General features: G+C 54.4%; 42 protein-coding genes and 4 pseudogenes. 16 read left to right on the forward strand and 30 right to left on the reverse strand.

Annotated elements, in window-relative coordinates:
- Positions 1–876 precede the first annotated feature (876 nt).
- The 4 genes and pseudogenes from CLV58_RS29300 to CLV58_RS29315 all read left to right on the forward strand — a co-directional run.
- A complete protein-coding gene (locus CLV58_RS29300) occupies positions 877–1,164 on the forward strand; it encodes a transposase (protein WP_425443559.1) in 288 nt (95 codons plus the stop codon).
- Between the two features lie 47 nt (positions 1,165–1,211).
- Positions 1,212–1,400, forward strand: coding sequence for an IS3 family transposase (locus tag CLV58_RS29305; protein ID WP_425443560.1), 189 nt, complete (start codon positions 1,212–1,214; stop codon positions 1,398–1,400).
- A gap of 158 nt (positions 1,401–1,558) precedes the next feature.
- Positions 1,559–1,870: pseudogene (locus CLV58_RS29310) on the forward strand (transposase); the annotation flags it as partial.
- Positions 1,860–2,072 (forward strand): annotated as a pseudogene (locus tag CLV58_RS29315) (integrase core domain-containing protein); the annotation flags it as partial. The pseudogenes CLV58_RS29310 and CLV58_RS29315, both read left to right, overlap by 11 nt.
- 313 nt (positions 2,073–2,385) lie before the next feature.
- Here the strand turns inward: CLV58_RS29315 and CLV58_RS25250 are convergent.
- The 15 genes from CLV58_RS25250 to CLV58_RS25315 all read right to left on the reverse strand — a co-directional run bounded on the left by CLV58_RS25250 (position 2,386) and on the right by CLV58_RS25315 (position 15,383).
- Positions 2,386–2,835 carry a response regulator gene (locus tag CLV58_RS25250; RefSeq protein ID WP_106140623.1) on the reverse strand — a complete coding sequence of 150 codons (450 nt, stop codon included), beginning with the start codon at positions 2,833–2,835 and terminating at the stop codon, positions 2,386–2,388.
- A gap of 47 nt (positions 2,836–2,882) precedes the next feature.
- Positions 2,883–5,393 (reverse strand): PAS domain-containing protein, encoded by a 2,511-nt coding sequence (locus CLV58_RS25255; protein ID WP_106140624.1) that lies wholly within the window; start codon positions 5,391–5,393, stop codon positions 2,883–2,885.
- Positions 5,394–5,869: 476 nt separating this feature from the next.
- Complete coding sequence (locus CLV58_RS25260) at positions 5,870–6,058, reverse strand: hypothetical protein (protein WP_106140625.1); 189 nt, start codon at positions 6,056–6,058, stop codon at positions 5,870–5,872.
- Positions 6,059–6,534: 476 nt separating this feature from the next.
- Positions 6,535–6,798, reverse strand: coding sequence for a hypothetical protein (locus tag CLV58_RS25265; RefSeq protein WP_106140626.1), 264 nt, complete (start codon positions 6,796–6,798; stop codon positions 6,535–6,537).
- A 14-nt stretch (positions 6,799–6,812) separates the two neighbouring features.
- Complete coding sequence (locus CLV58_RS25270; protein WP_245882463.1) at positions 6,813–7,238, reverse strand: DUF421 domain-containing protein; 426 nt, start codon at positions 7,236–7,238, stop codon at positions 6,813–6,815.
- 18 nt (positions 7,239–7,256) lie between these two features.
- The gene (locus CLV58_RS25275; RefSeq protein WP_245882464.1) at positions 7,257–8,357 is read right to left on the reverse strand and encodes a mechanosensitive ion channel family protein; all 1,101 of its coding nucleotides are present in this window, start codon (positions 8,355–8,357) and stop codon (positions 7,257–7,259) included.
- 23 nt (positions 8,358–8,380) lie between these two features.
- A complete protein-coding gene (locus CLV58_RS25280; RefSeq protein ID WP_106140627.1) occupies positions 8,381–8,941 on the reverse strand; it encodes a hypothetical protein in 561 nt (186 codons plus the stop codon).
- Positions 8,942–9,108: 167 nt separating this feature from the next.
- On the reverse strand, positions 9,109–9,357 hold the full coding sequence (locus CLV58_RS25285) for a DUF4136 domain-containing protein (protein ID WP_245882465.1): 249 nt from the start codon (positions 9,355–9,357) through the stop codon (positions 9,109–9,111).
- Positions 9,320–9,472: a hypothetical protein gene (locus tag CLV58_RS28880; RefSeq protein ID WP_245882466.1), complete on the reverse strand. Its 153-nt coding sequence runs from the start codon at positions 9,470–9,472 to the stop codon at positions 9,320–9,322. The genes CLV58_RS25285 and CLV58_RS28880 overlap by 38 nt, the downstream gene beginning before the upstream one ends.
- Before the next feature lie 6 nt (positions 9,473–9,478).
- On the reverse strand, positions 9,479–10,453 hold the full coding sequence (locus CLV58_RS25290; RefSeq protein WP_106140629.1) for a sterol desaturase family protein: 975 nt from the start codon (positions 10,451–10,453) through the stop codon (positions 9,479–9,481).
- Positions 10,454–10,641: 188 nt separating this feature from the next.
- Positions 10,642–11,490, reverse strand: coding sequence for a YsnF/AvaK domain-containing protein (locus CLV58_RS25295; protein WP_106140630.1), 849 nt, complete (start codon positions 11,488–11,490; stop codon positions 10,642–10,644).
- Between the two features lie 82 nt (positions 11,491–11,572).
- Positions 11,573–12,043 carry a YsnF/AvaK domain-containing protein gene (locus CLV58_RS25300; protein ID WP_106140660.1) on the reverse strand — a complete coding sequence of 157 codons (471 nt, stop codon included), beginning with the start codon at positions 12,041–12,043 and terminating at the stop codon, positions 11,573–11,575.
- Between the two features lie 192 nt (positions 12,044–12,235).
- Positions 12,236–13,273, reverse strand: a complete 1,038-nt coding sequence (locus CLV58_RS25305; RefSeq protein ID WP_106140631.1) for a hypothetical protein — start codon at positions 13,271–13,273, stop codon at positions 12,236–12,238.
- A 403-nt stretch (positions 13,274–13,676) separates the two neighbouring features.
- Entirely contained in the window at positions 13,677–15,035 is a 1,359-nt protein-coding gene (locus CLV58_RS25310) for an OmpA family protein (RefSeq protein WP_106140632.1), read from the reverse strand.
- Positions 15,036–15,056: 21 nt separating this feature from the next.
- Complete coding sequence (locus tag CLV58_RS25315; protein ID WP_106140633.1) at positions 15,057–15,383, reverse strand: DUF937 domain-containing protein; 327 nt, start codon at positions 15,381–15,383, stop codon at positions 15,057–15,059.
- 446 nt (positions 15,384–15,829) lie between these two features.
- On the opposite strand from CLV58_RS25315, the gene CLV58_RS25320 reads away from it, so the two are divergent.
- The 3 genes from CLV58_RS25320 to CLV58_RS25330 are packed head-to-tail and all read left to right on the forward strand — an operon-like array spanning position 15,830 to position 22,136.
- Positions 15,830–16,882, forward strand: a complete 1,053-nt coding sequence (locus CLV58_RS25320) for a chemotaxis protein CheB (RefSeq protein WP_106140634.1) — start codon at positions 15,830–15,832, stop codon at positions 16,880–16,882.
- Between the two features lie 49 nt (positions 16,883–16,931).
- Positions 16,932–21,383: a CheR family methyltransferase gene (locus CLV58_RS25325; protein WP_106140635.1), complete on the forward strand. Its 4,452-nt coding sequence runs from the start codon at positions 16,932–16,934 to the stop codon at positions 21,381–21,383.
- Positions 21,384–21,416: 33 nt separating this feature from the next.
- Positions 21,417–22,136, forward strand: a complete 720-nt coding sequence (locus CLV58_RS25330; RefSeq protein ID WP_146141544.1) for a histidine kinase — start codon at positions 21,417–21,419, stop codon at positions 22,134–22,136.
- A gap of 18 nt (positions 22,137–22,154) precedes the next feature.
- Here the strand turns inward: CLV58_RS25330 and CLV58_RS25335 are convergent, their stop codons facing one another.
- The 5 genes from CLV58_RS25335 to CLV58_RS25355 form a co-directional block, all read right to left on the reverse strand.
- Positions 22,155–22,628, reverse strand: a complete 474-nt coding sequence (locus CLV58_RS25335) for a response regulator (protein ID WP_106140637.1) — start codon at positions 22,626–22,628, stop codon at positions 22,155–22,157.
- A 223-nt stretch (positions 22,629–22,851) separates the two neighbouring features.
- Positions 22,852–24,201, reverse strand: a complete 1,350-nt coding sequence (locus CLV58_RS25340) for a fatty acid desaturase (RefSeq protein WP_106140638.1) — start codon at positions 24,199–24,201, stop codon at positions 22,852–22,854.
- 292 nt (positions 24,202–24,493) lie between these two features.
- Positions 24,494–25,567, reverse strand: coding sequence for a response regulator (locus CLV58_RS25345; protein ID WP_106140639.1), 1,074 nt, complete (start codon positions 25,565–25,567; stop codon positions 24,494–24,496).
- Positions 25,564–26,475, reverse strand: a complete 912-nt coding sequence (locus CLV58_RS25350; protein WP_106140640.1) for a sensor histidine kinase — start codon at positions 26,473–26,475, stop codon at positions 25,564–25,566. Before CLV58_RS25350 ends, CLV58_RS25345 begins: the two co-directional genes overlap by 4 nt.
- Positions 26,476–26,616: 141 nt before the next feature.
- Entirely contained in the window at positions 26,617–27,057 is a 441-nt protein-coding gene (locus CLV58_RS25355; RefSeq protein ID WP_146141545.1) for a hypothetical protein, read from the reverse strand.
- Between the two features lie 649 nt (positions 27,058–27,706).
- Between CLV58_RS25355 and CLV58_RS28885 the strand changes: the two are divergent.
- Positions 27,707–27,799: pseudogene (locus CLV58_RS28885) on the forward strand (hypothetical protein); the annotation flags it as partial.
- A 227-nt stretch (positions 27,800–28,026) separates the two neighbouring features.
- On the opposite strand, the gene CLV58_RS25365 reads toward CLV58_RS28885, so the two are convergent.
- Positions 28,027–28,290 (reverse strand): IS3 family transposase, encoded by a 264-nt coding sequence (locus CLV58_RS25365; RefSeq protein ID WP_106140642.1) that lies wholly within the window; start codon positions 28,288–28,290, stop codon positions 28,027–28,029.
- Between the two features lie 31 nt (positions 28,291–28,321).
- Entirely contained in the window at positions 28,322–28,615 is a 294-nt protein-coding gene (locus CLV58_RS29040) for a transposase (RefSeq protein WP_146141546.1), read from the reverse strand.
- 791 nt (positions 28,616–29,406) lie between these two features.
- Here CLV58_RS29040 and CLV58_RS25375 point away from each other — a divergent pair.
- Positions 29,407–30,390: a tyrosine-type recombinase/integrase gene (locus tag CLV58_RS25375; protein WP_106140644.1), complete on the forward strand. Its 984-nt coding sequence runs from the start codon at positions 29,407–29,409 to the stop codon at positions 30,388–30,390.
- Here CLV58_RS25375 and CLV58_RS25380 read toward each other — a convergent pair.
- The 4 genes from CLV58_RS25380 to CLV58_RS29045 form a co-directional block, all read right to left on the reverse strand.
- Positions 30,379–31,329: a S41 family peptidase gene (locus CLV58_RS25380; RefSeq protein WP_170108802.1), complete on the reverse strand. Its 951-nt coding sequence runs from the start codon at positions 31,327–31,329 to the stop codon at positions 30,379–30,381. The genes CLV58_RS25375 and CLV58_RS25380 overlap by 12 nt on opposite strands.
- 678 nt (positions 31,330–32,007) lie before the next feature.
- Positions 32,008–36,471: a beta strand repeat-containing protein gene (locus tag CLV58_RS25385; protein WP_106140646.1), complete on the reverse strand. Its 4,464-nt coding sequence runs from the start codon at positions 36,469–36,471 to the stop codon at positions 32,008–32,010.
- 131 nt (positions 36,472–36,602) lie between these two features.
- The gene (locus CLV58_RS25390) at positions 36,603–37,739 is read right to left on the reverse strand and encodes a linear amide C-N hydrolase (RefSeq protein WP_106140647.1); all 1,137 of its coding nucleotides are present in this window, start codon (positions 37,737–37,739) and stop codon (positions 36,603–36,605) included.
- A 29-nt stretch (positions 37,740–37,768) separates the two neighbouring features.
- Positions 37,769–38,938 (reverse strand): collagen-like protein, encoded by a 1,170-nt coding sequence (locus CLV58_RS29045; RefSeq protein WP_106140648.1) that lies wholly within the window; start codon positions 38,936–38,938, stop codon positions 37,769–37,771.
- 165 nt (positions 38,939–39,103) lie between these two features.
- On the opposite strand from CLV58_RS29045, the gene CLV58_RS25400 reads away from it, so the two are divergent.
- Together CLV58_RS25400 and CLV58_RS25405 are read left to right on the forward strand one after the other, a co-directional pair.
- Positions 39,104–41,044, forward strand: coding sequence for a sensor histidine kinase (locus CLV58_RS25400; protein ID WP_106140649.1), 1,941 nt, complete (start codon positions 39,104–39,106; stop codon positions 41,042–41,044).
- Positions 41,019–41,633, forward strand: a complete 615-nt coding sequence (locus tag CLV58_RS25405; protein WP_170108803.1) for a response regulator transcription factor — start codon at positions 41,019–41,021, stop codon at positions 41,631–41,633. The genes CLV58_RS25400 and CLV58_RS25405 overlap by 26 nt, the downstream gene beginning before the upstream one ends.
- 210 nt (positions 41,634–41,843) lie before the next feature.
- On the opposite strand, the gene CLV58_RS25410 is transcribed toward CLV58_RS25405, so the two are convergent.
- Positions 41,844–44,099 (reverse strand): ATP-binding protein, encoded by a 2,256-nt coding sequence (locus CLV58_RS25410; protein WP_106140651.1) that lies wholly within the window; start codon positions 44,097–44,099, stop codon positions 41,844–41,846.
- A gap of 425 nt (positions 44,100–44,524) precedes the next feature.
- On the opposite strand from CLV58_RS25410, the gene CLV58_RS25415 reads away from it, so the two are divergent.
- Positions 44,525–44,857: a response regulator gene (locus tag CLV58_RS25415; protein ID WP_106140652.1), complete on the forward strand. Its 333-nt coding sequence runs from the start codon at positions 44,525–44,527 to the stop codon at positions 44,855–44,857.
- A gap of 264 nt (positions 44,858–45,121) precedes the next feature.
- Positions 45,122–45,388, forward strand: coding sequence for a hypothetical protein (locus tag CLV58_RS25420; RefSeq protein WP_106140653.1), 267 nt, complete (start codon positions 45,122–45,124; stop codon positions 45,386–45,388).
- Positions 45,389–45,666: 278 nt separating this feature from the next.
- On the opposite strand, the gene CLV58_RS25425 is transcribed toward CLV58_RS25420, so the two are convergent.
- Complete coding sequence (locus CLV58_RS25425) at positions 45,667–46,104, reverse strand: hypothetical protein (RefSeq protein WP_106140654.1); 438 nt, start codon at positions 46,102–46,104, stop codon at positions 45,667–45,669.
- A 602-nt stretch (positions 46,105–46,706) separates the two neighbouring features.
- On the opposite strand from CLV58_RS25425, the gene CLV58_RS25430 reads away from it, so the two are divergent.
- The gene (locus CLV58_RS25430; RefSeq protein ID WP_106140655.1) at positions 46,707–47,045 is read left to right on the forward strand and encodes a hypothetical protein; all 339 of its coding nucleotides are present in this window, start codon (positions 46,707–46,709) and stop codon (positions 47,043–47,045) included.
- Between the two features lie 199 nt (positions 47,046–47,244).
- Here CLV58_RS25430 and CLV58_RS25435 read toward each other — a convergent pair whose 3' ends face one another.
- Positions 47,245–47,733: an RES family NAD+ phosphorylase gene (locus tag CLV58_RS25435; RefSeq protein WP_106140656.1), complete on the reverse strand. Its 489-nt coding sequence runs from the start codon at positions 47,731–47,733 to the stop codon at positions 47,245–47,247.
- A gap of 18 nt (positions 47,734–47,751) precedes the next feature.
- Positions 47,752–48,162, reverse strand: a complete 411-nt coding sequence (parS, locus tag CLV58_RS25440) for a type II RES/Xre toxin-antitoxin system antitoxin (protein WP_106140657.1) — start codon at positions 48,160–48,162, stop codon at positions 47,752–47,754.
- Positions 48,163–48,426: 264 nt separating this feature from the next.
- Here parS and CLV58_RS25445 point away from each other — a divergent pair.
- Together CLV58_RS25445 and CLV58_RS25450 are read left to right on the forward strand one after the other, a co-directional pair.
- Positions 48,427–48,654, forward strand: a pseudogene (locus tag CLV58_RS25445) (recombinase family protein); the annotation flags it as partial.
- A gap of 75 nt (positions 48,655–48,729) precedes the next feature.
- The gene (locus tag CLV58_RS25450) at positions 48,730–48,993 is read left to right on the forward strand and encodes a transposase (RefSeq protein WP_106140659.1); all 264 of its coding nucleotides are present in this window, start codon (positions 48,730–48,732) and stop codon (positions 48,991–48,993) included.
- Positions 48,994–49,097 lie beyond the last annotated feature (104 nt).

The raw sequence follows: 49,097 nt of genomic DNA on the forward strand, positions 1-49,097 counted from the left end.
GCCCCCACCAAGCGTTGAAGTTTATGACCCCAGTTGAATACCGGCAGGCGGCCTAGACTCCAGTCAAAACTGGCTCACCGAAGGGGGTAAGGACATAGTGGCTAGAATTGCCGTAAAAGGTGTCTAATCAGTAGATAAGCATTCATTACTGACCGTCTCTGGATGTTACCAGTATCTGTCGTTTTACCGCATTTGCAAAATCGCCTGTTCGATAGGTGGGGCTGGCGTTTGCACTTACTTTAAAACTTATTGATTTTCAAATGGTTACATAGACAGTTCAATCTGCATAGATTTGGTAAAAGCGCCGCCTGGCTGGGTGGCGTTTTCTTTGACAACATAGTTAGTAGAACAGTTACATCATGTAGAATAAACAGACGCCCCGGCCTTAGCCGGGGTTTTCTTTTTAGAGTGGTAGTATGCTATCTGGCAAACATGAGTCATCCTGCATTTTGAGATTGACTTAAAAAGCGAAAACCTTCCGAATTTAGTAATGCGAACGACTAACCGGAAGCGTGTGCTACAGACAGTAGTCGACAATTATTGAAACAAGTCGACTCTTTGAAGAAGCTCACGAATACAAGCACTCTTTCGTTTCATAAATCGCTCGCCCGTGAGACGAATGGGTGTTTCGGAATGTATGTTTCTCAAACTAGGCATATTTTTACCCCGGTGGACTTGATTGGTAACCTTGTCCACGCGTCCCCTACGTATCGGTTCTCCAACCTGACGCGTAGGGAGTTTTGTTTTTGACAGTTGACTACCTGATTTTCCCTGCTGGGTTGGACTTTCTACATTTGACTAGAGACGGTTTTTAGGCACATTTGGGGGCAAACCCGAAAGTACCCATGAAAAAAAGACCGCAACGGCGGACCGTGTGTGTTTGACGAGACGTTTAGAAAAATGGCCGTCGAGCTGTCCTATGCAAAAGGCTCTGTACAGGAGGCTGCCTACGAACTTGGTATAGACTCTAGTCGGATTACCAAATGGCGGCAGACTCATAAAAGCCCCGGCCAACTCACCACTACTGCCAACGGGCTGACTCAGGAGCAGCAACTGATCAGGCGACTGCAAAAGGAACTGAAAGAAGCTGAGCTTGAACGAGATATCTTAAAAAAGGCGGTCAGCATCTTCTCCAAGGGCGACAGGAAATCTTCCGATTTATAGCGGAACACGCCAGCCAGTATCCTACGGTCCGCCGCGCGGTTGAGAAGATGTGTAAGGTACTGAATGTGAGTAGCAGTGGCTACTACTATTGGCGTAAACACCCGGTCGGTGTCAGGCAGATAAAACACGATCAGTTACTGACACATATCCGGCAAGTTCACACACAAAGTCAGGGCCGGTATGGCAGTCCTCGGATCGCCAACGAGTTGCGGGATCGGGGCGTGAAGACTTCATAACCGGGTGGCCCGGCTCATGCGTAAAGAAGCTATTCGCAGTATCATGTACAAGAAGTACCGGGTTCAGACTACCAACTCAACGCATAATTATCCAGTAGCCAAGAACTTGTTAAACAGAGAGTTTACGGCAGAAAGGCCTGGCCAGAATCGGACCGCCGATGCGGTGGGTATCTGATATTACGTACATTCCCACGGATGAAGGCTGGTTATACTTGACCACCGTGCTGGATCTAGCGGACCGAAAAGTGATTGGTTGGGCATTGAGTGATAGTCTCAAAGCGGTTGATACGAGTGTGGCAGCATGGCGTATGGCGCTCAAAAACAGGGCGGTACAAGGCCAATTGCTTTTTCATTCGGATCAGGGTGTCCAATATGCCTGCACTGAGTTTCAGACTCAGTTGAAGGGTTTACCCGTGATACAAAGTATGACGGGGCCGCCCGTGCGGTCGAAAAGGCAACTGCTGGGATAACGCGGTAGCGGAGAGTTTTTTCAAAACATTTAAAAGTGAATTGGTAAATCATGTCGAATTCAAGACGCGGGCTGAAGCTCGATTAGCCACCTTTGAGTACATTGAGGTATGGTATAATCGCCGACGACGGCATTCAAGCCTGCATTACCAGACCCCGGCGCAACAAGAGTCCTATTTTTACACCGCTCCGATGGCTGCTTGAAAAAATCTCCAGTGTACTGTTGCAAGTCCAAGGGCTATCAGTGTAGTAATCATAATACCATGCAGGAAAATCCGCCTGTAGTGTTAGAACAGGTTTAGCCATTTCCCATAAAGGAGAATGAGACTTAGCTTAAGCCAGCAAAATAGGGTTTTGCATTTAAAGGGTCCTTAGAGCCTGCTTAGAAAAGGCTTAGAGTAATCCTGAAAGGTATTCATCTCATTCAACGCCTGTTTTCGTAGGGCACACACATGATCGTGTACAATTAAATGACGGTTTTCACACAAAACCAGCTAATTCAAGTGACGGTTACTTGTTACTGGAAACTCCGTAGATGCAGGCACCGCTTCCAGTAGGCTACGATCAGAAGCAGCTCTGCCTGCAAATCGGCGAACCTCTCTCCTTTTAGATGATACCCTTGAATCGTGCCCTGGTAAGCCTTCTCGACGAGTTCTTTGGTCGACCAGGTTGAGAAATAAACAAACGGAATCGCTTTCAGACGAAGCACCGGGTCGGCATCAATCCGATCCCGTAATTCAAATCCGTCCATGCCCGGCATGATTATATCGCACAAAATAACCAACGGTACTTCATTGGTCGTCTGTAAGTAGGCCAGGGCTTGCTGACCGTTTGTAAAAAAGCGAACTGGGTTACGAATTGAGGCTAGCCTGAGGGCTTTTTCGACTAAGTAGTGATAGTCAATATCATTCTCAATATGAATGATGGGCATTTGGTCGAATGGATCGACGTTGGTTGAATCAACCATTAGGTACGGGGAAAAGGATTCGTTGAGTGCACGCGTATTGGTAGAAGTCAGGCAGGTAAGTACACGCAGAATGTGGCTCCCTGCCCCAGACGGCTGTTGGCAGTGATACCCCCGCCGTGATTTTCGACCACCCGCTGACAGATCGACAGGCCCACGCCCGTACCCGCATACTCACTTCGGCCATTGAGCTGCTGAAACACTTGAAAAATACGATCCAGATATTTTTTGTCGAAGCCGATGCCGTCATCGGTCACGCTGATCTGGTGATAGAACGGAGCCACGGTGGCGGGTCGGACGTCAAGGGGCAACTCAGCGACGGAACGATAGAAATAGTCGACATGGATTTGGGGCGAATGGTCCGGCTCGGCAAATTTGATGGCGTTATCCAGCAGGTTGCCAAACAGCAGCCCTAGTTGCGGCTTATCACCTCTGGCTATGGGTAGTTCATCGACCGTAATCCGGGCACCGGTTTGCTGAATCACTTCGTGCATTCCTGCAATGACGCCTGCCATGATTGCATCCAGCGACACCGGGTCGAATACCTGCTGACGGGTGGACACGCAGGAGTAAGTCAGCAAATCCCGAATCAGCGCCGACATGCGCGCGGCCGCGTTGGTGATGCGGAGTAAATGATCACCGACCGAGGGTTCGGTGTGATCGGCCAGTTGTCCCCCCAGCAGGTCACCAAATGCCTGAATCTTCCGCAGGGGCTCTTGCAAATCGTGGCTGGCCACCTGGGCGAACTGCTGCAGGTTATCGTTCGAGCGTTGCAGATCCTGATTGGCCAGCAACAACTCCTGGGTGCGGGTTTGCACCCGGTTGTCTAGATCAGCGGTTAGGTCCCGGTAGCGCTGTTCGCTTAGCTGGAGTTGCTGACGGGCGATGTAGGTATCGGTGATATCGACGGCCATGTTTAGAATGGCGTATACCTGCCCCTGCCCATCCCGCAAGGGTTGGTAAACGAAATTGTACCAGCGGGTCTGCAGCCGACCATCGATCAGCAACCGGGCGGACTGTTCGGCGGTATGGTAGGTTTTTCCCGTTGCGTAGACGACGTTCAATAGCGGAATGAAGGGCTGATCGGCTAGTTCGGGCAGTGCCTCAGCTAGCTTCTGACCGATCACGGCCTTGGTTTTGCCCCACAGGTTAATCATCACATCGTTAGCCAGTGTGATAAGCAGATCGGCGGTTTCGTAGACGGCAATAGCAAAGGGAGCATCGGCTACCAGACTACGAAAACGTAACTCACTTTTATTAATTTCCTGCCGGGCCAGCACTTGCCCGGTTACCTCGACGGCCAGAATCAGAATCCCGGTAATCTGCTCATCAGCGGCCCGGATGGGGGAATAGCTGAAGTCGAAATAAACATTCTCCAGCCTACCCTGCCGGACAAGTTTGGCCAGCACCGCCGTCCCATGGAAGGGAAGGCCTGTCTCGTAGACGTTTTCCATGATCGCCATGAAGGGCTGCCCTTCCAGCTCCGGCAGCGCGTCAACGAGGGGTTTGCCCACGACCGAAGGGTCTTTGCCCCACACCTCCAACAGACGCTCGTTGCCTAGTTCGACGATCATATCCCGGCCCTTGAGTTGACCGATGGCCATGGGTGCCTGCTCGACAATGGTCCGAAACCGGGCTTCCCGCTCGGCAAGCTGCTGGCGAGTAATAACCTGACTCGTTACATCCAAAGCGACATTGATGACGCCATAGATCTGGCCTTTTTCATCAACAAGCGGATTGTAGGCGTGGTTGAACCAGACTTGTTTTGGCTGGCCGTTTTCGATAACCAGCGCCACGCCTTCCTGGTGCAGAAACGGCTCGCCCGTATCGAAGACGTGTTGTAGCTGGGCCAGAAACGGCTGGCCTTCCAGTTCAGGCATGGCCGTGTGCAAGGTGTTGCCGATCACGGCGTCGTCTTTGCCCCAGATCGCCAGCATGGGTGGGTTGACCTGCTGGATGATCATGTCGCGGCCAACGAAAACCGCCGTGGCCGCTGGTGTTGCCATGACTAGATCCTGAAAGCGAGCTTCGCTCGCCCGGAGTTGCCGCTGCAAGCGGGCTTGTTGAATCGTCTTTCGGCGCGCCGTCAGCAAGTTTACCACCTGCCTGGACAAAATCTTCAGGGCCGCTAACTGCCCCCCATCGAGCTGACGCACCTGGGAGTCAATCACGCAGAGTGACCCCATCGCCAGGCCGTCTTCATCTACCAGGGGTTCGCCGGCGTAAAAGACAATGTTAGGTTCGCCCGTAACGAGTGGATTGTGCCGGAAGCGTTCATCCTTGCGGGCGTCGGTAACAATCAGTGGCGTAGACGCGACGGGGATGTTGTGGGCACAGAATGAATCCTGGCGTGGGGTTTGGCTGAAGGCCAGTCCCCGTTTGGCTTTGAACCATTGCCGTTGCCCATCAACCAGGGTAATAAGTGCTACTGGGGTGCCGCAGATCTGGGCCGCCAGCAGGGTGATATCCTCGTATTCCTGTTCGGGTAGGGAATCTAAAATGTCATAGCTTTCCAGTGCGGCCAATCGCTTAGTTTCCTCATTCGACGGGAGCGTATTCATCCAGTGTATAAGTAACAGTTACGCTGGTAAAAATACAGCGAAGTCAGTACACTATCCAACTAGGCTACTGGCTAAATCGGGACGTGATAAACGACGACAATACCCACTGTTTAAGGTTGTTTGAATCAACGAAGGTAGTAGATCAGGCAAGGCCACCAGCAGCTACGAACAGCCTGATTAATCTATTTTTCTTACGCTGCTGCGTTCTCCATACTCCATTATCGTGCTCATCAACGCTCATTTGCGCTATATAGACGCTCTAGTTTGTCACCTACCTATTTTAAGCAGGCCTTTTCATAATCGAAACGCCCCAACCAGTTACGGTTGGGGCGTTTCGATTATCGACGAGTCAGAAAAAAAAAAGCTTGGTATTGTAGCCAGGCTACTGGTATTGGCATACGGCTCCAGGCTACTACTATATTTAGCCACGTCTGTGCCGTATTCACAAGAAAACGCTTAAACCTGGTCGTTTGGCCTTAGAGTCCAATTTGCGCCTGAATGAAGGCATGGAATTGAACGGTCAGCTGTTGGTCGATTACCTCGGCTGCGATGGCCTGGGAATGGACCAAATCAGTCCAAGAGCGTCCAATGGCGAAGGTTTCCAGTAAGTCGGCTAGTAACTCGTCCGATAACGCATCAATATCAAAGCCAAGGCGATCAGTCATAAACTGGCGAGTGATAGCACTAAAATAAGTTTGTCAAGACCCCACCAATAACAAGGCCAAACACAAGGCTGCGCCAGTAACTGGCCCTAACAGATCAGATTGAGTGTCATTCATCGGTGGTACTTCGTGATGCCTTATCAACCTCGTTAGGCGCTTTAGGGATTCAAGCAAATAGTGCGTCGACTACCAATACTACTGAGATCCGATATAAATACATCCTCTTGTTTCGTCTCAGAAAATGCTCATTCATCATTCAGGCCGGGGTGTCCAGTATAGTTCAGGGGCTCATGTAGCCCGGCTTCGGAAAGCAGGCATTGGAATTATTATGACCGTATCCGGCAATCCCACCCGCTCGGCCGGAGCTTTCTCGACGCTCCGGCCGAGCGGGTGTTTCGTAGTTTGAAGTACGACTTCCGGCTGCATGGCTTTGTTGATTTTGGCTTGGCCGAGACAGCCGTTGGACAAGCCATTCGGACTTATAATTCGCTGCGCCCCCATGCATCACTGGATTGCCAGACCGCACCGGCGGCCCGGTCCAAATCAGGCTCACCGGCAAGTTGGTCATCAGCGGCTAAAGTGGTATTCTTACAGCGGCGGCCGCCTTTGTAGACTATTTCAGTAGCATACGAAAGCCCTACAATAGACCTTCTTTTCAGCCGATATTTCACAAATAATTCTTCCACAATGACCAGCAGTATGATGATAATACCAGAAACAATGGCAATGAGGAGATGCTCCATTTATAAAGTTTACGTTATGCTGTCGGATAAGACTCGCCAGTCGCTGGTTGCTGGACGTTCTGGAGGCTGGTAACGCTGCCCTGACTTCCTCCCTGAATGACCGTAAACGAACCATCGGTTTCCAGCACAACCGCTGTTACGTCTTCCAGCCGGGCCACGCCTGAACCGCGTATGGCGGCCAGGACTTCCCCCTCGGCAACCCGCTCCCGGCGCAACGCCAGCCAGAGATATTGCCCCTGGTGAAGCAGCAAAGTAGGTTCACTTTTTATTACCCGCTGAAACCAGGGCCAGCGGATGGACAGCCAGGCAACGCTGTATTGCAGGGCAATCAGCAGGGCCAACGCAGTAAGGCCATCGGCCAGGCCCGTTTGCCGCGAGATAAGAATAGTCGATAAGGTCGAACCCAGCGAGACCGTTACGACCAGGTCAAAGGCGTTCATTTTCGAGAGGGTACGTTTTCACGAACTGCGTAGAAAAAATAGTAAACCGGCGTAGGCCAGCACACCCACAAATAAAGCGCGCCCGATGCTTTCCCAGCCCTTGAAGACCCAGTCGTGCAGAGTTGCGGCTACGTCGGTCATGTGTTCCTGACCATTTAACGAGGGAGAGGTCTTAGCTTTAGCCGGTGGCCGCGATAAGATGGCCGGACCATCGCTGCCGGGCTGGTTTTCCAGTAAGACAACCGTGTGCGGAAACGGCATATCGATACTGGCTTTGTCGAGGGCCAGTTTAATGCCCGTCACCACCTGGTCGCTTACTTTCAGGGCATTGGCCTGCTGGGACTCGACCCAGAAAAAGACCGTCAGGTTCACCGACGAACCCGCCAGTTCGGTGACGTATACCCAGGGGCCGGGGTCTTTCAGGACGCCTTCGATGCCGTCCAGTACACCGTGAATGACACTGCGGGCTTCCTCAATCGAATCGGGATAGCCAATGCCCACCACGAACTTAATGCGCCGTTTGGGATAGGCCGTCCGAACCAGGATAGAACTGGTATACACGTCGCCATTGGGCAGAATGGCCCGCTCACCATCGTAGGTTTTGAGCCGCGTCGAGCGCATGTTGATTTCCTCAACCGTCCCTTCGTAGTCTTTGACTTTTACCTGGTCGCCGACTTTGAAGGGTCGACGCCATAGAATCAGGATACCGGCAAAGAAATTCTGGAGAATATCTTTGAAGGCAAACCCAATAGCCACTGACGTAACGCCCAGCCCCGCAATGATGTCGCCGGGCTTGAAGGAGGGAAAAATAACTACGCAGGTCGCCAGAAAGCCGATGATGGTAATCAGCGTACTGGCAATGCGGCTTACCAGACTGGCCAGCGTATCATCTATCGAGTGACTCTGCACGGCCACTTTGTTAATGACTTTCTTGACACCTTTACCGAGCAGCCAGAACAGCAGAAAAACGACCGCGCCAACAATGAGATAAGGCAGTCGTTCAACGATTCCTTTCATAAAATCGCGAACGGTGTGCCAGAATAGAATCAGGGCATCATTGACCGTAAAGGGCGGTTCGCTGACCCGGGGCGGCTGAAAAAAACTCCAAGCTAAAAGCATTATAGTGCGGTTGAAAAAGTTCCTTATTGGCTGACGAGCGAGTCCGGGAGGATATGGGCAGGCTTATAAAACATGACCAACGTACCGAGCCGCTTATTCGGCGAGGTGACTGGTGCCGACAGTTCATAGAGCGCACTACTCTTAAAATAAACATCATCGTGCTGGAGCATATCGGCGGGAAATCGGCTGGCAAAGGGAATACCCTGATTTTTCTTGTTGGTCGAAATCGTCACTTGTCCAGCCGGGTCAACCAGTAGCATTTCCCTGATGCCCCGGTCTTTAACCAGGGTATTGAAGTACTCGTTGATTTCACCGGCTTTGTTCTGTAGCAACGCATTACGAACCGCCCAGACAAAGGTTTTCATACCAAACCGGAGTTGTTGCCGGTCATTGGCGAGTTGATTTTTCCGTACGGTTTTCCGTATCTCGCTGCGTTCCCGCTCGAACTCACTCGACAGGACTATTTTTCTGTAGAGCAAATAGCCTACGCCCAAAACCAGCAGGGCAATGACGCCGTAGAGTACGTACAATAGGTTTGGGCTGGGCTTCGTTGTTGGGTGCTTGGTTCGCTGGTCGGTAGCCATCAGGAAAAAGGATTATAATGAACGTGCGGTTAACCATTCGTCATTTTTGTTGACGTGCCGGTTGTTGAGTTAGGGCCCAATCAACCTGAGTGTCAATTGGGGAAGTCGCGCATAAACTAACGATTCACCTGACTGGGAAAGTCGTTGGTTCGGGCGCTTGCTATCCATTAATACTTATCCGCCCTGTACCCGTATTTTTCGAAAATCAGGTTAACCGCCTGCCTGATTTTATTCTCCTCGCGGTCAAAGCCATTGCCATTGGTTATGCCTGAGGCCAAGCCCCGCCAGACAGACTGCCCGGTTTTCATGTCGATCACATCGACAATGATTGGCCCAGCCTTTACTTCATACGTCGTGGCGTCTTCGGGTTCACGTACTTCATTCTGGCCAAAGTAGGTAGTGCTCGGGTAAATCACTGACGGGTTGTTCACTGCCCACCCCGCTGTGCCCTTCGGCCGACTGATTTTCCAGTCCATTTGTCGAAATGGACTGTTTAGCCCGAATGATGTCTTCCCGGTCTTCACTTTCCATCGTGTTTTAATTGATAGGCTGGTCTACAGTTTCCATCGGCTGCTCATGCTCAAGGCGCTCGTCCGTCGAAACATCGGTTCGCTGGGTTAATTGCTGCTTTTTTAGCGCTACGGCAATGGGACTGCCGTAGAAATAAAACAGCTTCTGCCGTAGCCCACGGGCTTTTTTTACGTCGTTCACCATGTCGATGAACTCGTGAAAGTTGATGTGAATCGGGTTGGCTTTATTGCCGATGTTCGTGGTGATGCCGTAGACGGGTGCTTCGTCTTCCGGCTCATACGTACCCAGCAGCCGGTCCCAGAAAATAAACGTCGCCCCGTAGTTTTTGTCGATGTATTTTTCCTGCGATCCGTGGTGAACCCGGTGATTCGACGGCGTAGCGAAAATAAATTCGACCCATCGGGGCAACCGACGGATGTATTCGGTATGCACCCAAAACTGAAACAGAACTGCGATCTGACTGACGGTAAAGAACACAATGGGATGAAAGCCAATCAGCGCTACGGGCAGAAAAAAAATAATCTTTAAATTCTGAATCCAACTCAGCCGGAAGGAAACCGTCAGGTTGTAATGCTCACTCGAATGATGCACCACGTGGGTTGTCCACCAGAACCGGCGTTCGTGGGAGATGCGGTGGGCCCAGTAGCTGAAAAAGTCAAAAATAACGTAGCAGGGAATGAACGTCCACCATTGAAGTGTCATGCGCCAGGGAAGCAGGTTGTATATCCAGACGACTCCGTACAGCAGCGCGAATTTCAGGCCGGTACCAATCACGACGGAGCCGATGCCCACCAGCGTAGACCCAATTGTCTCCTGTCGGTTGTAGTACGGTTTCTCCTGAAGGTAGGTAACTAAAATCTCGACGCCCGTCAGTAAAAACATGATCGGCGCAGCCCAGATAATTAGGTTAGGCGCGGCTTTCTCGACGGTCCAGAGCTGCTCTAGCGGAATAACCGGCGCGCCAAATAAGACTTCGTGCATACTAAGGAAAAGATGTCATTGTTAAGTTGCTTTGTCAGGTATTTTGACCCGGTAGGTTAATCCAGGCGGGTACTAAGCAACGTATTGAACAACCTGTTTTCTGATACTTTATAGTCACTCTATTTAGATTGAAAACAACGCCTGAAACCACCATTTCCGGTCGTTTCAGGCGTTATCCGTTACGTCAACTACTTCGTTGAATACGTCACGTCATCGTCATCGCGCTGCGGCTTAGTCGTATCGTCGATGTCTACTTCGGTTTTGCTAACCGTATCCCGGACCACTTCGTCGCGCTGAGTTACGTCTTTGCCGACCGAGATTTCCTCAACGACCGTTGCCGTTTTCGACACCACGGGTACTTCTTGGTGTTCAGTCATCTCGACCTGACCTTCTGTGAAGGCATCCAGGTCGGCAGCCGTAGCCGGACGGTTAACCGCATTGCGCTGTACGGTGACCCGTTCTTCGCGCAGGCGGATGCTTTCTTCAACCGGCTTCGCCACGATCCGGCTGCGAAGCCGCACCCCACCCGTCTCGACGGTACGCTTGCCTACCTCCAGATTTTCCTCGATAACCTTGATGGTCTGATCGCCCGTTGGCTGGTCCGTATCGAGCAGGGCTGCCCCCATCGACGCACTGGGTTTGTTGGTCAGGCTGTCAACGACGGGGGTCCGTTCGTTGACATTGACGGCACCGGCATCATCCAGAATATTGGCCGCTTTTTCGGCTTCATCTTCCGTCTGAACATGAACCGTCACCAGCGAACCGCTTTCAGTGGCCCGGGCGTATCGGTTCGCGTCGTCGTCTTCATCGCCGAAAAGCGAACTGAAAAAATTACCAATACTGCTACCCGACTCAGTATCATCGTCGGTACGGGTCGTCGTGTATTGATTCGAGGTGGTATCGCCATAGGCGGCCGATGAATCGGACCGGAGTGACAGATCGATGTTCTGGCGTGTGATACCCGCATTGACCAGGTTTTCAACGGCCTGCCGGGCTTCGGATGCGTTATCAAAAACGCCAAGGACTGTAAGTGCCATAACTGAGATTTGTTTTTACTGGTAAGAAATGAGTTAGGGTAACATATAACGACGAGTAAGCCGATGCATTCATAGCATCGGCTTACTCGGAACGTTCGGTTGAGGGCAACGCCGTGCGCTCGATAGTTATCGCTTCCTCCCGGAGCGAAACCGTCTGCGTATCGGTTGTTTCAGACTGTCGTCTGGTAATCCGGATTTCTTCCACCAGCCGCAGTCGTTTCAGCACAACAATCTCTTCTTTGAGTACCGGGTAAATCGTCGTGTCGCCTTCCTGCCGTACGGCTGGTGCCTCATCGACAAGTTGATCGACGATCACCCGCTCGACGATCACCTCTTCCCGAAGCAGGGGGGTCTGAACGGCCTGCTCGTGCTGATGAACCGTTTTGGTGAGTGTAACGCGACCCGTTTCAACGACCCGTTTACCGACCTGAAGCTGTTCGCTGATCAGTGGAATTGTCAGAAACGCGGCCTCGCTGCGCTGAAGTGGAACAGCCGGGTCAGCCGGGTTCAACGTTTCGTTACCCTGTTCGTTGGTTGGTTTCTGAGGAATCATAGCGTAATCGGTGACAGGCTGCGTTGAGCCGACAGCCTGGAATTGATGGATGCGCCAGGGCAACATCAACCAGTCGAAAACTTTGAGTGGGTATCAGCGTCAGCGAAAGGGCGGGGACGTGCTCAAGCCGCCCTCATCACCAGGTTCGGTTGATTCAGTCGGAAAGTGATCCCGCTTCTTCGAACAGCTTTTCTATCGTAGCGTCTCCTGAACCGGACGGTCGTACGCATCGTGGTCGTCTTTGGAATCAGTACCCAGTTTGGCACCAAAGCCCGACGCGACTACGCCAATCAACAGCCCAAAAAAGCCGTATATCGCTGCTTTCGACGCGGCCGAAGCCGCATCGTCGGCGATGTGGCGGGCTTTCACTTCCGCTTCTTTCGTGGTCTGCTTAAATTGGGCGGCTGCCTGTTGATACGTATTGATCCAGTTGTCGACAAGCTGTTCTGATTCGGCCCGGCTTTTACCGGTCCGTTTCATCACGACATTGACAGCATCCTCCCGATCAACCTGATTGGCCGTTGCCTGCCCCTGCTTGAAGAGTCGGCTGAAAAAGTTGCCGGCAATGTCGTCGGCCGCCTGTGGGTTGGCTGCGGCCCGGTCGGCGGCATCGCCCGCCTGGCTGGAAGCCTGATTTGCCTTACGCTCCAGCGCGTTGGGGTTCAGGGCCGGATCGCCTGTCTGACGCAATGCGGAGTTGACCTCATTTTTCAGGTCTGTCAGATTCATATCATCCAGATTGATCCCGTTCGCCTGAAGCTGGTCCTGAACGGCGTTACCGATACCGGGTGCGACAGCGGCAATCCCCGACCCGGCCGTTTTAACGATTCCACTCATTAGCCGCCCTACCCCGCCGATAATGCTGCCCAGCGTGGTGGTTAAGAAATAAATGGTCAGTAGCGTAACCAGGCACCAGGTCAGTACGCCGTGAATCATACCATCGAACGAGCGGGGCGTACTGCCCAGCCGACCGGCCACCCAGCTGCCGATAAACAGCGAAAGCAAACTGCTGACAATATACCAGATGGCACTGCCGATGCCCAAGCCCGCCATCGGGTTGCGCTCTTCAACGGGGTCAATCGTGCCCAGACCGATGCCCAAACCCAGCAGGGTCAGGAGAATTTGGGTCACAATGGCTACCAGCACGCCGGCGAAAACGGCACTCCAGGAAATTCGATTCATAAAGCCGACTCGGGCCGGGCTGTCGGGGTATACTACTGTTCTTTCCATAACGTGTTAATTAGTCAGTTGAGTAAGACAGAAAAACGAAGCCACGCTGTCATTGGCCATTTCACGGCATTGAATGCATTGACACGTATCAGTCAAATCAGAAGTAACGGGGGCAGGTAGAATCGAACCTGTGAATGAGGCAATGAACAGTCAGGCTAGCCCTTAGGCTATCCGTCATCCGAACGGGGGCAGGAGGCAGCAAAACTAGCTCCTGCAGGTAAGTAAGCCTATGAGCGTTGTCACTATAGGCTATGATGGATGTCATTTAATCACCTGTTCTGATAGCTAACCGACAGTAGGCGACCTGGCAGGGTTGTTTCCGGCAGCAATGGCCTACGCTGCCGGGCAAGTTCGTCTTGTCTGTACCGTTCTTCCGCTTCTAACAGAGAAGCCGAAGAACGTTTTATAACAATTCTGTTATGATGATCTCGACGCGCCGGTTCCGCTGCCGCCCTTTGGCCGTCTGATTGGTCGCAATAGGTTCATCCTGCCCCTCATTGCTGGTCGTAATCCGGTTGGCACCAATGCCTGCTTCAACCAGTGCCTGTTTGACGAAACTGGCGCGGACCGCTGAAAGCGGTTTGTTGACGGACTCAAGCCCGACGCTGTCCGTATAACCCACAACCCGGATATGCAGGGCCGGGTACGTTTTCATGATCTGAGCTAAATCAGTTACCTCAGCCTGGGCATCGGGGGTAATTCGCGCGGTGTTCGTGGCAAACCGGAGTTCATCGAAGAGAAACGATTTGTTGGGACGGCTACCCTTGGTGGACAGATACCGGGCCAACTGATACGCGAAGGCTTTATCAGTCAGCAACAGTTTACGGCCACCGGGTGCATCGACCACTACGCGCACGATCGGCCCGGCGGGGGGGGCAGTCACGCCCAGAACGACTACGTCGATCCGGCGGTTTTGTTCGCGACCGGTCGCCGTTTGGTTGGTGGCGACCAACATGGTATCACCCCGCTCCCGTGTGGCGACACGGCTCGGCTCGATACCACCGGCAACCAAGGCCTCTTTAACCGCTTCAGCCCGTTCGCCGGACAGGGCGTCATTCTGGGCGTCGGTACCGGTGTTATCCGTGTTACCTTCCACGCGGATGCGAAGCGAGGGGTAGGCCTGCATGATCTGGATCAGATCGTTTACGTTGGGGCGTGACTCAGCCGTAATCCGGGCCGAACCGGGTTCAAAGGTCAGGTTGTCAAACGCAAACACCCGGGGGTATTGGCCGTCTTTGGCGGCCAGATATTGAATCAGGGCGTAGTTGAAGGAACGTTCGGCCACGTTTACTTTTCGCCCGCCCGGCAGATCAACGCCGACCTTTACGTCGGGTATGCCCGAGCCGGATTCATTCCCATCCAGATCGCTGGCCAGGGTGTCGGTAGGTGTCACGACCACAGGCTGGTCGGCCTGGTCAGTGGTGGTTTTATCCGGGCCACAGGCGCGTAGCAACAATAAAATCAGCAAAATCAGGCCGAGGGCAATCAGCAGCCACTGCCACCACAGTAAGCCACCGCCCGGGGCGGCATCTTCCCGAACGGGGACCGCTGGTGTGGGGGCCGTGTAAGCCGTACCCATAAACCAGGCCAGTGGAAGGCCAAACACAACCGGCGTGACCGACCGGGTAGCCTCGATTCCGCTGTTGAGCATGGCGGCCAGTTGCGCTTCGGTCATACCGTTGCTTACGACCTGTCGGTGCAGGAAGCCCAGCAGTACCGAAGCCACCAGCCCCGTCAGGGTAGTCGCCGACCCCAAACTCATGCCACTGTACCGGCTTGTTTCCTAAGCGACCTGGTGAATCCGCTGATCGTATAATTTTCGGAGCAGGTCGTTGCCCGATTCGGCGGCTTTCTGCCGTTCACTGCTGGTATCCACCAGTTGACTGATGGTTGGTTCGGTGGCAAAAAGCGTATTCGTCAGTAGCTGGTACAGTACGTTAGCCCCCGCTCTGTCGGTTACCCGGTTCATAACCCCCGCCGTAACAGTGGGTAGTAGTCCATCAATCGCTTTTTGGGTATTGGCTTTGTTTTCATTCAGACTGCGGGCCAATTCATTAACCGCTGACGGGTTAAAAACGGACCACAGGTGGTCCAGTGGCAGTGTCGTCATACGTACTTGTCGTGTAAGGCTTGCGGATTCGGGGGGGCGCCTAGCCGTCAGACACCTTTTTGGAATGGGAGTAGATCCATCAGGCGATTCCTGGACTGATGCAGGATTTCGTTGACTAACCGAGTAGGCATGGATCGCAAAAGTAAAGGTGCCCGTTAGCGAAAAACTATGATGCCCGTCAGCACCCGACCTGATGCTTCGCAGGCGTATACCTGATCGATAGCCGCAGTAGCAGCCTAATAAATGAAGTTTAGTAAATTAGCTTGCCTGCGAATAGGCCGAATAAATGGCTGACTTTTCACGAGCCCACTCGTTGGCTCTTTTGAAGGCAGTCTTTCCAATACGGTTCAGTATCTTCACCAGAAGGTTGCTTCGGATTGGGTAGGTGAACGAAGAATGAATTGTAATCGGTTACGGTAGCCGAATTACTGATATGTACTCATCGGATGAAGAAACGAAGTATTATTGTGGTAGGTGCATCGGCCGGTGGTATTGTGGCCTTCCAACAGCTCATGGGCGGCTTACTGCCAGATCTGGACGCAGCCATTTTCATCGTCTGGCACATGGCTCCCACTGTTCGTGGCGTATTACCCCAGCTATTGAGCCGATTTACCACTATTCCAGCCGCTCACGCCTACGACAACGAGCCTGTTCAGACCAATCGCATCTACGTAGCGCCCCCCGATCACCATATGCTGGTTGAAAACGGCCACATCCGCATCACCCACGGCCCCAAGGAAAACCGCTTCCGGCCCGCCATCGATCCGCTGTTTCGATCAGCCGCCTACGCCTACGGCAACCGGGTCATGGGCGTACTTTTATCCGGCGCGCTCGACGACGGAACGGCGGGCCTTTGGGCCATTAAGCACTATGGTGGGCTGGCTCTGGTGCAGGACCCCCAGGAAGCCCTGGTATCGGACATGCCTGAGAATGCCATTCGTCAGGTAGCCATCGATTATGTGCTTCCCGTAGCCCAGCTAGCGACGCAACTGGTCCGGTTAGCCGGCGAAGACGTTTCAGAAACGCCACCGGTTTCTATGGAAGAGAATGAAAAAACAAAAACAGAAATTCGTATTGCCGCCGACGAGACGGCATTGGGGTTGAACCTGTCCGAGTATGGTCAACCGAGTCGCTACGTGTGTCCGGAGTGCCACGGCGTACTGACACAAATTAAGGAAGGTCCGCTGGCCCGCTTCCGCTGCCATACCGGCCATGCCTACTCGGCCGATACACTGCTGGCCGCCATAACGGAGCAAATCGAGGATAACCTCTACGGAGCTGTCCGCGGGATAGACGAAAGTGTAATTTTACTCAACCGGTTGGGCGATCAACTGGCCGACGCCAATCAGCCGAAGCAGGCCGGTCTTTATTTCCAGAAAGCCCAGGAGGCCCTCCAGCGGGGAGAACTCATTCGGCAGGCCATTCGTGCGCACGAGCCATTGAGTCTTGACAGTATCCAGCATCAGGCGACCGATACAGCCGGTACCGAATGGCTTTAGGAATTTCGTACTCCCAGTACCCCACCCAAAATCAGCCTAGCAGAATCCAGTGAGTAAGAAAAAAACAGCCTCAAAAAAAATCGACAATACCGTTCCGGGTCAGACTCTGATCGTCGGCATCGGCTGCTCAGCGGGTGGTGTGGAAGCACTGACCCAGTTTTTTGAGTCCGTTACCGCCGACTCCGGCCTAGCATACGTCGTTATTTTACACCTCTCCCCTGATTATGACAGCCAGCTCACCCAGATCCTGCAGAGCGTAGCCAGCATTCCCGTTATCAGGGTGGAGGAACGGGTAACCGTCGTCGCCAATCATGTGTATGTAGTACCGCCTGATAAGCACCTGCAAATGGCGGATGGGGACATCCTCGTCTTACCCAATGCACGCATCGAAGACCGGCGGGCGCCGGTGGATATTTTCTTTCGCACTCTGGCCGAGTCCCACGGGGCCCAGGCCGTAGGGGTGATCCTGTCGGGAACGGGCGCCAACGGTTCCATGGGTCTCAAGCGGATCAAGGAAGAAGGTGGGGCGGCTTTTGTGCAGAGTCCCCGCGAGGCTGCCTTCAACGAAATGCCGCGCCATGCCATTGCCACCGGGCTGGTGGACGACATTCTGCCCGTGGCCCAGATTCCCGGCCGGCTGCTGGCCTACGCCCAGAATCGGGATACCGTCGTTATCAGCCTGGAGCCCCGGCAAGATGTAGAAAACCAGCAGCAGGCCCTGCGCGACGTGTTTGCCCTACTACGCCAGCGCACCGGCCACGACTTTTCCAATTACAAACGTCCCACGCTGCTGCGTCGCCTGGAGCGCCGGATCAACGTCCGTAATCTACCGGGGCTGCCCGAGTACGTAGTCTTTCTGCGGGAGCACCCCGATGAAACCCAATCGCTGCTGAACGATCTGCTAATCTCGGTTACTAACTTTTTTCGCGATAGACCCGTCTTTACCACCCTGGAGCAGCAGGTGATCCCACTGCTGACCCACGAAAAAAAGGGGGACAATACCCTGCGCATCTGGGTGGCTGGCTGTGCAACGGGTGAAGAAGCCTACTCGCTGGCCATGCTGTGCGCCGAACGCACTATGGATGTGCTGGATGCACCCCGCGTGCAGATTTTCGCCACCGACATTGATCAGACTGCCATTGCCATCGCGCGCGAAGGGCTGTACACCATCAATGATGCCGCCGACGTATCGCCTGAGCGCCTGCGTCGCTTTTTTACCCTCGAAGGCGAGCAGTACCGCATCCGCCGGGAAATTCGGGAGATGGTCCTGTTTGCGTACCACAATGTGCTCAAAGACCCGCCTTTTTCCCGGCTGAACTTGGTGAGCTGCCGAAATCTGCTCATCTACCTGAACCAGACCGCGCAGCAGCGGGTGCTGGAAACCATCCATTTTGCCCTGAATCCCGGCGGTTACCTGTTGCTGGGATTGTCTGAAACCACCGACGGCACCAGCGATCTGTTTGCGCCGGTGAATCGGGAACAGCACCTGTTCCAAAGTCGCTCCGTACCGACACGCTCTTTTCCTGTTCCCGAATCAAGTGCGTTGCTAGCCTCCCAGCGCGAAACCGCACCCGAACCAGCCCCCAGGGTGGACGAGCGCCCAAACGCACGCCTGAGTTACGGGGAGTTGCACCAGCGGCTACTGGAACAGTATGCCCCTCCGTCGATTATTGTCAATGACGAATACGATATTCTGCACGTATCGGAACGGGCAGGGCGCTACCTTCAGATTGGCGGGGGCGAGCCGTCCAAAAATCTGTTGAAACTCATCCGGCCCGAATTGCGGCTGGAACTGCGCACGGCGTTCTACCAGGCCAACCAGCAACAAATGAATGTCGCGGTACGCCAGCTCAAACTTCGACTGGACAATCAAATTCAGACGTTGACTATCCACGTGCGTCCGGTTACTGGTGAGGGCGATTCCGCGCGCGGGTTTATACTGGTCCTCTTTGAACCCACGCCCGAGGAGGACGTCGAACCAGACCGGGTGCTTACCTCAGTTGAACCCGTTGCCCATCACCTGGAGGAAGAATTGATTCGGGCCAAAGCGCAGTTACGGTCGGCCAATGAGCACCATGAACTACAGGCCGAAGAACTCAAAGCGACCAACGAAGAGCTACAGGCCATCAACGAGGAACTGCGTTCGTCGGCTGAAGAGCTGGAAACCAGCAAGGAGGAGCTTCAGTCCATCAATGAAGAGCTGACGACGGTTAATCAGGAGCTGAAAGTTAAAGTGGAAGAAATTTCACTGGTGGGCGACAACCTGCAAAACCTGATTAACTCGACTGATATGGCCACCCTGTTTCTGGACCGCAGTTTACGGGTGAATCTGTTTACGCCGGCCACGCGGGAAATCTTCAACCTGATCCCCACGGATTTTGGGCGGCCACTGACCGACATTACCAACCGATTAGTCGATACCCACCTGCTAGGGGATACGGAACAGGTGCTGGCGACACTTCAGCCGGTGGAACGGGAAGTGAGAACCATCGACAGGCAAGTGTATCTGATGCGCGTGCTGCCTTACCGAACGACCGACGACCGCATCAATGGCATTGTGCTGACCTTCGTCGACATCACCCAGCGCAAGGCCGCTGAAGAAGCCAACTATTTCTTGGCTTCTATCATCGAATCATCGCAGGACTCAGTCATTACGCTCAATTTTGAGGGTGTTATCACCAGTTGGAACAAAGCGTCCGAAACCCTGTATGGCTATTCGGCCGCCGAAGCCATTGGGCAGTCGCTCGGGATGCTGACGCTGCCCCAGGACCTGAGTGAATTATTGAATCTGGCTGAAAAAATCAAACAGTCGCAGCGCGTTGAAACGCACGAAACCGTTCGAATCACGAAAGATGGTCAGAAACTGACGCTGGAAGTCGTGCTCTCACCGGTGAAAGATCTGCAGGGGCAGGTTATCGGCGTGTCGAGTGTAGCCCGCGACATTACCGAGCGCAAGGCCGCCGAAGCAGCCCTGCGCGAGTCGGAAAAACGGTTCCGGCTCACCATCGAAGCCGCCCGGATGGGCACCTGGGATTGGAATCTGGCAACTGATGAGGTAATCTGGAACGAGCAGCACTTCCGACTGTTTGGTATGGAACCCCAGCCTGATCCCGTCAGCCCAAGCGTATACTTTGATCACGTGCATCCCAATGACCGGGACCGGATTGCTCGCCAGTTGCAGGAGGCCATTGCCAGTCAGGGTGTGTTTGATGCGGAGTTCTGCGCCGTGCTGGACGATGGCTCGCAACGGTGGATGAGCGGTTACGGGCGGGTAGTAGAGGAAATCGACGGTAGCGCAGCCCACATGAGTGGCGTAATGTTCGACATTGACAAGCGTAAACGGGCTGAAGAAGCCCTGCGGGAATCGGACCAGCGGAAAGATGAGTTTCTGGCCATGCTCGCCCACGAACTGCGCAATCCGCTGGCCCCCGTCCGTAACATCCTGCAAACGCTGGGCCTGAGCGCCGGCCAGAACGAGACCATGAGCGCGGCCATCGCCATGATGAATCGACAGGTCGATCACCTGGTTCGGCTGGTCGATGACCTACTGGATGTGAGCCGGATCAACCGGGGAAAGATTACTTTACGGCTGGAACCGCTCGATCTGAACACCCTACTACAAGAGACCGTGGTGGTCATGCAGTCCCTCTTTAAGCAGCGCCGGATTGAGTTATCGGTTTCCGCATCGAATGAGCCGATCTATCTGCAGGGCGATTCCACCCGACTGATGCAGGTTATCAACAATTTACTGACTAACGGTACCCGCTATACTCCCGAAGGCGGTCACGTTTGGGTCAAGCTAGACCAGGTAAACCAGGGGGCGGACGTAATGGCCCGTCTGCGGGTCAGCGATAACGGTATCGGCCTGGCGAATGATCAGTTGGAGCGTATTTTCGAGCTGTTTGCACAAGTCGATAATTCACCCGCCCGTTCGCAGGGTGGGTTGGGCCTGGGCCTGACCTTAGTGAAACGACTGGCTGAACTGCACGGGGGGCGGGTGGAAGCCCGGAGCCCAGGACTAGGACAAGGAAGCGAGTTCGTGGTTTACCTGCCCGTTTTAACCGGCATCAACGAGCACACGGACGCCCAGCCGGTTCCTGCTGATTTGGCCATAGCTAAACCTCGTATCCTGGTCGTGGATGATAATCAGGACGCGGCCGATTCGTTCGCCATGCTACTGGAATTAAGCGGCTATACCGTTGATGTATGTTACAGCGGTGAGCAGGCGATAGCGGCTGCCGAGCAAGGGCAACCGGAGGTGGTGCTGCTCGACATCGGAATGCCCGGCCTGAATGGCTATGAAACGGCCCGTCTGATTCGGCAACAGAGCTGGGGCCGAAACCTGATCCTGATCGCCCTGACCGGCTACGGACAGGCTGACGACAAACGGCTGAGTCAGGAAGCTGGTTTCGACGGGCACCTGGTCAAACCGGTAGACCTGGAGACGCTAACCCGGTTGCTGACTTCAATTGTTCCGCCGGAAGACCGTTCGGCAATCTGATCCGCATCGCCACTCACTTGGTTTAATTCAATTATGACTAGCTCAACTCGTAATTTCTATCTGCAACGCAACCACTTAGCCGACTACCTGACTGCGCATCAGGGAAGCATTCTACATTCCTGGCGGATGACAGGCATCCCGGATGAAGCCCTTCAGGAGCGTGCCCATTTGTCCGGTGGGGAACTAGCCGATTTACTGCCTCCCTTGCTGACTTTTTTTGCGCGAGGCATTGCGGGGGAGAGTCAGGAACGTGATCTGGTGGACAGCGTCTGTCAACACCAGATTCACCGCTGGCAGCGCGGTTATCCCCTGGGGCATTTGTTGACGGAGTTAGATAACTTTTACACCGCTCTGGATACCGAAATCCAGGCTTTCCTGAAGGCGTATCCCCGAACGCGTCCTGATATTATTGCACTGGCCTATAGCCAGCTACGTCAACTGGTGAAACTAGTCAATGCAGGCGTGGTCCTGCCGGTCGATCAGTTGGAACAAACGAGGGCAGACGGACAGGTGAAAACCTTTCAAGCCGCGCTCGACAAGCTCCAGCAGAAGAACAGCCTACGCGTGGATCAGCTGCGTCAGGTCGCCCACGACATGCGCAATTGCCTGGGAATCATTACCACGGTAGCCAGCATGTTACAAGACGTGCTTACGGACGGTAATCAGCTAAAATGTCAGGACATGATAAGCCGGAATGGACTGGCGGCCCACCAGCTGTTTGAAAAGCTAGTGACAGACTTGCAGGCGGAGTAAGTCTGTTATGAACAAAGTTTAGCCTGGGGGTGGGGTAACGGTATGCCACCAGTATTCCCGCAGCGACTTCATGCACAGCAGCCACTGAGCATGACTGGCAGGTTTGGCAATGTAGGAGTTGGCACCCAGATCGTAGCACCGCTTGATATCCGGCTGTCTGGCTGACTGGGATAACAGGGTAATGGGGATCAGGCGGTAAGGGGAATCGTTGCTTTTAACCCGTTCGATAATGCGGAATCCGTCTTCAGCGAGCGGAAGATATAAATCCAGTAAGATTAACCGGGGTAAGGACTGACTGGCATCCAGGCAGTGGCGAAGCTGACTGAATGCTGATTCACCGGTCGACGCAATAAACAAATCTACCTCCGGTATACAATCGTGCAGCACAGTCCCGATCAAATCGCACTGATCGGGACTGTCGTCGATCAAGAGAATTTTAGCCCTCTGAGTAGTTCGCCGGTTTTGGGCCGGCGATCGGTTGAAATCATCCATGAATTGGTTGCTTTCAGACGGGCGTATTGACAACTTTTTTTACTGCCTTAGCAACCCACCCGCTGAAGAATGGTAATCAGCTATCTTATCAGCCAGCTTACGTCGTTTTTGCGCTGCACGGCGATCAGCAACTAACGAAAGATTATGGGGGCGACCAACACGCCTTTTCTACCCATCGAATTGTCAGTTATTCTTCTCGGCAAGCTGTGGCGGAATACCGAAACTATACGGAATTAGTCGCGCCACCATCATCGGTAAGCTGACGATGATATACTTCGAAAACGGCCTGTTTATATTGATGCAGCAAGCGGTTAAACTGCTGACAGGATAAGTCCGGGTTTGTCAGGTGAGCGTAGGGTTCCGTAAAGGCCCCTGACTCCGGCAGCGTTTCACGAAGCGGGTCCCAGCAAGACCGTTCCTGGATTGACATGGACTTTTTAGGGTGGTTGTTTTTAGCTGCTTCAGGAACTGTCTGTGAGTCAGAAAATAATTGATGAAAGCGCGCAGTTGCCTTCCTGATGCGACCTGAATCAGCTGATTTGTCGTTTGTTTGACCCATCGGTTCTCGTAGATACTTCTGAAGAAACTCCTTTTTGTTGTCCCGGTAGGAGGCAATCGCGCCCAGCTTGTACAGGCCCAGAATGTAAAGCCAGGCCAAGTCCAGCTGATACCGTAGAAATCCGGCCCGGGCACTGCTTGGATATAGATGATGGTTATTGTGCCACTCGCCCGAAAAAAGACCGGGTCTGATCTGGTTCAGCGATAGGTTTCGCCGGTCGAAATCCACGCCGTCGACGTGTTTTTGCTGCCCTTTTCCGTGCCCGGTGTAGTTGAAAGCCCGTACCAGAACGAGCCAGAAGAATGCCCCGCTGAATAAGGCGCAGGCCAGACCATGACCACCAATCAGAAAAAAGGCCGTGTACCAGAACGACCAGTTCAGTATCCACAAGCCGACGGTATACACCGGAGAAGCAATCGAGCCCCACTTCTGGTAGTCTTTATAGGAGTTGATCCACACCCCGGTATGACGTAAAAAACCGGCGGCCTTCGTATAGTCGGCTTCCGACAAATCTTTGGCAATGCTCTGGTGGTTTACGTCCGACAGCATGCAATACAGTAAACCCGCCTGAGCATTGTACGGGTCGCCCGGCTGATCCGATTTGGCGTGGTGGACGTGGTGCGAAACCACGTAAATCTCTTCCGGGAAAGTGCGTAATACCAGATTCTGCGTGATAAAGCGCCAAACCGGGTGGCTGAAGGTATACGACCTGTGTGTACTGTATCGATGAAACCAAATAGTGCCCTGCGTGCTCATAATAACCATACTGTAAAGTACGAGCAGCCCCAGCAAGGGTAACGAAAAGTACTTGAACGTAAACACCAACAGGAAAGGAACCATGCAGGCGGCCATCAGCCAGCTAATGGCCGATATCCAGTTCTTTCGGGTTGCCAGAACATTAATGCGGGAAAACGCTTCGGTGAAGAGCTGCTTTTTAGTGGGAATAACCAAGTTGCCAGCTTGGTCGATCCAACCATAAGCGGGTTGCTGGAGCACGTTGTCAATAAAAGCCATTCGTCGAGCGGATTAAACAGATTTCGGGCAAACGTTGGCCAGGAAATGGGCTGTGGTGTCGCGAACATTTGTGACACTACTAGCCGCCCGAGCGGGACAGGTCACAACCGTTCGCGACACCGATAAACCCGTTTCAGACCATGACAGCATTGTCGTACCCGTTGCGGTTATATACATCCCAAAGTTCAGTTGTAGGCCGGCTGCATCCTATGACCGTAAACCCGGTAGCAACGATATTCGTCAACTATTCGACTGACCAATGTCAACCTTGCTCCTGACGCGTACCAGAACGTTAGTGTTTAAGCCGGGTAAGCCGGTCGATATCCAGCAGGGTAATCTGACTGCCTGACAGTTTAATCATCCCTTCGGCGCGCAGATCACTGAGCACCCGGATAACTGTTTCCATCGATGCCCCAACCAGTTGCGCCCAGTTCTCCCGCGACAATGTCATGAATGGGGCTGACCTGACGTCCTGCCCGAGTGGCGTGATTACCAGGTCGTCTGGAAGAGAATAGAATTTTCGGTAAACGAGTAGCAGGGCCTCCACTACCCGTTTGCGAACGGGCTGGTAGGCCAGCTTGAGCAGGCGCTCGTCGCGCTGCCTTACGTCGCTCGCCAGCAGGCGCATGAAGTAAGCGCCAATATCGGCGTGACTGGTTAATAACGTCAGCAGTTCAGCCTGGGGGATTAAACAGATCTCCGCGTTATGCAGCACTTCAGCGGATTCCGTACAGGGAACGTCTGATAATAATCCGGGCAGGCCCACAAAATCACCCGCACCGGACAATGCCGTGATAACCACATTGGCAGACGCATCCGTTTTGACGTGCTTTACCTGTCCACTCCGGATATAATATAGGTTCGCCGGGGTATCGCCCTCCGCGTAGAGTATCTGTTTTTTGCTGTAGCGAAGGGTCGAATAAGGACATCCATCTACCTGGTGCAGGGCGTTCAGGAAGTCAGCCAGTCCGGGTTGCTCGACGGGCTGGTTCATCTGCTCGACTTTTTTGAGCCGAAGTTCAACGGCCGCCAGCAGGTCAATATTGTCGATGGGCTTGGTCAGATAATCATCGGCCCCCAGGTTCATACCGTTGCGTAAATGTTCGGGGGCAACTTTAGCCGTCAGAAAAATAAAGGGAGTCCGGGCCGTATTAGGGTCTTTGGCCAGGATGTGCAGGACGCCGTACCCATCCAGTTCGGGCATCATGATGTCACACAGAATCAGATCGGGCCCGACCGAGCGGGCAAGCGCAACCCCCTGCCGGCCGTCGCTGGCCTGCACGACCCGGTATTGGGCCAGTTTCAGTATCTCCGTGATGTTTTCGCGAACCTCCTTTTTGTCTTCAATGACCAGAATTGTCTTCATACCCGCTCACTCGCTAACGGTAGCTTGACCATAAAGGTTGTTCCCTGTTCCAGTTGACTCGTGAAGGTAATAGAGCCTCCCAGCAGTTCAGTGTACCGTTTTGCCAGGTACAGCCCCAGGCCCGCTCCCTGAATATGAATAGCATTACGGGCGCGAAAGAAATTGGCAAACAGCTTGTCTTTATCCGACTCGGGAATCCCGATTCCCTGATCGGTTACAGTGAAAACGACCTGCCCGTTCTGAATGGCACTGCTCAACTGAATGTCGGTGTCGTCGGCGGAGTACATGCTGGCGTTGGTCAGCAGATTTAGCAGAACACGTTGGAGAAGCTGCTTATCCAGTTGCAGCCCAAGCAGCCCCGTTTGTGGGTGGTAGTGAAATCGCTGCCGGGGTTTGGCGATGGCTTGTGCTTCTGTAATCACTTCCTGACAAAGGGCGGTGAGGTCCAGCGCTTGGGGGGTAGTGTGCAACGCATATTGATCGACCTGGCTGATCGCCAGAAAGTCATTGAGCAACGTCGTCAGGCTGTTGACAGCGGTCTTGATCCGTTGAACGTGACGCTCCCGATGATCGCTTTCGGCCAGACTGCTGTAGCGGCTGATGAGCGACGCCGAAGACAGGATAGTCATCATTGGCGTGCGGAACTCGTGGGAGGCCAGCGTAATAAAGTTTGATTTCAACTCGTTCAACCTCCGCTCTTGCACCAACAACCGATCTTGTTCCGCTTCCAGCTGATGACGCTGAGCCACCACGGTCTGCGCTTCCCCCAGGGCCGACCGCACCCGGTTAAGTTCCTGTCGGCAATCGGCTACCTGCTGAAGTAGATTCTGGTTCGTCTGTTTGAGCTGATTCAGGTAGCGATTAGTTTCGTGGCCCTGGTCAGGCTGTTCGGAAGGCAGGTCGATCATCGTTTTCGTTGATAGAGGAATTCGTTTGATGAGGCATTACCAATAACCCGGGCGCATTCGCCTGTTTGGTTACAGAAGAAGGCTCAACGTTGCCCAGACTGACTCTGGGCGGGCGAAGCAATTCCTGCCGCGCAAAAGCGATCATTTATCGAGGTCTGACGTATGACGCCGGTCAACTTCGGTTATGATGCCGGTTTGGTTTGACGCGCCGGATTTATAGTGCTGCTGCGTCTGACCACGAATCAGAGCGATGAGCAGTTCCCGTACTGCGTCAGTCGAATCGTGCCGCTGAATTGCTTCCAACAGGTTCGCTTGCTGCTGGTGTTCATAGGCTGATAAGGGACGGTACGTAACGTCCTGTACCAACATCAGCACGCCATCGCCCGACTTCAAGCAAAACTGATCGTACAGCCTGACATCCCCATCTAATCCAGCCGCTTCCACGCACACACTAGGCTGGCCTGAGTGAACGACTCTGATTAACAGTGTCAGCATCCTTAGGCGAGCACCATCAGGGTAGAGGGTTGTCAGCGGCAGACTCGTCAGGTCTTCCAAAGGAAAGTTGATTATGGCCTGCTGCATAGGGTTGATCAGTTGATAGTGAAAGTCAACAATCTGACCCATTGCGTTGCGAACCGCCTGTAATAGAGCTACTCCAGTTGAGGCCGCATCGATCAAAATTCGAACAGGTTCTGAACGTAACCAGTCGGGCGAAAAAAAATCGTTCTGGACATTATCCGGCATGGTCTGCTGGGCAATCGTAGTAGATTATTTGGTTAAGAAACACAAAAAACATTTGTCCGATATGAATGGTAGTTTTTTAGTTGCCGCTAAGTAAATACAAAAATCAGGTAAGGCCAATCGTATGATACTGATTGAGTTAGACACTTATAAAAATTAGCGAAATACAGCCGCGCCACGGTGGTGTCATATTGGACGTTTCCAAACCGTACTTTCTCACAAGGATACTAGTGCTCCGGCGCCCGGCGAAGCCGGGGCTTGCGCTTACGTTGATGCATTTGATGGGGCCGGGCCGGTCAAACAATTCAACGATGCATGAGGACGGGTGAGGTCCTCCCGAAAAGTGTTCCGCTCAACGATTGAGGATCGGACGTTCATTTGGTCTTCTTTCGATTTCCATTCCGGCCTCATCTGGCGTCAGTCCGCCCAGTGAACTATAAAGTCGAAAGGCAGTATATGCCTATCGCCAAGCCTCAAAAGATGGCCTGCCATGCGGGGGGGGGCTTGTAACTATCACTCAGGTAGCAGCGTCCGAGGGCGGCCTGGCGTAAGCCCGCATGCCCGGAAACGACTCAAATCACTATTTCATTTAGGCGCGATGGCAGCTATTCGAGTGAAAGGCGAATTGCAGGATTACTACCAGCGCAAAGAGGGTAAGCACAAAATGCTTGTTCTCAACGCGGTTCGCAATAAACTCATCCACCGGACGTAGGCGGTGGTGGCTCGGGGTGAAAAATAGGCCAAAACTATGTGTTACCACTTGCCTAAACCATAGAAATCAGCCCGTTGAAAGGCCCATTGTGCCTGCTGTCAGTCGTCCGTGGTATGAATCGGAACGCCGAAGCGACTGCGGGGCTGAATGGCCCTCAGGCCTTCGAGTCGCATCAGACGTCGTAGTTGATGACGGGCTACTTCATAGCCCTGTTCTCGCAGTTCAGTCAGTAAGCGCCGGCTGCCGTACCTACGGCGGTGGTCAACAAAACTAGCAACGACTGCCTGACGAAGTTTTTCTTTCTCTTCCGCCAAGCGGTGGCTTTTACCAGGCTGACAAGCATTGTGTTGTGGCTTGCTCATGATATAGTAAGTTAAGCAACTCAACTGTCCGTCAAACCCGGACCATCTCAGATTTCCTGGCGCCCTTGGAGAAGATGCTGACCGCCTTTTTTAAGATATCTCGTTCAGGATCAGCTTCTTTCAATTTCTTTTGCAGTCGCCTGATCAGTTGCTGCTCCTGAGTCAGTCTGCTGGCAGTAGTGGTGAGTTGGACAGGGCTTTTATGAGTCTGCCGCCATTTAGTAATCCGACTAGAGTCGATGCCAAGTTCGTAGGCAGCCTCCTGTACAGAGCCTTTTGCATAGGACAGCTCGACGGCCATTTTTCTAAACGTCTCGTCAAACACACACGGTCCGCCGTTGCGGTCTTTTTTTCATGGGTACTTTCGGGTTTGCCCCAAATGTGCCTAAAAACCGTCTCCAGTCAAATGTAGAAAGTCCACACCGACGAGCAGGACGCCGAAGGTTTTACCGCAACGAGTACTCATCGGGGACTGACTATTGAGCTGGCCCATATCCTAACTAGTGGCCGCGTTGACTACAAAACGAACAAGTACAGCTTCACCCTGACACCTTTCGCTTATCAGGAAGGCACAACCGGCTACGAGTTAGCGTTGACAGCTAAGAACGCTCAGCCCAAAGCACTTACATGGGTAAGCCTAGGGGCCGCAAGCCAAAGGCGTAACAACACCTCCTCAGTCGTTATTACATCGTAATTGCTTGGATCAACCTGTAGTGAAGTGGTTTATGCCATTTTTTGAACGCTCGTTCAGAAAACGCCAGCGTGATCTGCTCTGCAAAAAATATGAAAATTAGGTTCACTATGTTTCAAGCTACACAATAAGAGGCTTGTCCTGCCGTTTTATATCTGTTACGCTTCAGCAGCCTCACTCGGTCACGGGTGAGGCTTTTTTTGTTGCTGCTGGTAATCCCATAATTTTTTAACCAATTCTGGTTCGTGGAACATGTTTCACAGTTACCCGATGAACGTATCGACAGTAGAGACAAACAATCACTTTTTCAAACTATGTCCCTAGTTACTCTTGATAATCAATTATCAGGAGTAACCCTATCTTTGTCAAAACGACTCTATTTCGGGGTCAGCTTGATAAGCAAATAGTACTCATTTCCCTTTCCCATGAAGCGACCCGCTACTGAGCCAAACGTCTTAGCCATCGTTACCGCCCGAGAGCAGAGCTTGTCGTTACGCATCGACGAGCAACTCCACGGGGAAGCCCGCGAATATCTGCGGGCCGGCTTGCAGGGCTCGGCCAATTCGCAACGGGCCTTTGCCACCGATGTCCGCCAGTATGCCGACTGGTGTGAGCAGAACGGTTATGAGCCAACACCGCTGTCAGCCGTGGCGCTGGTCGAGTACGTCACCTTCCTCGGACGCACCCGCTCGTTCTTCACGGTTCAACGCCACCTGGCTAGCCTGGCTAAGCTGCACCGGCAACACGGCTTGCCCTCGCCGACCACCGACGAGCAGTTCAAAGTCTTTATGAAAGGCTTTAAGCTCAAGAAGACCGTGCGGCAAAAGCAGGCCCCTGACTTTTCGGTCAAGCAGTTGCGGCAGGCAATTGACAGCATACCACCCACGCCGACGGGCCTACGCAACCGAGCCATTCTGCTGCTGGGCTTCACGGGGGCATTCCGACGCAGCGAATTGGCCAGCCTCGACGTCACCAACATCCTCATCGATGAGGCCGGCCTAGTCATCCGGTTGGACCGATCCAAAACCAATCAATTCGGGGAGGTCGAAGAAAAGGCGGTAGCCTACGCCAGTGAACCCGAGTATTGTCCCATCGGGGCCCTGCAGCAGTGGATAGCCGTGATTGATCGGGAGCAGGGGCCTTTGTTTGTGCGAATTCGGAAAGGGGAACGGGTCACTCAGGAGCGGCTGTCGGATGAGTGGGTGAACGTGCTAGTGCAACAGCATCTGGGAGAGTCGTTTACCGCCCACTCGCTACGGGCCAGTTTTGTGACTGTGGCTAAAGCTAACGGAGCGGACGATCTGGAGGTGATGAACCAGACCAAGCACCGCACCACCGTCATGATCCAGCGCTATGATCGACGGCGCAACATTCGCAAGCACAATGCCTCAGGTAAGCTAGGGCTTTAACAACCGCTTCGGCTTGTGACCAAACCAGGCCAGTGCCGCCTTCACTTTCTGGTCATTAGCCAGCGTTTCGAAATCATCGCCACCGATCACCTCAATGTCGGGCCGCACAACATCGGTATAGACTTTGCCCCTTCGGTCAGCGTCATAATCGACCGCCAGGTTCAGACCCGCTGATGCATTAATGGAGAAGCCCTGATTAGCCGTCGTGTAGCCTGCGCTTGGCTCGCCAATCAAGACCGTGTTTTTTCGGCCCACCGTTGCGATGGCCACCACTTCACCCGAACTGGCCGTTTGGCCGCTGATCAGCACGGCTAGCGGCACACCAGCGGGGATGCCCACTGGCTGATCGACCACCGTGGAGACTTGCTGGCTGTCTAGATAGATGTTTTTCCCTTTTAGAATCCATGCTCCGTCGGGCTGCTGGTGTTGATTAACAAACTGACCCACCTGGCCCTCGCCTAGCAGGTCGGCTAGTCCCGCCAACATCTGGTACATGCTACCCCCAGTGTTGACCCGCAGATCCAAAATCCACTTCTTGATCTTTACCGTGTTCACCGATCGTAACGCATTCCGGATCGCCTGCGTATCGGCATTAGTGTTCTTGCCATTGAAATCCCGGTTACCCGGTAGCATGATGTAGCCCACGTCCTCTCCGATGGTTAGCACCCGTACATTGGGATAAGCATTGATGGCTTGACGCACCGCTTGATTAGTGTAAGCAGGTCTTTGGGGCTTCCAGGCGTAGGTTTTACCCTGGAGCAGCAGGGCGCCATGATGGTCACCTAGTTGTTGAAACAGGTAGGGAAAGACACTGGCCACCTCCTGGTAAGATTTGGCGGTAGCCGCTCGTCGATAGACTTGTTCTCTAAGCCTGGTCCAGTCGATGGTGTCCCGACTGATGGCATTAGTCTGGAGAATGGTAAAACTTTTTTCAAGCATCAGTCTCAGGCTATCTGGCAGGGCCGGGGACCGATCTTGGGCTTGGCTGGTAAGGGTAGCGTAACAAAGCAGTAGTGTCAGCAGGATCTTCATGGGGGAAAGATAGTAGCCCACACTCGAATCTCATTAGGCGAGTATGTATGAGCCATCCCTGCTGATATGGTGTTTCTACCGACGTTTAGCTTGTGAGTGATCAGCGGCTCCGGGTCAGCGACTGCACAGAAGTAATTACAGTATGCCCTTTGTCAACAAGTTGACTTGTCGCGTTGTCGCTTTGTTGACTAATTGACAAGTTGACAATGTGACAAGTCAATTTGTCACTTCTTACCAAGCAAGGCAGTGAAAACCTTACAAACTAGGTTAAGTAACTCATTACCAACGTCGAATTGGCTATCAGACTGAGCTTGTTGATTGATCAGTGTCTCACAAACTCAACCCATCGCTAAAAAAAAGACGTTGATTCAAGAGAGGGCAATTTGAGACTTGAGTGAATATCGAACTGTCGATGCTGGTAGCACAAGTTCATTTACTCGTGAAAACGGGCGATTGATGATACACTATTTCCAGGTAATTGAATCACAAATTCCTACGTGTTTTTTACGCAACCGCTCCCCAATAGACAAAGGGCCAACTGTCAATTAGTTGGCCCTTTGTCTGTTGGGGAGCGTGGTCAAATGGCTAGTGCCGGATCAGCTTGACAGTCTGCTGCTGCGTGGCCGTGCTCACCTTCAGAATGGTCATAGCCTGACCAGCCGGGACTGGAACCACGACTCGCGCAGAGCCAGATGCCTGCGGAATCTGCTGCTGATGCAGCCGGTCGCCCGCCAGATCAGTCAGATTCAATTCCACCGCCTGCCCGGCCACACCACCGATCAACACCTCCACCGACTCGCCAACCACCGGGTTGCCCAGTACGACGACCGACAGCGGACTGCTCGCTTCCGCCACTGCCTGACGACTGTTCGCCGGGCTCGTACAAGCCGCCAGCCAGTTGTAGCGGTAGGTGGCGGTTTGACCTGTCTGAACAGCTTCCAAGGTCACTGCCGGGTTATCGGTGTAGAGCCGCAGGCTGTAAGGCCCCGGGGTGGTGCCGAAGTCCTGCTCGTTGACCACCCGGAAGCGGATCGGACTGCCGTCGACGCCCGTGTACTGGGGAAAGAAACTCAGCCGCCGTTCGGTGTTGCTCACACTCAGGCAGGTCACGCTGCCCACCCCCGTGATGGTAAAGCCCGCTGGGGGCGGGGGCGGGGTGGCCCCGGCCACCACCTGTAGGGTAAAGTTCAGACTGACGCTTTGCCCGGCGGGGTCACTGGCTGTGAGCTCGATGGTGCTGGTGCCCGCCTGGGTGGGAGTGCCGGTGATGGCACTCAGGCTGGCCGAGAAGCTAAGGCCGGCGGGCAGGCCACCTGTGCGCAGGCTGAGCGGCTCGCCCTCAGGATCGGCGAAGGTGTTGGCCGGTACGTAGAAGCTGTAGCCCTGACCGACGGTAGCCGACTGGGGCGCGATGGGCACCACGACCACGGGGGGGCGGTTGGTGACTGTCGGCGGGGTCTGGTTGCCGCAGGCGCTCAGCCAGTTGTAGCGGTAGGTGGCGGTTTGACCTGTCTGAATAGCTTCCAGGGTCACTGCCGGGTTATCGGTGTAGAGCCGCAGGCTATAAGGCCCCGGGGTGGTGCCAAAGTCCTGCTCGTTGACCGCCCGGAAGCGGACCGAACTGCCATCCAGACCGCTGTAGACGGGACTGAAGCTGACCCGCCGTTCGGTGACGGTGACGGCCACACAGGTCAGATCGGTCACGCCGGTGATGGTGAAACCAGCCGGGGGCGTAGTAGCGGGGGTGGCATCAACCTGCATCGCCACGTCGGTGGCTACCGACAGCCCACCGGGGTCCAGGGCGGTGATGCGCACGGTGGTGCGGCCGGGGGCGGTCGGGCTACCACTGATGGTGGTGCCCGCCAGCGTCAGCCCGGCCGGCAGGGCACTACTCGAATAGGTCAGCGTCTGGCCGTCGGGGTCGGCGAAATAGCGGGTCAGCTCCAACTGGTAGGGCTGGTTCTGCACCAGTTGCTGAGCGGGGATGCCGGTGGTGGTGGGTGGCCGGTTGGGGGCCACGGATCCCTGGCAGGCGGCCAGCCAGGCGTAGCTGAAGCGGGCGTCAGGACTGGCGGCCTGCTGGGCCAGCAGGGCGACGGTGGGATTGTCGCTGTAGAGCCGGATGGTATAGGGCCCCGGGGCGGTGGTGGCATCGACTTCGTTGATGACCCGCAGACTGACCGGGGTGCCGTTGAGACCGCTGTAGATGGGGGTGAAGCTGACGCGGTACTCACCCCGGCTGGCATCGACGAGCTGGCATTGCCGGGTGTCGACCGAGCGGATGGCAAACTCGCCGGGGATGAGGGTGAAGCCGTAGCTATCCGAAGCTGTATTGCTATTACCCACCCCATCCTGAGCGACGTTGGCCGGGATGCTCACGTTGGTGGGCTGGCCGGGGGTGCTGGCCGTCACGCTGAAGCTATAGCTGGCCCCACTGCCCGAAAAGCCGTTCACCGAGCCGTTGCTCACGCTGACCTTGCTGACATCAAAGCCGGTAACGGGTTCGCTGAACTGAGCCGTAAAGCTGGTGGGCTGGCTGCTGGTAGTGGCTCCGTTACCCACCGATGCGCTCAGGGTGACAGCCGGAGCAGTGGCGTCCACCGAAAAGGCGTTCGTGTTGGACGCCGGGCTGGTGGTCTGTCCGCTGCTTATGGCCACGGCGTAGGCTGAGTAGCTGCCGCTGGAAAGGGGGCTACCCGGCGTGACGCTGAACTGGCCCCCATTGGCCGTGGTGGTCAGGGTTTGCGAAGCCGTGCCGCTCAGATAGACCATCACGGTGCTGCCGCCGGGGGCGCTACCCGCGAAGGTAGGTAACCCATTGGTAGTCGTGCTGTTGGCCGGGCTGCTCAGACTAGGCACTCCGGTAGCGGCTGGGCTCACGCTCAGGTTGAAAGCCGTGCTGGTCACTGAGTTGTAGGTGCCCGTCACCACCAGCGAGTAGCTGCCCGCATCGGCCAGCTGCACATTGGTCAGCGTTAAGGTGGCCGACGTCTGGCCCGCCACCGCATTGCTCAGATTGTCTTTGTACCACTGGTAGCCGCTCACGCTGCCCATCACGCTGGCGGGGGCGCTCACGCTGGCCCCCGTCGTTACGCTGCTGGCCGAAGGGGGCTGGCTGGTGATGGCTACGGGCTGGACGGGGCTGCCCTGATACTCGTAGGCCCCCATGTCGATGGTGCCACCAGTGGGGAAAATCCGGGGGTTACCGGCCAGATCAGTTGCCGGTCCCTTCTCGTAGGCCGCATTGCTGCCCGCGTCGATAGCGGGTGAGTTGGGTGCCAGAGTCACATCGTTGGCCGACGCGAAAGGCGAGGTGTTGGTCGTTTTATTGTTGCTACCGGTGTAGCCCGTTACGGTGTTATCGAAAAGGCTGTAGGTGGCGGTGAGGGTGGCGGGAGAATTATTGACGATGGTGTTCCCCGCCCCATTGTCCCACAGCACACAGTTGGCCAGCGTGGGGGTGCCGTTGTTGTAGATGCCCCCTCCGGTTGTTGCCGAATTACTGAGCAGACTACAGTTGGTCAGCGTGGGGCTACCGTTGTTGTAGATGCCTCCTCCATTTGTTGCCGAATTAGCCTGCAGACTACAGTTGACCAGTACAGGACTTAAACCGTAGACGCCCCCCCCATTCCCAATGGCTGAATTATTGATCAGACTACAGTTGATCAGCGTGGGGGCACCACCGTTGAGCCCCCCCCCATCAGCAAATGTCGCTGAATTGTTGATCAGCTTGCAGTTGGTGAGCGTGATGCTGCTGAAGTTAAAGATGCCGCCCCCCCTTTGAGCTGAATTATTTACCAAAAGGCAGTTAGTGAGAGTAGTATTGTTACCACTGTTAATATAGATACCGCCCCCCCCGCCGCTGGCAGCTGAGTTATTTGCCAGCACACAGTTGATGAGCGTAGGGCTGCTTCTTCGAATGTACATCCCCCCGCCAGCATTGCTGGTGGCAATGTTACTACCACCACTGGCATTGCCACCGGTAATAACGACACCATCCAGTATGGCCGTACTAGTGAGGCCATTATCGATATTGTAAAAGACGTGGTAGCTGTTGTCGCTGTTGTTGCCCGGCGTACCAATGTCGCCACTCAGGGTGGTGCTTGAAGGCGTGCCCAGGATGGGGTTAACAGCCGGTCTGTCGGTCAGGTTGGCTTCTGTACCGAAGAAGCCCCCGTATATGGCTACGTTGTTCTTCATCACAAAGCTGGCCAAACGCGCATTCGATAAGCCCGTAACGGATGGTTTGAACGTGCCGCCCGCTACCCAGACCTGCTCTACGCCAAGGGCATCAATCATGGCCTGCAGGTCGCTACTGGCGCTGGCCCACGAAGAGCCGTCGCCCGTGCCGTTCTGGGTCACGTAGCGGATGGGCTGCGGAGGGGCACCCGTAACGTTCAGCAACAGGGCCGGGGTGTTCTGATTGTAGGTACTATTGCTTGTTGTCAGGCGGCAACGGTAATAGGTTGTGGCCGACACATTGGCGGTGTAGGTCGGCGAGGTGGCCCCCGCTACGTCTGCCCACGTAGTATTGTCTGCCGAAGATTGCCACTGATAGCTGGCCGACGTACCGCTCACGTTGGTGGATAACAGGCTACTGTAGGGCGTATTGCCCGTCAGCACCGTGCCCCGTGTCACCAGCCCCTGTACCGTACCCGTCAGGATGCCGTTGTTGACTAAGTCGGCGTTAGGAAACTGGTCGGTTCGTAGGTACAACTGCCCGTTGGCGTTGAGGGCGGTATTGGCCGACAGCGTGGCACGGTTCGTGACCGAGAGCAGGCTGTTGAGCGTGCTTGTGCCGGTGCTGTGGCCGAAGCTGATGTTGGCGATGATAGCCGCGCCGGAACCACCGTAGGTCGTGGGGCCGTTGGCCGACAACTGACCGGCAGCCAGGCTAAGCGAACCGTTATTGGTCAGTGAGCCGCCCCCGTACTCGAACTGAGCATCTCCTGTGCCGACCACGCGGGTGTTAACCCCGATGGTCAGGGTAGGTTGGGCCAGTGCGTTGCCTACTGTAGCCAGCCATAGTATAAGAAGTAATGGTCTCATGGTAAAGTTTTTAACGGAACAAAATCAAGGTTCCTGTTTATCTAAAGAACGTATTCGGATCGTCCGCGCACGATGCGTCCCCGGCACAAATCCGGCGTAGGTTCCTGCCCACGCCGGAACGGGGGGCACAACTAAAGCAGCAGATCATAAGTAATCTGATTTGGAAAATCTGAGAAGTCATACTTCTGATAGGGTGCCTTCTCAAATGGTGAGGATTGATAGCTTCGCACGTAGAGCTTGGGGTCTTTTAACTCCTTCACCGTAACCCAACTCGTGTGGTCGATGGCTGGTGTTTTGGGAGTAGCTTGCTGATTTTCGAAGACTACCCCTTGCACAATCGTCGCTGCGTTCAGTATATGATTTGCTAACAGTTTTGCTTCCCGTAGATTGTCGGGCCGTTCGGCAAACCGTAGAAGCGTTGACAGTTTCAGAAACCGCGATGGAGACGAATAATCGCCGGGCAACCCCACCATGCCCTCCCCGTGGCTCAACTGTTTGGCTGTATCGTTAGCATCTCTGGCCGGGTCGTAGGGCGACAGATGTAGATACTGACGCAGGTTAGTGTAGTGCCAGTCGAGCTTCGGGGCGTTAGTCATGTAGCCAAACAGTGGGCCGTCTAAGACTTTCGCGTGAAACTCAAGGCTATTGTTGCTTAAATAAGTAACATCGTAGGTGGTTATCTTCTGCTTATCCACCTCAATGATGAGACTTTCCCCCACTGCGTCGTGAGCAATGAAATGAATGGGTTGGAAAAACTTTTCGCCTGGACAAAAAAGGCTCACCTTATCCGCAGTCAGGGCGTTTCTGATCTCGTCAATGGTTGCAAACAGGCCCAGCAGGTAGTCGGCGAATTGGGCGTAGTATATGTCGTAGCCCCCGCCCAGGCCATTGGCCCATTGCATATTGTTATCGTAAACAAGAGACCCTACGCTGAGGCCCTTTTCGTTAACACCCTCGCAGCAGTACACATTGGTTTGGTAAGTTGCCCCGATACCCAACAGCTTGCTGTATAGATTGGCAACTTCTTTTCCAAAGCCGCTGATGCCTATGAACCGGTACTTCGTTTGCCAGGTCCAGCCCACTTGTTGCTCTTTCTTTGGCGAAACCTGCACAACCGGCATACGCGAGCAGAAGTCAGTACCTGCCGGCACTTTGACCAAGTGCCACACTACCTTCAGTTCTGGGAGTAGCATGTAGGGAACGAATTCCATCGAACGCCCGACAACCATGTCGTTCTGTTTGCTTTTTAGCAAAAAAGATTCGCACATGACCGTATTGCTTTTTTGAGGTTGACGGATTAATTAAGCTTCACCACCACAAACCGGCAGCTTGCGTCCCCGTTTAGGTCTCCGGACAGCTGGGTCTGCGTGGGCATCCCCCGCACCGTTACCGTTGTGCCGGCTGCCAGGTAAAGCGTTGTGTTCAGCACCCCCCTTTTGCTATACGCAGTCTGTGTAGTCCCCATACTACCACCCACGTAGTTAGCCGTAACGCCATAAACGCTCGTTGGTGAGTAGCCGGTGCTGTTGATGTCGAGCATTGGAGCAGTCGTTGCACCGGCACCCGTCAGGCGCACGTCAAACGTGTACAAACCGGCCCCGGTGGTACCCACGGTGAAGGTGTTTCCGTTCCAAGTGTTGCCATTTGTAAGGGTTGCCCCTGTTCCATTTATAGTGGAAAATGTAATAGCATCGGGAAGATTAGAAGAAGCAGCCGAAGTTTGTTGCGCGGTGGTTTTCACCACAAATAGTTGCAGCGATGCCCCACTGCCGCCTGCACTCGGCGTTGTCCACTGCGTGTTGTAGTTGGTACCATCCACTTTGCTCAGCACCTGTCCGGTTGTGCCGCCCGTGGGTACGCCCTGTCCGGCGGGGCCTTGCGGGCCGGTCGCCCCTACTGGACCAGCTACGCCTTGCGGACCTGTAGCACCAGCCGGGCCAGTGGCTCCGGCATCCCCTTTATCGCCTTTCGTGCCCTGCGGGCCAGCCGGACCCGTGGCACCGGTCAGACCGATGGGGCCTTGTGCGCCGGTGGCACCCGTTGATCCGGTAGCACCGGTGTCCCCCTTATCGCCTTTGTCCCCTTTGGGCCCCTGTGGGCCGGGCGTTCCCGACGCGCTCAGGGAGGTCCAGGCCGTGCCGTTGTAGAAGTAGAAACCGGCGGTGCCGTCAGTCTGGTATACCATCAGGCCAGTGGCCGGGCTACCAATAAGGCCCCGTTGCTGGGCCGTCATGCGGGGAACCAAAATACCCTGGGTGGTACTTTTCACATCGAGCAGGGCCGATGCATCGGCGGTTGAGCCGTCGGTATTGATGCCCACCGAGCCGGTCTGGGCCTGAGCGGTCAGTCCGCAGCTCAATAGCATCAACCCAAACAAAAAACTAAACAAACTACGCCCACAGGGAAGGCTGAACTGAGGAAGAAAACACGCGGCCCGAAGCCGGGAATGGAGTAAAGGAGTTTGCATAAATCAGTTGATTTTTCAAACCCCAAAGAAGATAGTATTCTTACTCAGAAAACATACCTCGACCGAGGTATTTTAGCTTAAATTATCGGTAAGTTATTTTGCCGCTCGGTTGACACGAACGGAAACCTATACCCTAAACAAGGTACTACCTAGTAGTAATTTCTCATGCGTAAAACGGTAGAGGGGATACTGTGGCCGGTGCTGACGGGCGTGGCTCTGCTGTGGTTTGCCTGGAACCTGTATCAACAACAGTTGCAGCCGGTGGTGGCCGCTAACGTACCTACTTACACGTTGGCGACCGCACCGGAAATGACGTCAATGAACAACCGGCTCTGGACCAACGCAACGTGGCTCGATACCAGCCAGTCGATCGCCAGATCAGTGCCCCTGATTCGGCGATCGTTTCGTCGCAACCCGCACCCGGAGGCCGTGCTCTACGGCGACGCAGCCAACGTACCCATCGGCTGGGCCTACCTGGAGCTTCGGAACCCGACCCGCCACCCCAGGCACCTGGTGCTGTCGATGCCCCAGTACCGCAGCGATCGGGTCACACTCTGGCAGGGAAAAGGCGGCCGTTTCGTGCGGCTGGGTACATTGGCCAACAACACCCCGCTGGGCGACCGATTCTATCCGTTCTTCAACTACGCGTTTCCCGTCACCATTCCGCCCCAATCGACGGTCCCCCTGTTGTTACGTAGCCAACGAAACGCCGGCTACCACGAGCTGGACGTGCAGCTCACCGAGCAACGTACCCGGAATGGAGGTTCCTACGCCCAACAGGCCTTTGTAAGCAGTATCCGCGACGGTATCACCGTCATTGTGTTTTTGCTGCTGGCGGTGGTGGCCCTGCTGGTGGGGTGGCTGTCGGCAAGTAGGCTACTGCGCTGGTTTGGGGTCTATCTGGTATCGTTAAGCGTGTGGTGTGCTTTCTTCGTGGGGTACCTAAGCCTGATCCCATACCCCGCCGGGCTGTCGCTCAACGCTGATACGGTAGGGGTATTTATCCGCATCCTGACCAACTGCACGGTGCACCCGTTCTTCTATCTCATCATAAAACCCGCCATTCGCCGGCCTCGTCTCTACAAAAACATCATGGCGGGCTACAGTGTGGCCTGTGCCGGGTTGATGAGCACGTTCCTGCTGCCGCCTGTCTATTTCGACAGCCTCAGGCACGTTGTCACGCTGGGTATGACGAGCCTGACGAATCTTATCATCGGCTGGCTGTTTGTGTGGGCCGTACTGGCCTATGTCCGGGCGCGTATCTGGTCGCCCCTGGTGGTCTGCCTGCTGGGGCTGGGTCCGATGCTTATCAGTCTGCTTGCTTCCTGGCTGCGGGCCACCGCCGGGCAGGATACGTACCGGCATGCGCCCTCCGGGCCGCTTTACATCCTGTTCGTGCTGGGCTACCTGACCTTCGATCAGTTTCGGAAAGAGTTGGTAACTCGCCAACGCATGCAGGATCAAGTGCGCGACGTGGACGAACACAACAACGCCCTGCGCCGGCAGGAAATTGAGGGCATTGGCCGCGAGTTACACGATCAGGTGGGTAACACCCTTGCTACCGCCCTGAGCTACCTGAGCCGCACACCGCTCAACCCTGACAAGCTACGTAGCATTTTGCTAACGGCGATCAGCGAATTACGCTTTCTGAGCCACAATCTTGTCAAAGACGACGATCGCCCACTCACCGACAAGATCGAAACGTTGGTAAGCCGGTTCAACGACTTTTCGCCCATCCAGCTAACGTTTACCGACTATACCCGTCAGCAGATCAACCAGTTGCCCGTGCTGAAGCAGCAGAATCTCTACCGAATTATTCAGGAACTGCTGACGAACGTGATCCGGCATTCGGGTGCCACGCAGGCCAGCGTCGAGTTTTTTTGTGAAGGTACAACCGTCGATGTCAGCGTCGAAGATGATGGTGGTGGCTTCGACCTGTCGGCAAGCCAGACCAAAGGCATCGGCATACAAACGATCTACAAACGGGCGGCTCTGTCAGGTATTACCGTTCAGTTCGACCCCGCCCCGACAGGAACCAGCATCCTGTTACAAACCGCCCTCGCCCCCCCCGTACCCAGCCATGCCAACCCGAACTATTCTCATTGATGATCACCGGCTCTTTAACGACGGCCTTAGCCTGGTGCTGCGCGAATCGCCGGATTTTATAGTAGTGGAACAGGTCTATGACAGCCGTCTGGCGCTGGATACCTGCCGCCGTCATGCCCCGGAACTGGTGCTGGTCGATTTCAGCATGCCCCATCTCGACGGGTTGGCTGTGGTGAAGCAGTTGCAGCAGTTGCCCGGTTCGTGCCGAATCGTGATCATCAGCATGTATGCCGAAAAACGGGAGATTGACCAGTTCAGGGCGCTGAATGTGGCTGGCTACATCGCCAAAACCGTTACTGCCGATCGTCTGCTGACACTACTGCGGCAAGTGATGCACGGGCAACACGTCATCGAAACCGACAGCGCACCCAGCCCTGCCGCGCCCGCCCCCACCCAGCCCACCTACGGCCTGACCAAACGTGAAATCGAAATTCTGAAGCGGGTAAAGCAAGGCCTCACCTCTGAGCAAATCGCCGATGAGTTGAGCCTAAGTTTCTATACTGTGCAGACCCACCGCAAAAACATTAGTCAGAAACTGCCATTCTCAACTAAAAAGCAGTTTTACGATTTCCTGACCTCTTTGGAGTAATGCGATACCGTTTCTGCCATACGTATGGACTTGCAACAGTACACTAGCGATTTTTTCAGGCAGCCATCAGAGCTGTGTAAAAATAGTGTTCTTACCCCGTTCGGTGAGCCAGTTTTGTGGGGGGAGGTCACCCACTTATCGAGCCTTTTATGAGATAATTGTATTTTGACAACTGCGGCCTTCAGCCGATAAACCACCACCACACCCTGCTTATCCCGGCAGATACACCATGAACGTAGTCCCCTGGCCGGGTTGACTCCGGGCCGTGATGGCACCGCCGTGATTGGTCACTACCTTTTCGCAGATCGCGAGCCCAATGCCCGTGCCCGTAAACTCGCTCTTGTTGTGCAGCCGCTGAAAGACCTGAAAAATACGATCCAGGTATTTCTCCTCGAAGCCGACCCCATTGTCGATTACCTCGATCCGGTGATACTGAGCCGTTACCCGATCCGGCTTTATGTCAGCGGGTAGGTCGGCTGCATCGAGCAGGCTTGCCCGCACCTCAATCAGGGGGGACGTACCCCCGCGCCGAAACTTGAGCGCATTACTCAGCAGATTCTGAAACAGCTGCTCCAGTTGCAGTGCATCGCCCGCCACGGTCGGTAAGCTATCCACCTCAACCTGAGCCCCTACTTCCTGAATGCTCCAGTCCAGGGTGAGGAGTACCTCCTCGACAACCCCCTGAAGCGAGACGGGGGCAGCGCTATTCCGCTGGGTAGCGATGCGGGAAAACGTCAATAAGTCCCGGATCAAGGTAGCCATGCGTGCCGCGGCCGCCTGCATGCGCTCCAGGTACCTGATGCCTTCGCCTAATTGGCCTCCGTACTGACTTTGCAGCAGATCGCCGAACTGTTGTATCTTACGCAATGGCTCCTGGAGGTCGTGACTGGCGATGTAGGCGAATTGTTCCAGATTGTTGTTGGAGCGGCTAAGGTTATGATTGGACTCGCTCAATGCCGAATTAACGGCGCTTGTGCGCTCGTTGCTGGCCGTCAACTCCCGATTGCTGGTCGCCAGTACGTTGTTGACCGTCGCCAGCTCCTGGGTCCGCAGTTGGACCTGCTCTTCCAAGTGAGCCGCCAACAGCCGGTAGCGCCCCTCACTTGCTTCCAGCGCCTGCCGGGCCAGTTCCAGCTCGGTGACCTCAGCAGCCGTGTTCATCACCCCGTATACCTGCCCATTGGCGTCAAAAAGGGGGGTAAAGTTATAGTTGAAGTAGTAGGGCACTAACCTACCGTCGTGTTCGATCATCACCCGCTGCGTACCGCTGGCAAAGGGGATGCCCGAATCGTAAACAGCCAGCAGTTGCGCAAAGATTTGTTGGTCCGCCAGTTCGGGCAATAGCTCCAGGTACGATTTGCCAATTACATCGGGGCCTTTGCCGTAGACGTCAATGATGGCCTGATTGGCGAAGCGAATCAGCATCTGCCGACCCGTATAGACCCCAATGGGGAAAGGGGCGCTTTCCACCATACTGCGCAATTGATCAGTGGCTTGTTCCAGTTGTTGGCGCGCCATAAACTGCTCGGTGACATCGACCGCCACGCAGAGAATACCGTACGGCTGACCGGCTGAATCGCGCAGGGGTTTGTAGGTGAAATCAAAGTAATGCTGGCTTGGCTGCCCGTTGATCACTATTTCTCCGGGCATGGCCCGGGCCTGGTGAGTCAGGCCCAACGCAAACACCTGATTGAGTAAATGCAGGTAGGGCTGGGTGGCTAATTCAGGTACCGCCTGTACGGCCGGTTGACCCACGATGGTGGGGCCCTTACCCAGCATCTCAATCATGGCCGGGTTAGCCAGGGTAATAACGTGATCGGGGCCAGCCAGCAGCATCGTCGCCACGGGCGCTTCCTCGATCAGGGCCCGGAAACGGACTTCACTCTCGGCCGCAGCCAGGTGTAGCTGCCGCTGCGTCTGCACTTCGGCACGGCTCTGTTGTTCGCTGACCAGGAGGGCCTTCAGGTCGTGATTGGCTTTGCGCAGTACCAGCAAATTGACCACCTGCCCGGCCAGGATGCGCAGCGCGTCGAGTTGCTCGGTCGTGAGCTGACGGGGTCGCTGGTCCAACACGCAAAGGGAGCCCAGGGCAAACCCCCCGGGGTCGACTAAAGGCAGGCCCGCATAAAACACGATGTTGGCCTGCTGGTTCACCAATGGATTGTGGGCGAAGCGGGCATCGAGCCGGGCATCCTCGACAATCAGGGGGTTGAGTGGATCCAGAATCGTATGGCCGCAGAAGGATTCGTCGATCGGCGTACTGCCGGTGGTAAACCCCCGATTGGCCTTGACCCACTGGCGCGTCTGATCGATGAAGTTGATCTGGGCGATGGGCGTCTGACAGAGTTGAGCGGCCAATTGGGCAATATTGTCATAATCGGCTTCGGCGGCTGAATCCAGGATGTGGTAACTGTGCAGGGCTTCCACTCGATTCGTGGCGAGCGGTGGGACCGGACTCTGATTCATGTTGATACGGATAAGACCAGACTACCGCTACTGGCCAGCCGACAGCCACGGTTCGGGTACCGAGCGAGCTGCTTTTGGATGGCATGAGCGTTTCGACCCAGTGGGTGGTGGTAAAATTAGCGGAGAAGTCGGTTCCGTCACGGTCGGTCGTGGCCGGGTTGCGTGTCGGCTCGGTTGGGCAGACCGGAATGTTTTTCGAAAAGTACCGCAACGGAGACCGACCTCTTCTGATTCAAAACAACCCCTTACCTAAACGCCCGGTTTACGCGGTATGTTTACCCAAACCCACTTTGTCTCCCGTGGGCGTCATTACCAGGCCGCATTAATTCCGGTGGCCCTAAGCTAACAAAATAGTCATACCCGCCAGCCCTAAGGGCCAGGCGGTGGTTTAACCAGCTAACCCGACTACCCCATGACCAGCACTAATGACTAAAACTGTCTGTATCGTTGAGGATCAGGCCGACTACCGCTTCATTTTCGGCAAATTACTCAACCCAGGACCTGCTCGTGCCGTGCATCTGTTCGAGAGTGGCATGGCGTTACTGGACCAACTGGATGATCTCGAGCGCCGGCCCGATTTAATTCTGCTGGACTTGCACATGCCCCACCAAACCGGTTACCAGACGCTGCAACGCCTTAAGGCGCATGCCCACGCCTCCATCAAGACCATACCCGTGGTGATCATGAGTGCACTGGCTGAGGCCAACGAAATCAATGAGTGCTACCGAGCCGGGGCTAATTCGTTTTTGCGAAAGTAATCGGAGTTTGACGCGCTCAAAGAAACGCTCGACGCCGTTGCCTACTACTGGCTAGAGCTGAATCAGTTGTAAGTAGCCATTCGTTTACCCGGTTCTGTGGACGACGCAGCTACGATTAGCCGCTACACTACCCGCCCGGTAAATACGGCGACTGGGCCTACTACCATGGCCTGAACATCCCGGTCGGGTCGACTTTTGATGGCCGGCAAGTCGACCGTGGCACACTTCCTGTGGCTTGACTAAGGCGCAACCACTCGCCACGCCATGACACGAAACACCCGGGCCGAATCACAAGCAGAGGTACTGGCCATCCTGTTACTCTACGACTGCGTGTTCGACAGCGTCAACTCGCTTTCATCAGCCGATCAGGCTCGGTTAGCCATCCAGGCCAACATCAACCTGGCTCATTTCCGGTTTGAAGGCTTTGACAGGGCTGATGGGACCAAGGAACATCACTATGCCATTCTACAGTCCTGGATTGAGGGGGGGGCTTTACCCCGATTACAGGCAGCGTTCACTCAATACGGGTAGTCCCCACACGTTGCGGGGTTACCGGGCGATGTTAGCCCTGGGGGTAGCGCCTGCTTCGGCTTCATCGTCAGCATTCGGATAACCCACTGCTACTGGCTGGAAAGTCGCCCTTTCGATAAGCGCTGGGTGTGGCGACCCGTGCCGGACAGCCTATTGCGTTAGATGGGCAGCCTTCGATGAGCCCATAGATCATTTGCCGGCTTATCACTGTCTGCATACCGCTCGGTACAAAAGCCAGGGGTTACCCTACTGGCTCCTGATGGGTTATCGCTGAGGACTCAGCCAGTAACCAGGTGCCTGGCCTGATCGACAGCTCGGCGCAGATGATGTTCGAGATAGATACGCTGATCATCGACAAAAAAGGCCAAATCTCCCTCAAACTCGTTGGCGAGTCGGTATCCATTGGCAAACCGACCCCACCCCTCGTTAAAATACCGGTTGATCCGGTGCTGAGATACGGCTCTCGGCCCATCCTCCGCAATCAGCGCCAGGGTTTTGTGCAGCCAGTGCACCAGTGAGGTAATGTCCTGAATCTTGCCATGCACGCCCACGCCCTGGGTAAAGTCGACACGTTGCCCCCGTTGATCCAGCAGCGTGAGCAGTGAATCGACCTGCTCAATCAAGGCCACGAACGTGTCGCGCCAGGGCTGATCGTCCGTTGAATCAGCGTAGAAATAAGTAGCGTTCAATAACGCATCAATTTTTGTCAGGTCCATAGTAAGAAACGAGTAGGAAATCAATCGCGATAGATTGGCAGATGACCAGTAAAGAGGCCGTAGGCCGCTGACCTAAGCTGTCAGCCAGCGACTGATTCACCGTCATCAACACCAGACTACTAAGGGGCTATCAACTAAGACGATGCACGGGGGCCAGTCGATCTTATTTTGGTCAAGCGGTGGTAGTCGCCAGGCACTAAGCCTGAGGGGTAGTGATCGACCAGGCTTCGCACGAATAAATACGGATCAGAAGAGCGTGTAGAGATTGATTGGCAGCCGCTCAGCAAAGCACTCATGGTATCAACCCCATAGAAGACCAAAATGATTACCAGGAGGCGATGTATATTTTCCCAGTAGTAGTCGGGCCTGGCTGGATAGGCATACTGACCGAAAGCCAGCCGGCCCCGTCTGTTTGCCGACAAGCGTAGTTTATGGCAGCAGGAACAGCAGTCTACCCGGTGCTCTATTTGCTTGCGCTGATGGGAAGACGCCAGTAATTCGAACAATAAGTAGCTCAACGGACTTAACTTGACATCAGCTCATTCATTTGGACTTCTTGCCTTCATTTCTCTGACTTGGCGGTCAGCGCTCCACAACCGCCCATGCAGTTTTTCATTCCCCTGGCAACCAGCCCCCAGCAGGCCGAACGCATTCATTATCGAATCGTTAGTCGTCTTACCGCGCTGGGCTACGCCCTGACCGATCACCGAATTGCCCGAGTTATCTATCGACGTGACGGCCGAATTATCAGCGATGCCGTTGGTTCTCGCTGCGATAACGGCGAGATTGTGCTGGCCATCTTCAAGTATGATGTGGGCTACGCTATCTGTACGTATAGTCATGGGGCAGTGGGGGGATCGCCCGTGACCGTTGGTTACGGGTTAGTTGAATCGGCCAACGTTTTTGACGAGTTGGATAGCAACGCCCAAGGCCCCCAATGAGGATTCACTAGTTAATTGATCATCAAGGCACAAAACGCCGTCTGATAGCGCTTCAATTAACACCCGTTTTATGATGCCGTATGCTTTGCTTCTTCATCTTCTTTCTGCGAAGAGAGGTGTCATTCGGGTCAAGTGAAACAACTGATAGTGTAGACCAGCAGAATCGATCTGGTTAGATACAGGGGCTTCGCGTTGACGGCTACTCGGAGTCGGTGCTTGACGCATCATTGCGCCACAGCCGGCGCTCAATGGGAAATGGTTCTTGCTTGACGATTTCGATCTTCTTGAAACCAGCGTGGGCTGGATGAAGCAAATAATTATAAGACATTGGTACCACCACCGAGGGCACTGCCGCTGCCAGAGTCCTAGGACTAATCAACCAATCGCGAAGTATCCATTGGGTGCGCTCATAGCTCTGCTCATCCCAGTATGCTGGGAGTGTTTCGACAGGGTAGGCGGTCACCTCATCGGGTATGAGCAAGGTAAATAACTGCAACCTGGGCAGCTGCTCATACTTCACCTGAGGCTGGTGGACCAACGATTCGACTAAGGCTAAGGCCGGTGAGGAGGTGGTGTACAGCAAAGCAAATCCTTTGGGATTCCAGCGACCACCAAACAGGCGAGCTCCTTCGGTCGCCAGCGGTTGGTTACTATACGTCGCTTTTACGGTTCGGTAAACAGTGAGCATTCCAGTTAAGTGGCTAGTTCAGCCAACAATGCCATGCTCAATTCGTCCTAGTACGTCATCAACTAAGCCAAAGCCCGTGGTTGTATCTAGTAGTTGTAAAGGGGACTGAGCGTTTAATTCTCGAATCGGAGCGTGCAGCCAGTCGGCGAGCGTTTGAGCATCCTCATCAAAGACCGCTAAGCCGTGCTGTAGTAGGTTAGTCAATAATAGTAATCGCTCAGAGGCGTCACGCGATAGCCGGTCTTGGGGTTTGATTCGATGCAGGTTACGATCAGACATGTTCAGGATACGGGCCATTTCCAAGTCGGTCAAACCGGCCAAAGCGGCAACTTTGTCTGCTTCGTCTCGAAGCACCCCCTGGCGCGACTTATCGATCACGGTGTAGGGCGCATAGACGGCTGTGTGAGCGGGAAGTGTTACGTAAGCCATAAGTAATGACTGAAATATGTCCGTATTGTAACTGCAATATGGCGTACAAGGTTCAGGTTGGCAAGACTGACTGACAAAATATGCCGTCCCCCACCTTGAAAGCATCAGCCCTGTCCATTGACTGATTGATTCTTACTAATGAAGTAGAATAATAGGGTACAGCGTCTCCGATTGAACCGTTGTTCGTATCAATGCAACGAACTGACCTCTGCTTGCATCTCTTCCCAACTAATCTATACTAATACTCACTCTTGAGATTATTTCATGAGCCAATCTAGTTGTCTATTATTCGGCTATGCCCGCGTGTCAACTCAAGATCAAAACCTTGATCTCCAACTGGACGACCTGACAAAGGCTGGCTGTCAGCGAGTGTTTCAGGAAAAAGTGTCTTCAGCCAAAGCACGACCGCAACTCCAGAAAATGCTGGACATTCTACGGGAAGGAGATACGGTCATCGTCTGGAAATTAGACCGACTGGGCAGATCGTTGAAAGAGTGTAAGCTTCCCGTAAAAGTATACCAGTGAAAAGTAGAGGATTCTATTTAACTTTTCACAAAGGGAAGAATAATGAAAGCGAACCGATTCAGTGAAGCACAGATCGTAGCGATCATCCAGCAACAACAAACCGGTGCAACCGTCGCCCAGATCATCCGTGAACACGGCATTAGTGAGGCTACCTTCTACAACTGGAAACAGAAGTACGGGGGAATGCAGGTTGCCGAAATCAAACGGCTGAAGGATCTGGAGGACGAGAACCGGCGGCTGAAGAAAATGTACGCGGAGTTAAGTTTGGAACATGAAGTAGTGAAGGAGGCCCTGCGAAAAAAGTGACGGTCCGCCGCTCATATCTTTGTTTTGAGTCGAGGTTGTGATAAAAAGTGCAATTTTTGAGTAAGACCTGACAGGGGTTACCAGTACCTCGGGTCCGCGGCTGA

The organism is Spirosoma oryzae, from assembly GCF_003002825.1.
Taxonomy (GTDB): domain Bacteria; phylum Bacteroidota; class Bacteroidia; order Cytophagales; family Spirosomataceae; genus Spirosoma; species Spirosoma oryzae.

Coding starts and splice junctions, on each gene's coding strand:
- CLV58_RS25405 (WP_170108803.1), top strand. CDS start 41,019: ATGCCAACCCGAACTATTCTCATTGATGATCACCGGCTCTTTAACGAC.
- CLV58_RS25400 (WP_106140649.1), top strand. CDS start 39,104: ATGCGTAAAACGGTAGAGGGGATACTGTGGCCGGTGCTGACGGGCGTG.
- CLV58_RS25275 (WP_245882464.1), bottom strand. CDS start 8,357: ATGCTTTTAGCTTGGAGTTTTTTTCAGCCGCCCCGGGTCAGCGAACCG.
- CLV58_RS25365 (WP_106140642.1), bottom strand. CDS start 28,290: ATGAGCAAGCCACAACACAATGCTTGTCAGCCTGGTAAAAGCCACCGC.
- CLV58_RS25350 (WP_106140640.1), bottom strand. CDS start 26,475: ATGATCGACCTGCCTTCCGAACAGCCTGACCAGGGCCACGAAACTAAT.
- CLV58_RS25385 (WP_106140646.1), bottom strand. CDS start 36,471: ATGAGACCATTACTTCTTATACTATGGCTGGCTACAGTAGGCAACGCA.
- CLV58_RS25330 (WP_146141544.1), top strand. CDS start 21,417: ATGACTAGCTCAACTCGTAATTTCTATCTGCAACGCAACCACTTAGCC.
- parS (WP_106140657.1), bottom strand. CDS start 48,162: ATGGCTTACGTAACACTTCCCGCTCACACAGCCGTCTATGCGCCCTAC.
- CLV58_RS29045 (WP_106140648.1), bottom strand. CDS start 38,938: ATGCAAACTCCTTTACTCCATTCCCGGCTTCGGGCCGCGTGTTTTCTT.
- CLV58_RS25260 (WP_106140625.1), bottom strand. CDS start 6,058: ATGACTGATCGCCTTGGCTTTGATATTGATGCGTTATCGGACGAGTTA.
- CLV58_RS25380 (WP_170108802.1), bottom strand. CDS start 31,329: ATGCTTGAAAAAAGTTTTACCATTCTCCAGACTAATGCCATCAGTCGG.
- CLV58_RS25290 (WP_106140629.1), bottom strand. CDS start 10,453: ATGCACGAAGTCTTATTTGGCGCGCCGGTTATTCCGCTAGAGCAGCTC.
- CLV58_RS25390 (WP_106140647.1), bottom strand. CDS start 37,739: ATGTGCGAATCTTTTTTGCTAAAAAGCAAACAGAACGACATGGTTGTC.
- CLV58_RS25295 (WP_106140630.1), bottom strand. CDS start 11,490: ATGGCACTTACAGTCCTTGGCGTTTTTGATAACGCATCCGAAGCCCGG.
- CLV58_RS25320 (WP_106140634.1), top strand. CDS start 15,830: ATGAAGAAACGAAGTATTATTGTGGTAGGTGCATCGGCCGGTGGTATT.
- CLV58_RS25410 (WP_106140651.1), bottom strand. CDS start 44,099: ATGAATCAGAGTCCGGTCCCACCGCTCGCCACGAATCGAGTGGAAGCC.
- CLV58_RS25335 (WP_106140637.1), bottom strand. CDS start 22,628: ATGGATGATTTCAACCGATCGCCGGCCCAAAACCGGCGAACTACTCAG.
- CLV58_RS25430 (WP_106140655.1), top strand. CDS start 46,707: ATGCAGTTTTTCATTCCCCTGGCAACCAGCCCCCAGCAGGCCGAACGC.
- CLV58_RS25305 (WP_106140631.1), bottom strand. CDS start 13,273: ATGGAAAGAACAGTAGTATACCCCGACAGCCCGGCCCGAGTCGGCTTT.
- CLV58_RS25425 (WP_106140654.1), bottom strand. CDS start 46,104: ATGGACCTGACAAAAATTGATGCGTTATTGAACGCTACTTATTTCTAC.
- CLV58_RS28880 (WP_245882466.1), bottom strand. CDS start 9,472: ATGGAAAGTGAAGACCGGGAAGACATCATTCGGGCTAAACAGTCCATT.
- CLV58_RS25345 (WP_106140639.1), bottom strand. CDS start 25,567: ATGAAGACAATTCTGGTCATTGAAGACAAAAAGGAGGTTCGCGAAAAC.
- CLV58_RS25310 (WP_106140632.1), bottom strand. CDS start 15,035: ATGAGTTTGGGGTCGGCGACTACCCTGACGGGGCTGGTGGCTTCGGTA.
- CLV58_RS25415 (WP_106140652.1), top strand. CDS start 44,525: ATGACTAAAACTGTCTGTATCGTTGAGGATCAGGCCGACTACCGCTTC.
- CLV58_RS25270 (WP_245882463.1), bottom strand. CDS start 7,238: ATGAACGCCTTTGACCTGGTCGTAACGGTCTCGCTGGGTTCGACCTTA.
- CLV58_RS25435 (WP_106140656.1), bottom strand. CDS start 47,733: ATGCTCACTGTTTACCGAACCGTAAAAGCGACGTATAGTAACCAACCG.
- CLV58_RS25250 (WP_106140623.1), bottom strand. CDS start 2,835: ATGGTTGATTCAACCAACGTCGATCCATTCGACCAAATGCCCATCATT.
- CLV58_RS25265 (WP_106140626.1), bottom strand. CDS start 6,798: ATGGAGCATCTCCTCATTGCCATTGTTTCTGGTATTATCATCATACTG.
- CLV58_RS25280 (WP_106140627.1), bottom strand. CDS start 8,941: ATGGCTACCGACCAGCGAACCAAGCACCCAACAACGAAGCCCAGCCCA.
- CLV58_RS25315 (WP_106140633.1), bottom strand. CDS start 15,383: ATGACGACACTGCCACTGGACCACCTGTGGTCCGTTTTTAACCCGTCA.
- CLV58_RS25355 (WP_146141545.1), bottom strand. CDS start 27,057: ATGCAGCAGGCCATAATCAACTTTCCTTTGGAAGACCTGACGAGTCTG.
- CLV58_RS25420 (WP_106140653.1), top strand. CDS start 45,122: ATGACACGAAACACCCGGGCCGAATCACAAGCAGAGGTACTGGCCATC.
- CLV58_RS25300 (WP_106140660.1), bottom strand. CDS start 12,043: ATGATTCCTCAGAAACCAACCAACGAACAGGGTAACGAAACGTTGAAC.
- CLV58_RS29305 (WP_425443560.1), top strand. CDS start 1,212: ATGTGTAAGGTACTGAATGTGAGTAGCAGTGGCTACTACTATTGGCGT.
- CLV58_RS25255 (WP_106140624.1), bottom strand. CDS start 5,393: ATGAATACGCTCCCGTCGAATGAGGAAACTAAGCGATTGGCCGCACTG.
- CLV58_RS25340 (WP_106140638.1), bottom strand. CDS start 24,201: ATGGCTTTTATTGACAACGTGCTCCAGCAACCCGCTTATGGTTGGATC.
- CLV58_RS25450 (WP_106140659.1), top strand. CDS start 48,730: ATGAAAGCGAACCGATTCAGTGAAGCACAGATCGTAGCGATCATCCAG.
- CLV58_RS25375 (WP_106140644.1), top strand. CDS start 29,407: ATGAAGCGACCCGCTACTGAGCCAAACGTCTTAGCCATCGTTACCGCC.